55 protein-coding genes and 1 pseudogene (1 of these 56 only partly in view) are annotated in these 55,596 nt (G+C 70.8%); 27 read left to right on the forward strand and 29 right to left on the reverse strand.

The window, feature by feature from the left end:
- The 5 genes and pseudogenes from FLL47_RS35835 to FLL47_RS35855 form a co-directional block, all read right to left on the reverse strand.
- A pseudogene (locus FLL47_RS35835) lies at positions 1–209 on the reverse strand (carbohydrate ABC transporter permease); the annotation flags it as partial.
- Positions 209–1,105, reverse strand: a complete 897-nt coding sequence (locus tag FLL47_RS35840) for a carbohydrate ABC transporter permease (protein WP_144127108.1) — start codon at positions 1,103–1,105, stop codon at positions 209–211. The gene FLL47_RS35840 and the pseudogene FLL47_RS35835, both read right to left, overlap by 1 nt.
- 78 nt (positions 1,106–1,183) lie before the next feature.
- Complete coding sequence (locus FLL47_RS35845; protein WP_144127109.1) at positions 1,184–2,482, reverse strand: ABC transporter substrate-binding protein; 1,299 nt, start codon at positions 2,480–2,482, stop codon at positions 1,184–1,186.
- Positions 2,483–2,792: 310 nt separating this feature from the next.
- Positions 2,793–3,845 (reverse strand): LacI family DNA-binding transcriptional regulator, encoded by a 1,053-nt coding sequence (locus FLL47_RS35850; RefSeq protein WP_144127110.1) that lies wholly within the window; start codon positions 3,843–3,845, stop codon positions 2,793–2,795.
- Positions 3,846–4,091: 246 nt separating this feature from the next.
- Positions 4,092–7,583 (reverse strand): discoidin domain-containing protein, encoded by a 3,492-nt coding sequence (locus FLL47_RS35855; RefSeq protein WP_144127111.1) that lies wholly within the window; start codon positions 7,581–7,583, stop codon positions 4,092–4,094.
- 298 nt (positions 7,584–7,881) lie between these two features.
- Here FLL47_RS35855 and FLL47_RS35860 point away from each other — a divergent pair, with 298 nt between their 5' ends.
- Together FLL47_RS35860 and FLL47_RS35865 are read left to right on the forward strand one after the other, a co-directional pair.
- Positions 7,882–9,288, forward strand: a complete 1,407-nt coding sequence (locus FLL47_RS35860; RefSeq protein ID WP_144127112.1) for a GH1 family beta-glucosidase — start codon at positions 7,882–7,884, stop codon at positions 9,286–9,288.
- A 277-nt stretch (positions 9,289–9,565) separates the two neighbouring features.
- Positions 9,566–10,828: an FAD-binding protein gene (locus tag FLL47_RS35865; RefSeq protein WP_144127113.1), complete on the forward strand. Its 1,263-nt coding sequence runs from the start codon at positions 9,566–9,568 to the stop codon at positions 10,826–10,828.
- Positions 10,829–10,898: 70 nt separating this feature from the next.
- Here FLL47_RS35865 and FLL47_RS35870 read toward each other — a convergent pair whose 3' ends face one another.
- Positions 10,899–11,750: an NAD-dependent protein deacetylase gene (locus FLL47_RS35870; RefSeq protein ID WP_425457793.1), complete on the reverse strand. Its 852-nt coding sequence runs from the start codon at positions 11,748–11,750 to the stop codon at positions 10,899–10,901.
- Between the two features lie 172 nt (positions 11,751–11,922).
- Here FLL47_RS35870 and FLL47_RS35875 point away from each other — a divergent pair, with 172 nt between their 5' ends.
- The 3 genes from FLL47_RS35875 to FLL47_RS43320 all read left to right on the forward strand — a co-directional run bounded on the left by FLL47_RS35875 (position 11,923) and on the right by FLL47_RS43320 (position 15,511).
- Positions 11,923–13,662, forward strand: a complete 1,740-nt coding sequence (locus tag FLL47_RS35875) for a glycosyl hydrolase family 18 protein (RefSeq protein ID WP_246159104.1) — start codon at positions 11,923–11,925, stop codon at positions 13,660–13,662.
- Between the two features lie 150 nt (positions 13,663–13,812).
- Positions 13,813–14,241: a hypothetical protein gene (locus FLL47_RS35880; RefSeq protein ID WP_144127115.1), complete on the forward strand. Its 429-nt coding sequence runs from the start codon at positions 13,813–13,815 to the stop codon at positions 14,239–14,241.
- 394 nt (positions 14,242–14,635) lie between these two features.
- Positions 14,636–15,511: a flagellar basal body-associated FliL family protein gene (locus tag FLL47_RS43320; protein WP_186316114.1), complete on the forward strand. Its 876-nt coding sequence runs from the start codon at positions 14,636–14,638 to the stop codon at positions 15,509–15,511.
- A gap of 116 nt (positions 15,512–15,627) precedes the next feature.
- Here the strand turns inward: FLL47_RS43320 and FLL47_RS35890 are convergent, their stop codons facing one another.
- Complete coding sequence (locus tag FLL47_RS35890; protein WP_144127116.1) at positions 15,628–16,371, reverse strand: alpha/beta hydrolase; 744 nt, start codon at positions 16,369–16,371, stop codon at positions 15,628–15,630.
- A gap of 61 nt (positions 16,372–16,432) precedes the next feature.
- Positions 16,433–17,407, reverse strand: coding sequence for a GlxA family transcriptional regulator (locus FLL47_RS35895; RefSeq protein WP_144127117.1), 975 nt, complete (start codon positions 17,405–17,407; stop codon positions 16,433–16,435).
- A gap of 71 nt (positions 17,408–17,478) precedes the next feature.
- Between FLL47_RS35895 and FLL47_RS35900 the strand changes: the two genes are divergently transcribed.
- A complete protein-coding gene (locus FLL47_RS35900) occupies positions 17,479–18,783 on the forward strand; it encodes an APC family permease (protein WP_144127118.1) in 1,305 nt (434 codons plus the stop codon).
- A 184-nt stretch (positions 18,784–18,967) separates the two neighbouring features.
- On the opposite strand, the gene FLL47_RS35905 is transcribed toward FLL47_RS35900, so the two are convergent.
- The 4 genes from FLL47_RS35905 to FLL47_RS35920 all read right to left on the reverse strand — a co-directional run bounded on the left by FLL47_RS35905 (position 18,968) and on the right by FLL47_RS35920 (position 22,312).
- A complete protein-coding gene (locus tag FLL47_RS35905; RefSeq protein WP_222106362.1) occupies positions 18,968–19,810 on the reverse strand; it encodes a hypothetical protein in 843 nt (280 codons plus the stop codon).
- A 102-nt stretch (positions 19,811–19,912) separates the two neighbouring features.
- On the reverse strand, positions 19,913–20,404 hold the full coding sequence (locus FLL47_RS35910; protein WP_144127120.1) for a ribonuclease FAU-1 family protein: 492 nt from the start codon (positions 20,402–20,404) through the stop codon (positions 19,913–19,915).
- 101 nt (positions 20,405–20,505) lie between these two features.
- On the reverse strand, positions 20,506–21,465 hold the full coding sequence (locus FLL47_RS35915) for a hypothetical protein (protein ID WP_144127121.1): 960 nt from the start codon (positions 21,463–21,465) through the stop codon (positions 20,506–20,508).
- Positions 21,466–21,529: 64 nt separating this feature from the next.
- Positions 21,530–22,312: an SGNH/GDSL hydrolase family protein gene (locus FLL47_RS35920; RefSeq protein ID WP_144127122.1), complete on the reverse strand. Its 783-nt coding sequence runs from the start codon at positions 22,310–22,312 to the stop codon at positions 21,530–21,532.
- 159 nt (positions 22,313–22,471) lie between these two features.
- On the opposite strand from FLL47_RS35920, the gene FLL47_RS35925 reads away from it, so the two are divergent.
- Positions 22,472–23,071 (forward strand): putative glycolipid-binding domain-containing protein, encoded by a 600-nt coding sequence (locus FLL47_RS35925; protein ID WP_186316115.1) that lies wholly within the window; start codon positions 22,472–22,474, stop codon positions 23,069–23,071.
- 6 nt (positions 23,072–23,077) lie between these two features.
- Here the strand turns inward: FLL47_RS35925 and rnhA are convergent, their stop codons facing one another.
- Both rnhA and FLL47_RS35935 read right to left on the reverse strand, forming a co-directional pair.
- Positions 23,078–23,542 (reverse strand): ribonuclease HI, encoded by a 465-nt coding sequence (rnhA, locus tag FLL47_RS35930; protein WP_144127123.1) that lies wholly within the window; start codon positions 23,540–23,542, stop codon positions 23,078–23,080.
- Between the two features lie 128 nt (positions 23,543–23,670).
- Complete coding sequence (locus tag FLL47_RS35935) at positions 23,671–24,126, reverse strand: DoxX family protein (protein ID WP_144127124.1); 456 nt, start codon at positions 24,124–24,126, stop codon at positions 23,671–23,673.
- A gap of 287 nt (positions 24,127–24,413) precedes the next feature.
- Here FLL47_RS35935 and FLL47_RS35940 point away from each other — a divergent pair, with 287 nt between their 5' ends.
- Complete coding sequence (locus tag FLL47_RS35940) at positions 24,414–24,692, forward strand: hypothetical protein (RefSeq protein WP_144127125.1); 279 nt, start codon at positions 24,414–24,416, stop codon at positions 24,690–24,692.
- A 156-nt stretch (positions 24,693–24,848) separates the two neighbouring features.
- On the opposite strand, the gene FLL47_RS35945 is transcribed toward FLL47_RS35940, so the two are convergent.
- From FLL47_RS35945 to FLL47_RS35975, 7 genes are all read right to left on the reverse strand, one after another.
- A complete protein-coding gene (locus tag FLL47_RS35945; protein ID WP_144127244.1) occupies positions 24,849–26,174 on the reverse strand; it encodes a wax ester/triacylglycerol synthase family O-acyltransferase in 1,326 nt (441 codons plus the stop codon).
- Positions 26,175–26,362: 188 nt separating this feature from the next.
- On the reverse strand, positions 26,363–26,599 hold the full coding sequence (locus FLL47_RS43325) for a CsbD family protein (protein WP_186316116.1): 237 nt from the start codon (positions 26,597–26,599) through the stop codon (positions 26,363–26,365).
- Positions 26,600–26,669: 70 nt separating this feature from the next.
- On the reverse strand, positions 26,670–27,095 hold the full coding sequence (locus FLL47_RS35955; RefSeq protein ID WP_144127126.1) for a cytochrome c oxidase subunit 4: 426 nt from the start codon (positions 27,093–27,095) through the stop codon (positions 26,670–26,672).
- A gap of 105 nt (positions 27,096–27,200) precedes the next feature.
- Positions 27,201–27,566, reverse strand: a complete 366-nt coding sequence (locus FLL47_RS35960) for a hypothetical protein (protein WP_144127127.1) — start codon at positions 27,564–27,566, stop codon at positions 27,201–27,203.
- Positions 27,567–27,581: 15 nt separating this feature from the next.
- Entirely contained in the window at positions 27,582–28,364 is a 783-nt protein-coding gene (locus FLL47_RS35965) for a metallophosphoesterase family protein (protein ID WP_144127128.1), read from the reverse strand.
- A complete protein-coding gene (locus tag FLL47_RS35970; RefSeq protein ID WP_144127129.1) occupies positions 28,361–28,624 on the reverse strand; it encodes a BON domain-containing protein in 264 nt (87 codons plus the stop codon). Before FLL47_RS35970 ends, FLL47_RS35965 begins: the two co-directional genes overlap by 4 nt.
- The gene (locus FLL47_RS35975) at positions 28,618–29,268 is read right to left on the reverse strand and encodes a nucleotidyltransferase family protein (protein ID WP_246159105.1); all 651 of its coding nucleotides are present in this window, start codon (positions 29,266–29,268) and stop codon (positions 28,618–28,620) included. The genes FLL47_RS35970 and FLL47_RS35975 overlap by 7 nt, the downstream gene beginning before the upstream one ends.
- 62 nt (positions 29,269–29,330) lie before the next feature.
- Here FLL47_RS35975 and FLL47_RS35980 point away from each other — a divergent pair, with 62 nt between their 5' ends.
- The 5 genes from FLL47_RS35980 (at position 29,331) to FLL47_RS36000 (ending at position 32,037) form a co-directional block, all read left to right on the forward strand.
- Positions 29,331–30,011: an NAD(P)H-binding protein gene (locus tag FLL47_RS35980; protein WP_246159108.1), complete on the forward strand. Its 681-nt coding sequence runs from the start codon at positions 29,331–29,333 to the stop codon at positions 30,009–30,011.
- Between the two features lie 185 nt (positions 30,012–30,196).
- Positions 30,197–30,772 (forward strand): YdeI/OmpD-associated family protein, encoded by a 576-nt coding sequence (locus tag FLL47_RS35985; protein WP_144127130.1) that lies wholly within the window; start codon positions 30,197–30,199, stop codon positions 30,770–30,772.
- Between the two features lie 80 nt (positions 30,773–30,852).
- Positions 30,853–31,254, forward strand: a complete 402-nt coding sequence (locus FLL47_RS35990) for an OsmC family protein (RefSeq protein ID WP_144127131.1) — start codon at positions 30,853–30,855, stop codon at positions 31,252–31,254.
- 100 nt (positions 31,255–31,354) lie between these two features.
- On the forward strand, positions 31,355–31,762 hold the full coding sequence (locus FLL47_RS35995) for a DUF1622 domain-containing protein (protein WP_144127132.1): 408 nt from the start codon (positions 31,355–31,357) through the stop codon (positions 31,760–31,762).
- Positions 31,759–32,037 carry a DUF1622 domain-containing protein gene (locus FLL47_RS36000; RefSeq protein ID WP_144127133.1) on the forward strand — a complete coding sequence of 93 codons (279 nt, stop codon included), beginning with the start codon at positions 31,759–31,761 and terminating at the stop codon, positions 32,035–32,037. The genes FLL47_RS35995 and FLL47_RS36000 overlap by 4 nt, the downstream gene beginning before the upstream one ends.
- Positions 32,038–32,243: 206 nt before the next feature.
- Here the strand turns inward: FLL47_RS36000 and FLL47_RS36005 are convergent, their stop codons facing one another.
- Positions 32,244–34,982 (reverse strand): glycoside hydrolase family 3 N-terminal domain-containing protein, encoded by a 2,739-nt coding sequence (locus FLL47_RS36005; RefSeq protein ID WP_144127134.1) that lies wholly within the window; start codon positions 34,980–34,982, stop codon positions 32,244–32,246.
- A gap of 444 nt (positions 34,983–35,426) precedes the next feature.
- Here FLL47_RS36005 and FLL47_RS36010 point away from each other — a divergent pair, with 444 nt between their 5' ends.
- The 8 genes from FLL47_RS36010 (at position 35,427) to FLL47_RS36045 (ending at position 43,124) form a co-directional block, all read left to right on the forward strand.
- The gene (locus FLL47_RS36010) at positions 35,427–36,554 is read left to right on the forward strand and encodes a Dyp-type peroxidase (protein WP_144127135.1); all 1,128 of its coding nucleotides are present in this window, start codon (positions 35,427–35,429) and stop codon (positions 36,552–36,554) included.
- Complete coding sequence (locus FLL47_RS36015) at positions 36,551–37,357, forward strand: family 1 encapsulin nanocompartment shell protein (protein ID WP_144127136.1); 807 nt, start codon at positions 36,551–36,553, stop codon at positions 37,355–37,357. Before FLL47_RS36010 ends, FLL47_RS36015 begins: the two co-directional genes overlap by 4 nt.
- A gap of 109 nt (positions 37,358–37,466) precedes the next feature.
- Positions 37,467–38,249 carry an SDR family NAD(P)-dependent oxidoreductase gene (locus tag FLL47_RS36020; protein WP_186316117.1) on the forward strand — a complete coding sequence of 261 codons (783 nt, stop codon included), beginning with the start codon at positions 37,467–37,469 and terminating at the stop codon, positions 38,247–38,249.
- On the forward strand, positions 38,227–38,625 hold the full coding sequence (locus FLL47_RS36025; protein WP_144127138.1) for a hypothetical protein: 399 nt from the start codon (positions 38,227–38,229) through the stop codon (positions 38,623–38,625). Before FLL47_RS36020 ends, FLL47_RS36025 begins: the two co-directional genes overlap by 23 nt.
- 68 nt (positions 38,626–38,693) lie before the next feature.
- On the forward strand, positions 38,694–39,203 hold the full coding sequence (locus FLL47_RS36030) for a SigE family RNA polymerase sigma factor (RefSeq protein ID WP_246159110.1): 510 nt from the start codon (positions 38,694–38,696) through the stop codon (positions 39,201–39,203).
- On the forward strand, positions 39,190–40,386 hold the full coding sequence (locus FLL47_RS36035; RefSeq protein ID WP_144127140.1) for a sialidase family protein: 1,197 nt from the start codon (positions 39,190–39,192) through the stop codon (positions 40,384–40,386). Before FLL47_RS36030 ends, FLL47_RS36035 begins: the two co-directional genes overlap by 14 nt.
- Positions 40,387–40,600: 214 nt before the next feature.
- The gene (locus FLL47_RS36040) at positions 40,601–41,995 is read left to right on the forward strand and encodes a family 2B encapsulin nanocompartment shell protein (protein ID WP_425457795.1); all 1,395 of its coding nucleotides are present in this window, start codon (positions 40,601–40,603) and stop codon (positions 41,993–41,995) included.
- 91 nt (positions 41,996–42,086) lie between these two features.
- The gene (locus FLL47_RS36045; protein ID WP_144127142.1) at positions 42,087–43,124 is read left to right on the forward strand and encodes a family 2 encapsulin nanocompartment cargo protein polyprenyl transferase; all 1,038 of its coding nucleotides are present in this window, start codon (positions 42,087–42,089) and stop codon (positions 43,122–43,124) included.
- Positions 43,125–43,304: 180 nt separating this feature from the next.
- On the opposite strand, the gene FLL47_RS36050 is transcribed toward FLL47_RS36045, so the two are convergent.
- The 3 genes from FLL47_RS36050 to FLL47_RS36060 form a co-directional block, all read right to left on the reverse strand.
- Complete coding sequence (locus FLL47_RS36050; protein WP_186316118.1) at positions 43,305–43,844, reverse strand: DUF1697 domain-containing protein; 540 nt, start codon at positions 43,842–43,844, stop codon at positions 43,305–43,307.
- Positions 43,841–44,653 (reverse strand): Fpg/Nei family DNA glycosylase, encoded by an 813-nt coding sequence (locus FLL47_RS36055; protein WP_144127144.1) that lies wholly within the window; start codon positions 44,651–44,653, stop codon positions 43,841–43,843. The genes FLL47_RS36050 and FLL47_RS36055 overlap by 4 nt, the downstream gene beginning before the upstream one ends.
- A 64-nt stretch (positions 44,654–44,717) precedes the next feature.
- Positions 44,718–45,173, reverse strand: a complete 456-nt coding sequence (locus FLL47_RS36060) for a MarR family winged helix-turn-helix transcriptional regulator (protein WP_144127145.1) — start codon at positions 45,171–45,173, stop codon at positions 44,718–44,720.
- A 93-nt stretch (positions 45,174–45,266) separates the two neighbouring features.
- On the opposite strand from FLL47_RS36060, the gene FLL47_RS36065 reads away from it, so the two are divergent.
- The 4 genes from FLL47_RS36065 to FLL47_RS36080 all read left to right on the forward strand — a co-directional run bounded on the left by FLL47_RS36065 (position 45,267) and on the right by FLL47_RS36080 (position 48,111).
- Positions 45,267–46,043, forward strand: a complete 777-nt coding sequence (locus FLL47_RS36065) for a pirin family protein (protein WP_144127146.1) — start codon at positions 45,267–45,269, stop codon at positions 46,041–46,043.
- Positions 46,044–46,230: 187 nt separating this feature from the next.
- Positions 46,231–46,710, forward strand: coding sequence for a GNAT family N-acetyltransferase (locus tag FLL47_RS36070; RefSeq protein WP_246159112.1), 480 nt, complete (start codon positions 46,231–46,233; stop codon positions 46,708–46,710).
- 173 nt (positions 46,711–46,883) lie between these two features.
- Positions 46,884–47,633 (forward strand): DUF2071 domain-containing protein, encoded by a 750-nt coding sequence (locus FLL47_RS36075; protein ID WP_144127148.1) that lies wholly within the window; start codon positions 46,884–46,886, stop codon positions 47,631–47,633.
- 130 nt (positions 47,634–47,763) lie between these two features.
- On the forward strand, positions 47,764–48,111 hold the full coding sequence (locus FLL47_RS36080; protein ID WP_144127149.1) for a MazG nucleotide pyrophosphohydrolase domain-containing protein: 348 nt from the start codon (positions 47,764–47,766) through the stop codon (positions 48,109–48,111).
- 135 nt (positions 48,112–48,246) lie between these two features.
- Here FLL47_RS36080 and FLL47_RS36085 read toward each other — a convergent pair whose 3' ends face one another.
- From FLL47_RS36085 to FLL47_RS36100, 4 genes are all read right to left on the reverse strand, one after another.
- Positions 48,247–49,698, reverse strand: a complete 1,452-nt coding sequence (locus FLL47_RS36085) for an MGH1-like glycoside hydrolase domain-containing protein (RefSeq protein WP_144127150.1) — start codon at positions 49,696–49,698, stop codon at positions 48,247–48,249.
- Positions 49,695–50,606, reverse strand: a complete 912-nt coding sequence (locus tag FLL47_RS36090; protein WP_144127151.1) for a carbohydrate ABC transporter permease — start codon at positions 50,604–50,606, stop codon at positions 49,695–49,697. The genes FLL47_RS36085 and FLL47_RS36090 overlap by 4 nt, the downstream gene beginning before the upstream one ends.
- A gap of 27 nt (positions 50,607–50,633) precedes the next feature.
- Complete coding sequence (locus FLL47_RS36095; protein WP_144127152.1) at positions 50,634–51,602, reverse strand: carbohydrate ABC transporter permease; 969 nt, start codon at positions 51,600–51,602, stop codon at positions 50,634–50,636.
- A gap of 130 nt (positions 51,603–51,732) precedes the next feature.
- Positions 51,733–53,043: an ABC transporter substrate-binding protein gene (locus tag FLL47_RS36100; protein ID WP_186316119.1), complete on the reverse strand. Its 1,311-nt coding sequence runs from the start codon at positions 53,041–53,043 to the stop codon at positions 51,733–51,735.
- Between the two features lie 395 nt (positions 53,044–53,438).
- Between FLL47_RS36100 and FLL47_RS36105 the strand changes: the two genes are divergently transcribed.
- Together FLL47_RS36105 and FLL47_RS36110 are read left to right on the forward strand one after the other, a co-directional pair.
- Complete coding sequence (locus FLL47_RS36105) at positions 53,439–54,461, forward strand: LacI family DNA-binding transcriptional regulator (RefSeq protein ID WP_144127154.1); 1,023 nt, start codon at positions 53,439–53,441, stop codon at positions 54,459–54,461.
- Positions 54,462–54,500: 39 nt separating this feature from the next.
- A protein-coding gene (locus FLL47_RS36110; protein ID WP_144127155.1) for a GH1 family beta-glucosidase crosses the window boundary here: on the forward strand, positions 54,501–55,596 show its 5' portion. The gene runs 335 nt beyond the window's last position; the window shows 1,096 of its 1,431 coding nt (coding positions 1–1,096); it begins with the start codon at positions 54,501–54,503; its stop codon lies off the right edge, out of view.

Consider the following 55,596-nt stretch of genomic DNA (forward strand, 5'->3'; position numbering starts at 1 on the left):
GGCGGGACCTGCCCCAGGATGCCGTTGTCATGCGACGCGACGACCAGCGACCAGTACAGCGGGAACCCGGAGAACAGCGCCAGCGCGGCCAGCGCCAGGTAGGCCAGCTTGCCCGGCCGCCGGTCGGCCATGAACGACCGGCGACGCCGGACCGCCTTCTTCTCCTCCGTCGTCGCGACGGTCCTGGGGATGGTGGTGGTCGTGGTCATCAGGACCTCCGCAGGCGGCTGGTCAGGAAGTAGTTGATCGCCGCGACGATCACGATGATGCCGAACATCGCCCACGCCGCGGTCGAGGCGTAACCGAAGTCGAACCGCGAGAACGCCACCTCGTACAGATACAGCGACAACGTCTGGAACTGCCGGTCACTGCCACCCGTCACCGACGCACCGCCGAACAGCAGCGGCTCGGCCAGGACCTGCATACCACCGATCGTCGAGATGATCACCGTGAAGATGATCGTCGGACGGATCGCCGGAACCGTGATCCGCGTCAACTGCTGGAAACTGCTCGCCCCGTCCAGGGACGCGGCGTCGTAGAGGTCCTTGCTCACGGCCTGCATCGCGGCCAGGTAGATCAGCGCGTTGTAACCCGTCCACCGCCAAATGATCATCACGGAGATCGCGATCTGCGACGACGCCGTCCCGGCCTGCCAGTCGATCCGCCCCAGACCCAACGACTCCAGGATCCAGTTGACCAGGCCGTAGTCCTTGCCGAAGATCTGCCCGAAGATGATCGCCACCGCGGCCACCGACGTGATGTTGGGCAGCACCGCCGTCATCCGCCAGAACGTCGGCGCCCGCAACCGCTGATTCAACACATGCGCCAACACCAGAGCCATCAGCAACTGCGGAACCGTCGACAGCACCCAGATCTGGGCCGTGTTACGCAACGCGTTCCAGAAATACTCGTCAGCGAACAGATCCTTGTAGTTCTGCAGACCGATGAACGTATGCGTCTCGGCCAGCAGGCTCCACTCATGCATGGAGACCCACGCGGTGTACGCCAACGGGAAAATCCCGAACGCGGCGAAAAGGAAAAAGAACGGGACGATATAGAGATAGGGCGAGCCCTTGACGTCCAGGCGGTAGAGCAGGGATTTCATGTCCGGCCAACGGTCCCTTCGGGCAGGTGGGGCCGGGCCCGGCCGCGGCGGTCACGCGACGGCCGGACCCGGCACGGTTCACAGAAGCGCGTTGACGTCCTTGAGGGACTGCGTCCAGGCCTCGTCAGGCTTCTGCTTGCCCTGCTCCACACGGGTCAGACCATTCTGAATCGCCGTGTTGATGTCACCGGACTTCGGACCCATGTACTGCGGCACCATCGTCTTCACCGAGTTCGAGAAGATCTGACCGACGGGCGCGTTGTTGAAGAACGGGTTCTTGAAGTCCTTGATGACCGCCTCCTCGTACAGGGACACGGTCGACGGGAAGTTGCCCAGCGCACGGAACACCTTCGCCTGCTGCTCGGGGGCGACCAGCCACTTGGCCAGCTTCGCCGCCTCGGCCACGTTCTTGCCCTGCTTGGGCAGCGTCAGGAACGAACCACCCCAGTTACCGCCACCACCAGGAACCGCAGCGATGTCCCACTTACCCGAGGAGTCCTTGGCCTGGCTCTGGATGTAGGCCATCATCCACGACGGGCACGCCAGGGTCACGAAGCTGCCCTTGGCCATACCCGCGTTCCAGTCAGCCGACCACGGCGCGATCTTCGCCGACAGACCCTTGTTGATCGCATCGATCGTCAGATCCCACGCCTTCTTCACACCCGGGTTGCTCTCCACGACCACCTTGTCACCGTCGTAGATACCCACGGCCTGCTGGCCCAGGATCGACCGGTAGATGATCGTCGGACCATCCATCCACGACGAGCCCTTGATGTTCGCGTTCTTGAACTTCACGCCCGTGGCGATGTACTCCTCCCACGTCGGCCACAGCTTCGACACGGCCTCACGGTCGGTCGGCAGGCCCGCCTTCTCGAAGATGTCGCGGCGGTAGCACATCGCCATACCGCCCACGTCGGTACCGAGGCCGACGACCTCACCCTTGGCCGACGAGCCCTGCTGCCACTTCCACGCCGGCCACTGCGACTTGATCTCGCCCGCACCGTAGTCGTTCCAGTTGTAGAACTTGCCCGGGTTCGCCGTGAACTGCCCGGCCCAGCCCTCCTCGATCGCCTCGATGTCAGCGGCACCGGTGTTCGTGGCCAGGTGCGCGGCGAGGTTCTTGTGGTGATCCTCGGCCTTCGTGATCCGCTCCACGATCTCCACATTCGGGTTCGCGGCCATGTACTCCTTGTACAAGTCCTTGTACCCGAACTCGCCGAACGTCGCGATGGTCAGCTTGACCTTCTCACCCGGCTTCGCCGGGTCGTCACTGCCACCACAGGCAGCCGTGGTCATGACCAGCGCGGCAGCGAGCAGCGGAACCGCGACCGTGACGGCGCGGCGGCGCAGGCTTGCGCCGTTGAGGGCTGGACGCATGCTTTTCCTCCAAACACAGGAAGGGATGGTGCGTTCTTTTGGGGTAACGTGCTGAGGAGCTTCGTGAGAGCGCTCTATCGGAGAGCGCTCTCCCACGCCAGAGCATCGCGCCGCCGCCCAGTCCTGTCAAGAGTCAGTTGCCGTGCTGTTACAGGGACCGACATCCGCGCAGGTTACGGCAGACCGGTCGATGCGATCAACGAAATTTGATCATGAAGTTGAGGGCGCGACACACCGGCGAATCGCGCCATAAGTTCATGATCAACGGGAAACGATGATCCAACGCGGACCGGTGGGTCGGGACGGTGGGTCAGGCGGAGGCGCGCTGGACCAGGTCGGGATCGAAGATGACGCTGGTGGTGCGGTTGGCGCGCTGGTCGATGCGGGTGAGCAGGAGGCGGGCCATCTCGGCGGCCATGTCCTCGACCGGCTGGCGCACGGTGGTCAGCTGCGGACGGCTGGCCAGCGCCGCGCTGCTGTCGTCGAAGCCGATGACGGCCACGTCGTCCGGCACGGACTTGCCGGCCTCGCGCAGCACCATCATCGCGCCCTGGGCCATCACGTCGCTGGCCACGAAGACGCCGTCCACCTCGGGGTGCTCGGCGAGCAGCCGCTCCATGGCGCGCTCGGCGCCCTCCTGGGTGAAACCGCCGTCATAGGAGGGCACGTACGCCACGCCCTGCTTGGCCATGGCCTCGCGGAAGCCGTTGAGGCGGTCCACGCCGGCCGGCATGTCCACCGAGCCGGAGATGGTGGCCACGTGCTGGCAGCCACGCGTGACCAGATGGTCCGCGGCCAGCTTCGCGCCCTGGTAGGTGGCGACGTCGACGTAGCTGATCGGCATCGGCGCGGCAGGGCGGCCGTAGAGGACCGCGGGCACACCCGCGTCGGCCAGCAGACGCGGCAGCGGATCGTGCGGGTGCAGGGACAGCACCACGACGCCGTCGACCTGGCCCTGGCGCACATCCGAGACGACCTTGGCGCAGGCGTCCTCGTCACCGGCCAGCACCAGCGCCAGGTGCACCCCGGACGGCCGCAGCACGCTGAGCACGCCGCCGACCACCCGGCCGAAGAACGGGTCGGAGAAGAAGCGGCCGAGGAACGGGTCGTCCGCGGCGCGGTTCTCCGCCTCGGAGACGACCAGCGCGATCGCGCCCGTACGACCGGTGACCAGCGACCGAGCAGCCCGGTTGGGCACGTATCCGGTGGCGGTGACCGCGTCCCAGACCACCTTGTGCAACTGCGGGTCGACGTTGCGGATGTTGTTGATCACCCGCGAGACGGTGGCCCTGGACACGCCCGCCACCTGGGCGACGTCCTCGAGCGTCGGCAGCCGCTGTGCCGGCGTCTGGTCACTGGTCATGAACGTCTTTATAGCACAAAGGGAGAGCGCTCTCCGCTCCCCACCTGCACGGACTTGGGCGCTTTTCCCGGCCGAACAGGCCCGCGCGGGGACGGGATCGCCCGGCTTGCCAGGCAGGTGGGCGAGTGGCGCTTCAAGATACGCCCACGTGCCTGGCGAGTCGAACGATCATGCGACGGCGAGCAGGTGATGGTGCGGCGGGCGGGTCGATGCCTCCACCCGCCGCACCCGGTGAGCGGTCCGGCGTCAGCTCTGGTAGACGCCGAACTCCCACAGTGAGAAGCCGTACGTGGTGGCCCGTTCCGAGCCGTTCATACGGACATAGCGGCCGGTCGCGGTGACCGGGAGGATGTCGAACCCGCCATTGCCGGCGGTGGTCGAGTAGACCGTGTTCCAGTTGGTCCCGTCGTTGGAGACCTGGATCTGGTAGGACTTGGCGTACGCCGCCTCCCAGCCGAGCAGGACGTTGTTGAAGGTCCTCACCGAGCCGAGGTCGACCTGGAGCCACGCCGTGGTCAGCCACTCGCTGGCCCAGCGGGTCCCGTAGTTGTTGTCCACCGCGTACGACGGCAGCTGCGGCCCGTTGGTACCGGTCGGCTGGTACGACGACGCGGTTGCCGGACGGCCCTGGGCGATGTTGGTGCCCGGCACCGTCGGCGCGACGACCCGGATCGACTTCTGCTCGATGCCCACGTTGCCGTGGCCGTCGAACACGTACACGTAGATCTTCCAGACGCCCATCTGCTGCGGCGCGGTCACCGAGAACTCGTTGCTGCCGCCCAGTTGGGTGAAGCGCACGTTGTCGAAGCCGCGGTTGCCGTTGATGTGCTTGTTGCTGTACATGATGTTGTAGCGCAGCAGGTCGCCCTGCGGGTCGCTGGCGCCTACGTACAGCGTGAACTGGCTGCCCGCCGGGACTGACGTCTGGTTCGACAGGGTCAGGCTGGTGATCTCCGGCGGGGTGTTCGCCGACGGCGTGCCGCTGTAGGCCTGCTTCAGGGCGTGGTACCCGTGCCGGCGCCAGCCGCCGGTCAGCGTGTTGAGCCAGACGCCGCCGAAGTCGTTCTCCAGGCCGTAGTGGAACTCGGTGCCGCCGAGCGCGACGCCCGGGTGGTTGAGCAGCGCATTCCAGCTCGCCGTGTACTGCGCCCGCTTCTGCAGGTCGGTCGGCTCCAGGGGCACCCCGTTGACGTCGTTGGGCACCTCCCACTCGCCGTCCGGGCCGCCTTCGGTGAGCACGTACGGCTTGGTGTAACCGCCGTCGATCCAGGCCTGCTTGAGGCCGCCGACCGCGCCATAGGAGTTGATGCCGTAGACGTCCAGCGCGGGCGAGTGGTTCTTGTAGTACGGCCACGCGCCGACCCACGCGTCGGTCGAGGTGACCGGGTGGTTGGGGTCCGCGGCGTGGATCGCCACGGCGACCTCGTTGACGAACGCGGCGTACGCGTTGCGGCGCGCCTCGACCTCCGCGGCCGGCAGCCCGAAGTCCTGCATGGTGAGCAGCACCTCGTTGCCGACGTCCCACATCAGCACGCCCTGGTTGTTCTTGAGCGTGTTGACCCGGGCCACGATCTCGGCCTTGACCGCGTTCTTGTACGCGGTGTCGTTGACGTAGTCCGCGCCCTGGTTGAGCCAGTGCCCGACGATCACCTTGAGGCCCTGCCGGGCCGCGGTGTTCAGCAGCACCGGGGTCTGCGTGTCGTCCACGCCCCAGGTGCGGATCGTGTTGACGCCCATGTTCTTCAGGTCGCGCATGTAACCGTCGGCGGCGCCCTGCGGCGGGCCGTAGGTGAGGCCCTTGACCAGGAACGGCGCGCCGTTGACCTGGAGCTGCCAGTTGCCCTGCGTGCCGGTGATGCGCACGACGCTCGGGCCGCCCGGGATCGCCGGGTCGGTCATCGCCGGTGCGGTGCTGCCGGTCTGCCTCGACACGGTGACCTTGTCGACGGCGAGCACGCCGCCGGAGGTGGTCTCCGCGGTCGGCACGGTCTCGCCCGCGATGGCGTTCGGGTAGAGGCCGCCCATGGCCAGGTCGAGCCGCAGGTAGAAGCCGTGGTGCACGGCGGCCTGCCAGGCGGCGACGCCGACCTGGCTCTCCCGCACGACCCAGGTCTGCCGGCCGTCGAGGTAGAAGCGGATCTCCTCGTCGGTCTTGGTGCGGTCGATGACCTGCGCGTACTCGTGGAACGCGGTCTGGCAGCCGAGGCAGGTCGCCAGGCCCGAGGTGCGCCCGTTGTACTCCCCGCACGGACCGTCGGGGGCGGTGCCGCAGTGCAGGGTGTTCGACAGCTGGCTGCGGCCGTTGACCCCGCTCATGATGTCGGTTTCGCCGACGCCCGGCCAGTTGTTGTAGTTGCCGCGGTACGCCGCGCCGGTGGCCCGGAACGCCGGCCAGTAGCCCAGGCCGTTGGCCACGTTGGGCTGCTGGATGACGGCGGAGAAGCGCAGCAGCTCGCCCGGCTGCGGGGCGAAGTCGGTGCGCTGGGTCTCCAGCCGGCCCGAGGTCCACGCGCCCGCGCCGTCCCGGATCGCCTTGATGTTCAGCTTGCCGTCACCGGTGAGGTAGACGTTGGCGGTGGAGTTGCTGGCGGTCTCGACCTCGCCGGTCCCCCAGTTCGCCGCGCCGCCCGGGTACTGCGTGCCGGTGCGCATGAGCCAGTTCGCCGCGCTCGGCGAGGTGCCGGCCGCGCCGTCGAAGTTCTCCTCCCAGACCGTCGTCCAGTTGCCCGACGGGCTGGGGCTGGTCGACGGGCCGGTGCTCGGCGAGGTGGACGGGGAGGTCACCACACCGCCGGTGAACACCTTGAACTCCCACAGCGAGTAGCCGTAACCGTTGGCGCGGGTGGTGCCGTACATCCGGATGTAGCGCCCACTGCCGCCCACGTTCAGCGTCTGGGTGCCGCCGGGGCCGGTGGTGGTGCTGTAGATGTTCGTCCAGCCGCCGGTGCCGGTCGCCGAGGTCTGCAGCTGGAAGGCCGTCGCGTACGCGCCCTCCCACTGCAGCACCACCTGGCAGATGCTCTGCGTGCTGCCGAGGTCGACCTGCAGCCACTGCGGGTCGCTGTACAGGCTGGACCAGCGGGTGCCCGCGTTGCCGTCGACGGCCGCGGAGGCGGGGGTGCCCGCGTTCTCCACCGAGGAGGTGGTGGCCGTCTTGCCCTGGGCGACGTTCGTGGTGCCGCAGGCGCCGGGATTGGCGCTCGGGCTCGGAGCCGACCCGAATGAGCCGATCACCTTGAACTCGAACAGCGAGTAGCCGTAGCCGGCGTTGCGCACGGTGCCGTGCATGCGCACGTACCGGCCGGAGCCGGTGACGTTGAGGGTCTGCGTGCCGCCGGGGCCGGTGGTGGTCGTGTAGATCGGGGTCCAGTTGACGTCGTCGGCCGAGGTCTGGATCTGGAACGAGCGCGCGAACGCGCCCTCCCACTCCAGGATCACCTGGCTGATCGACGCGGTCTGGCCGAGATCGATCCGGATCCACTGCGGGTCGCTCCACTGGCTGCCCCAGCGGGTGCCGGAGTTGCCGTCCACGGCGTTGGCCGCGGCGAGGTCGGCGCCCTGGACCGAGGACGCGGTGACGGGCTTGCCCTGCGAGATCAGCGAGTCGGCGGCGCTGGCGCTGGTGAACGGGATCACGAGCGCGAGCGACGAGATCACCGTGGTGACCGCGATGGGTATGGCTATCCGCCAGCGGCGGGCGATGTGCCGCGCACCCGGGCGGTGACTGACGGGGGTCATGGGGCTCCTACCTGTTGCAACGGGGAGAGCTCCGGCCGGAGGGCCGTGAGGTGGAGAGCGCTCTCCGAGTGTTACGCCGATATTTCTCCGCTGTCAAGACAGCGACCCCCGACGATGCCGAACTGTCCGCATGAGACGTATTTGTTAGCCGCTTCATCGATTCCCTCATTGCCTCGCGGTCATTCGCCCTTGACATCGGCGGGCCGTTGCCGGGAGCCTGAGACTCATTCGGAGAGCGCTCTCCACCGCGTTTCCCGGCGCGCTCTCCGCACCGGCCCGTTTCCACGAAAGGGAACCCATGCCCACCCAGACCGAGGCACCAGCCGCAGCCACCGCCAAGGAGCTGCGGTTTCCCCCCGACTTCTGGTGGGGTGCGGCGACCGCCGCGTACCAGATCGAAGGCGCCGTGGCGGAGGACGGCCGCACCCCGTCGATCTGGGACACCTTCTGCGCCACCCCGGGCCTGGTGGCCGAGGGCCACACCGGCGACGTCGCCGCGGACCACTACCACCGCTACCGCGAGGACGTCTCGCTGATGCGCGAGATCGGGCTGTCCGCGTACCGGTTCTCGGTGTCCTGGCCACGCGTGCAGCCGGGCGGGCGCTCCGGGGAGAACCCGGCCGGCATCGCCTTCTACGACCGGCTCGTCGACGAGCTGCTGGCCGCCGGGATCAAACCCGCGGCCACCCTCTACCACTGGGACCTGCCGCAGCACCTGGAGGACCGCGGCGGCTGGACCGCCCGCGACACCGCGCTGCGCTTCGCCGACTACGCCGCCGTCGTCGCCGCGCGCCTCGGCGACCGGGTGCAGCTGTGGTGCACCCTCAACGAGCCGTGGTGCTCGGCGTTCCTGGGCTACGGCGCCGGCTTCCACGCTCCCGGCCGCCGCAACCCCGCCGACGCCCTGGTGGCCACACACCACCTGCTGCTCGGCCATGGCCTGGCGGTGCAGGCGCTGCGCGCCGCGGTGCCGTCGGCGCAGGTGTCGATCGCCCTCAACCAGGGCGCAGTGCGCTCGCTCACCGAATCGGCCGCCGACCGCGACGCCGCCCGGCGCATCGACGGCCTGCTCAACCGCATCTACCTCGACCCGATCATGACGGGGACGTACCCGGCCGACGTCATCGCCGACACCGCCGAGGTCAGCGACTGGTCCTTCCTGCGCGACGGCGACCTGGCCGTGATCTCCGCGCCGATCGACGCGCTGGGCGTGAACTACTACGCCCCCGACCTGGTCAGCGCCGCGACGACACCGAACGAGGAGCCCTCGGTGTATCCGGCCAGCCAGGACATCACGTTCCACCAGACCCCCGGCCCGCGCACCGAGATGGGCTGGACCGTCGACCCGACCGGCCTGCGCGACGTGCTGACCACCCTGCACCGCCGGCACCCGGACCTGCCGCTCTACGTCACGGAGAACGGTGCCGCGTACGACGACAAGGTCGACGCCGACGGCCGGGTCCGCGACGGCGAGCGCATCGCCTACCTGCGCGCACACCTCGCCGCGGCGCACGAGGCCATGACCGCCGGGGCCGACCTGCGCGGGTATTTCGTGTGGTCGCTGCTGGACAACTTCGAATGGGCGTTCGGCTACGGCAAACGCTTCGGCATCGTCCGCGTCGACTACGACACCCAGCAGCGCCTGCTGAAGGACAGTGCGCTCTGGTACCGCGATGTGATCAGCGCCGGCGGCATCGCGGCCTGACACCGTCCCGGGGCTGGGACGGTGTCAGCACCGGGCGGCGTCGTCGACCTCTCCGACGACGCCGCCCACAGACCCCCTTGCCGCAACTCGTGAAGACTCGCGCCTTCCGAAGCGTCCCCGTGCGCGAGTCTTCACGAGTTGCCGCAGGGGCGGGAGGATGGCCCGCGCGGACGGCACCCGCCTGCCGGTGTGGGCGTCGGGCGGGCGGCCCTCCGGCGCCGCCTCAATCCGGGCGACCGTTCCCGGCGGGGACGGATGTGATCTAGGCTCACGTGTCATGGCCACCGACGGGACCAACTGGGCCGGCAACGTCACCTTCAGCGCGGCCCGGCTGCACCGCCCGTCCACGGTGGACGAGCTGCGGGCCGCCGTCGCAGGCGCGCGCCACGTGCGGGCGCTGGGCACCGCGCACTCGTTCAACCGCATCGCCGACACGGCCGACGACCTGGTCACTGTCGCCCGGCTGCCACGGGTCGCCGAGCTGGACCGCGAGCGCTCGACGGTCCGGGTCTCGGCCGGCACCCGCTACGGCGAGCTCGCGCCGTACCTGCACCGCCACGGGTACGCGCTGCACAACCTGGGCTCGCTGCCGCACATCTCGATCGCGGGTGCGGTCGCCACGGGGACCCACGGTTCCGGCGACCGCAACGGCAATCTGGCCACCGCGGTCCGTGGCATCGAGCTGGTCACCGCCGACGGTGACCTGATCACGGTCGACGCGGCCGACCTGCCGGGCAGCGTGGTGTCACTGGGCGCGCTGGGGGTGGTGACCGCGCTGATCCTCGACGTGGTGCCGACCTTCGAGGTGCGCCAGCACGTCTACGAGGACCTGCCGCGCGCCGCGCTGGAGGAGCACTTCGACGAGGTGTTCGGGGCGGCGTACAGCGTCAGCCTGTTCACCCGCTGGCGCGGGCCCGACGTCGAACAGGTGTGGCTCAAGCAGCGCGCCGACGCCTCACCCGTCAGCGGGGACCTGTTCGGGGCGCGGCCCGCCGACGGCCCCCGTCACCCCATCGTCACCATGTCGCCGGTGCACTGCACGGCGCAGCAGGGGGTGCCGGGCCCGTGGCACGAGCGGCTGCCGCACTTCCGGCTCGACTTCACCCCGAGCGCCGGCGACGAACTGCAGTCGGAGTACTTCGTGCCGCGCTCCCGGGCGCTGGAGGCGTTCGCCGCGCTGGATGGGATCGCCGACCGGATCGCGCTGGTGGTACAGGTGTCCGAGGTCCGCAGCATCGCCGCGGACGAGCTGTGGCTCAGCCCGGCGCACGGCCGGGACAGCATCGCGTTCCACTTCACCTGGATCGCCGACGAGGCCGCGGTCGCTCCGGTGGTCGGCGCCGTCGAGGACCGCCTGGTCCCGCTGGGCGCACGGCCGCACTGGGGCAAGGTCTTCGGCGTCGCACCCGGCCTGGTACGCGCCCAGTACCCGCGCCTGGCCGACTTCACCGCCCTGGCCGCCCGGCTGGATCCCGCCGGCAAGTTCCGCAACCGCTTCCTCGACCGCTACCTGCCGCCCGCCGCTCCACCCACCCGTTGATCATGAATTTGTGGCGGCGACCCGCCGTCGAGCCTGCCCATAAGTTCATGATCGACGCAGGCGGGCGGGCTCAGGCGAGGGTTTCGGTGAGGCGGCGGCCGGCGAGGCGGTGGACGAGGGTGGGGAGGGCCTGGCCGAGCGGCGCGTCGACGGTGAGGGTGGCCTGGGCGTCGGAGCGGGTGGTGCCGCGGTTGACGATGGCAACGGGGATGCCGAGTTTGACCGCCCGGATGACGAAGCGGCGGCCGGACATCACCGTCAGGGAAGAGCCCAGCACGAGCAGCAGACGGGAACGTTCGACGAGGTCGAAGCACTCCTGGACGCGTACGGGCGGCACGGTCTCGCCGAAGAAGACCACGTCGGGTTTGAGCAGGCCGCCGTCGCAGCCGGCACAGTCGACGGTGCCGAAGCCGGCCAGCTCGTCGTCGCCGAACTCGACGTCGCCGTCGGGGTGCACGGCGGTGATACGGGCCGAGAAGCCGGGGTTGGCGCGGTGCAGCCGCCGATCCAGCTCGGCGCGCGGCGTGACCTCCCCGCAGCCCAGGCAGATCACCCGGTCCAGGCTGCCGTGCAGCTCGATCACGCCCTCGGCGCCCGCGGCCTGGTGCAGTCCGTCGACGTTCTGGGTGACGATGCCGGAGAGCAGGCCGTGCCGCTGCAGTGCGGCCACGGCCTGGTGGCCGGCGTTGGGCGAGGCGCGGGCGATGGTCCGCCAGCCGAGGTGGCTGCGCGCCCAGTAGCGCACGCGGGATTGCGGCTCGCGGGTGAAGGCCTGGTAGGTCATGGGCGCATGGCGCCGCTGCACCCCGTCCGGCCCGCGGTAGTCGGGGATGCCGGACTCGGTGGACAGCCCGGCGCCGCTGAGCACCGCCACGCCGCCTTCGGCCATCATCGCGGCGAGCTCCGCGACGCTCTCGTTCATCGCTTGCACCCTGTCATGCTGCCTTGTCCGGGCAGCCGGTGACCACTGTCGATCACCATTACGCGAACGCAGCGTAATGAATCATTGAAACCTGTCTTTACTATTAGGTTTCTTTAATTTATGTTGGCGATTACATGAAGTCAGCCTGCACCCCCAAGGTAGGTGGTAGCTCATGAAACGCCCAGTTCAGAGCCTTCGCACCCGGATACTCGCGGCCACAGCCGCCACCGTCGTCGCGATGGGCGCATCACTGGCCATCTCATCCGCCGCCTCGGCGGCCAACCTGATCGCCAACCCCGGCCTGGAGACCGGCAGCCTGTCCCCGTGGAGCTGCAGCGCCGGGCTCGGCAGCGTCGTCACCACCCCCGTGCACGCCGGCACCCGCGCGCTGCAGGGTTCGCCGAACGCCGGCAACCACGCCCAGTGCAGCCAGACCGTCACCGTGCTGCCCAACACCGCGTACGTACTCAGTGCCTGGGTGCGCGGCGGCGGCGGATACGTGTACCTCGGCTACACCGGCGGGACCGAGACCTGGAACCCGGCCTCGGCCAACGCCTGGACCAAGCTCAGCCTGAACCTGACCACGGCCGCGGGGCAGACCTCGCTGACCGTCAACGTGCACGGCTGGTACGGCCAGGCCGCTTACCAGGCCGACGACTTCTCCCTGGACGGCCCCGGCACCCCGCCGAGCAACCCGCCGACCCCGACCGTGGCGCCCAGCTCGCCGCGGCCCAGCGCCTCCCCCTCGTCGTCGCCGCCGCAGCCGTCGCCGTCCGGCCCGACCGCGCCGCCCGGCAGCAAGAAGCTGCTCGGCTACTTCGTGAACTGGGGCGTGTACCAGCGCAACTACCACGTCAAGAACATCGCCACCAGCGCGTCGGCGGGCAAGCTCACCCACATCAACTACGCGTTCGGCAACGTCACCAACGGCCAGTGCGTGATCGGCGACGCCTACGCCGACTACGACCGGGCCTACACCGCGGCCGAGAGCGTCGACGGCGTCGCCGACACCTGGGACGCGGGCGCGCTGCGCGGCAGCTTCAACCAGCTGCGCAAGCTCAAGCGCCTGTATCCGAACATCAAGATCCTGTGGTCGTTCGGCGGCTGGACCTGGTCCGGCGGCTTCACCCAGGCCGCGCAGAACCCGACCGCCTTCGCGAACAGCTGCTACAACCTGGTCGAGGACCCGCGCTGGGCGGACGTGTTCGACGGCATCGACATCGACTGGGAGTACCCGAACGCCTGCGGCCTGTCCTGTGACAGCAGCGGCCCGCTGGCCTTCCGCAACGTGTCGCAGGCCCTGCGCAACAGGTTCGGCAGCAACTACCTGGTCACCGCCGCGATCACCGCGGACGGCACCAACGGCGGCAAGATCGACGCGACCGACTACAACGCCGCCGCGCAGTACCTGAACTGGTACAACGTCATGACGTACGACTACTTCGGCGCGTTCGCCGCGCAGGGCCCCACCGCCCCGCACTCGCCGCTGACCTCGTACACCGGTATCCCCACGCCCGGGTTCTACTCGGACGCGGCCATCCAGAAACTCAAGAGCAAGGGGGTGCCGTCGGCGAAACTGCTGCTCGGCATCGGCTTCTACGGCCGCGGCTGGACGGGCGTCAGCCAGGCCGCACCCGGCGGCTCGGCGACCGGCGCGGCGCCGGGCACCTACGAGGCGGGCATCGAGGACTACAAGGTCCTCAAGAACACCTGCCCGACCACGGGCACCGTCGCGGGCACCGCATACGCCAAGTGCGGCAGCAACTGGTGGAGCTACGACACCCCGTCCACCATCGGCGGCAAGATGTCGTACGCCAACAACCAGGGTCTCGGCGGCGGCTTCTTCTGGGAGCTGTCCGGCGACACCACCAACGGTGAGCTGATCACCGCCATGCGCAACGGCCTCGGCTGACGCGTACCGTCCCACCACATCGGAGCGGCAGGCGCCTTCCCACGGGGCGCCTGCCGCTCTCCCGTCCCCGGTGGACGGACCACCTGGCCGAACGGCTGGCAGCAGCGGTTGCGTACCATCTGCGCAGCCCTTCGTCACCAGGAGTAGCCGATGTCCAGCGCGGAATCCCCCACCCCGCTGAAGCGGACCAGCGCGATCGTCACCATCGTGGCCGCCGTCGTCGGCACGGTCCTGGCCTACCTGTCGCTGGCCGCCGCGGTGAAGTGGCCGCCGTTCCAGGAGGGGGCGCAGCCCAAGGTCACCGTCTTCCGCGGCGACAACCCCCGCGCGGACAACTGCTCCGGGTCCGCGTGCGCCTACATCGGCGTGCAGCTGGACGGGTTCGCGCCCGGCAGCACGGTGCACTGCACCTTCGACAGCGCCGACGGCCGCGGCGTCTTCGGCCTGTACGTCACGAACGTCGACGAGGACGGCAGCCGCCGGGCCACCACCACCAACTACTACGGCAGGCCCGAGGGCTGGGTCAGCGCCACCTGTGGCGACGCCACGGGCGCCCTGAACCCGTGGGGCGGCTCCTGACCGACCCCGGCGGGCACCTGGCATCCGCAGCCTGCGGAGCGCCGAGCCGTCTCAACTCTCGTAGCCGGCGTCCCACGGGTTGGAAGAAACCTCTCCGACCGGCGTGATCTCTGTCACCTGTGGCCGATCCGGTGGAGCACGGTCACGAAAGCGCCGAGCGGCGGTGAGGGTATGTCCGATCCCCACCGGGCGGCACGTCCGCAAAGGCGGCGAACTGCGCTTACGTTCCCGCGGAGCAACGCGGTCCGACGCCATGCCGGATCGGTCGCCGTTACACCCCATGGGTGACTGCCGGCCACCTCGACGTCGGCGTGAAGTCGCGACCGGTGGCGCGAGGACTCTACGGTCCTCAGACGTTGGTTTGAATTCTGCACATCAGGTGAATGGATCACACGTGAGCGACCCCTACGCCCAGCCCCCCGGCCAGCCCGACCCGTACCGCTCGCCGAGCGACCCGTACGCCCAGCCGGTCTCGTCCCAGCCCGCCGGCCCGCAGTCCTACGGCGCGCCGGGCCAGCAGCCGTACAGCGGCCAGCCGGCTTACGGTCAGCAGCCCTACGGCCAGCCCGGCTACGCGCCGCAGCCGCCGGCCAAGTCCAAGAAGGGCCTCATCATCGGCATCGTCGCCGGCGTTCTGGTGCTGCTGCTGATCCTGTGCGGGGTCGGCGTGGCGCTGATCGCCAACGCCGCCGACGACGACGACCCGATCAGCCCGACCACGCCGACGCGCAGCTCGGCGCCCGGGACGTCCGCGACGGCCGCGCCGCCGGGCAACAACAACGCGATCACCGCGGACTCTTCCAGCGATTTCGAAGACGTGTGCCAGGGCGGCTCGATCCTCAATGCGGCCGAGTACGCTGCCCCGGCCTCGGCCAAGGCGTACGTCTTCGGCAACAGCCCGGCCCGGCCGACCAGCTGGAGCTCCAAGTCCCTCGACTCGCGGGCGTCGTACTACGCGAAGTCCTCGGAGTACGCGCAGGTGAGTGTCGTCGGCTGCCTGGCCTACGTCGAGGGCAGCGAGGCTTCCGGTAAGAAGTGCGACATCAAGGCCAGCGACGGGACGAAGCTGACCGTGGACTACATGTCCTCGCGCTACACGCTGACCTTCCACAACGCCAGGACCGGCGAGAAGATCGGCGACGGCGGCACCGTCAACGCGCCCGCCAACCGCTGCCCGTCCTTCCTGACCTACAGCAAGGAGACGCTGAAGTCGTACGCGTCGCCGGACACCGCCTCGATCAACGCCGCGGTCAAGAAGCTGCTCTCCTGAGCCGTCTCCACACCGCCTGGACGGCCGCCTCCCACCCCGGGACGCGGCCGTCCACCGTTCCCGCGCCATGTCGCGCGCGTGAGGATGCGCCGGTGGTGGGCCAACGGGAGACGGCGCTATCCGGTGGCGGCGGGCGGGTCGGCCAGGAACGCCAGCAGCAGCGTGTTCATGGCGCCGTCGAGCAGGGCGACGCCGTGCTGGTAGGAGTCCGGCAGCACCAGCTTCTTGTGCGGTGAGACCGACAGCCGGTGCAGTTCGCGGGCGGCGTCGGCGAACCGGGCCTCACCGGCGCCGGCCGCGATGATGACCGGTGCGGACAGCTTCGCCACCGCGGCGCGGGCGTCGGCGTCGTACACGGTCGGCGCGGACAGGCTGGCCACACCGTCCACCGGCGGGGTCACGCCCGCCGCCGCGGCCAGGGCGATGGTGCCGCCGCGGGAGGCGCCGACGACGAAGACCCGCTTGGCCCCGGTCGCGCGCAGGTGTGCCACCGCCGCCTGCGCGAACTCCACCGCGTCGCGGGAGCTCACGTCCACCGACAGGGCCCGGTGCCCCTGCTCGACCAGCAGCCCGGCGAAGCCCGACCACTGGCACAGCCCGGCGTCCAACTGGTGCAGCAGCACGACGCCGGTGTCGCCCTGCCCGGTCTGCCACGCGACGGTCAGGTCATGCTTGACGTTCTCGATCACGACGAGTTGAGCGCGGTCGGTGACACACGGCGCGTCGGCGTCGTCGAGCACACGCTGGCGTGCCGCCGCGGCCGGATCGGGTGGCGTCTGCGGCTCCCCGCCGCACGCGCCTGTGCCGATCACCATCGCCGCCAGCGCCACCAGCGCGGCCGTCCTCCACGTTGTTCTCATACCGGCCTCGACCCGGTGGCCGTACGATCTCGTGGGGTCCTTTCTTAAAGTTTGCTAACTGTTATTTGCCCGGCGCAGACGTCCGGCGGCGGAACGTCTGGCGGTAGGTCTGCGGCGAGATCGAGGTGAAGCGGCGGAAGTGCTGGCGCATGTTGACCGCCGAGCCGAAACCGGTGCGCAGCGCGATCCGCTCCACCGGCTCGTCGGTGGTCTCGAGCAGCTCCTGCGCCCGGCGGATGCGCTGCTCGAGAACCCACTGCAGCGGGCTTACCCCGAGGTTGTCGCGGAACCGGCGGGCGAACGTGCGCGGACCCAGGTGCGCCTGCCGGGCCAGGTCCGCCACGGTCAGCGGCTGGTCGAGCCGGTCGCGGGCCCAGTCCAGCACCAGCGCGATCTCCGAGCGGGCCTCGCCACGCGCCAGCGGGTGGGCGAACTGCACCTGCCCGCCCTCGCGATGAGGAGGCACCACCATGCGCCGGGCCACCTCGTTGGCCACCGCCGCGCCGAAGTCGTTGCGTACCAGGTGCAGGCACAGGTCGATGCCGGCACCGGTGCCGGCCGAGGTGAGCACGTCACCCTCGTCGACGTAGAGCACCTCCTGGTCGACCTTCACGTCGGGGAAGCGGTTGGCGAAGTCGACCATGTTCATCCAGTGCGTCGTGGCCCGTCGACCGTCGAGCAGGCCGGCCGCGGCGAGCACGTACGCGCCGCTGCAGATGGAGGCGATGCGCGCGCCCCGGGCGTGCGCCTGGCGCACCGCGTCGACGACGGCCGAGGGAGGACCGCACTGCACCATCCGGTTGCAGGCAGGAATGATCACCGTGTCGGCGTCGGCGAGCCCCTCCAGGCCGTGCCGCGGCTGCACGGTCAGACCGCCGCGCACCGACAGCGGGCCGGGCTCGGCGGCGCACAGGCGCAGCTCGTACCAGGGATCCACCAGATCGGAGCGGTCGATGCCGAACACTTCGCACGGCACTGCCAGCTCGAACACGGGAATGTCGTCGGTCAGCGCCAGCGCGACCACGTGCCGCTTCATGGCAGAATCCTATCGCACGGAGGCATTCCTGCCACTGTTGTGACCACCCCGCACAGGACAGGCTGTAAGGCATGACCGAGACCATCGCCAGGCCGCAGGCCCCTACCGCAGCCGGCCCTCCGCACGCCGGACGCCTCACCACGGCCCAGGGCGCGGCGCTCTACGTCGGCGCGGTGCTCGGCACCGGCGTCATCGCACTGCCCGCGCTGGCCGCCCAGGCCGCCGGACCCGCCTCACTGATCGCCTGGCTGGGACTGGTACTGCTGTCCATCCCGCTGGCCATGACCTTCGCCGCGCTCGGCGCCCGGCACCCCGACGCGGGCGGCGTCTCCACCTACGTCCGGCTCGCCTTCGGCCCCCGGGCCGCCGGGGCGATCGGCTGGTGCTTCTACTTCGCGGTGCCCGCCGGGGCCCCCGCCGCCGCCATGTTCGCCGGGGCGTACGTCGAGGCCGCGCTCGGCGGCGGGCAGCGCACCGTGCTGCTCACCGCGGCCGTGCTGATGATCGCCGTCACCGTCACCAACATCTTCGGCGTCACCGTCTCCGGCCGGGTCCAGCTGGTGCTCGCGGTGCTGCTGGTCGCGCTGCTGCTGACCGCCGTGATCAGCGCCGCTCCGCACGGCGACACCGCGAATCTGCGCCCGTTCGCGCCGCACGGCTGGCTCGCCATCGCGCCCGCGGCCGCACTGCTGGTGTGGAGCTTCGCCGGCTGGGAGGCGATCACGCACCTGGCTGCGGACTTCCGGCGGCCCGAGCGGGACCTGCCCCGGGCCGCCGCCATCGCGGTCGCGGTGGTGGGCGTGCTGTACCTGGCCGTGGCCGGTGCGGGCATCCTGGTGCTCGGTCCGGACGCCACCGCGGACGCGCCGCTGGCCCGGCTGCTCGCGATCGGGCTCGGCGGCCCGGCGAGCGCGCTGGCCGCGGCGGCGGCGCTGCTGCTGACCTTCGGCACCATGAACGCCTACTACGGCAGTGCCGCCAAGCTCGGCGCGGCACTGGGCCGCGACGGCGCGCTGCCGGCCTGGCTGGCCCGCGGCGCGAGCGCCGGTGACGTGCCTCGGCGCAGCCTCGCCGTCACCTCCGGCCTGTCGGCGGTGGCCATGGCCGCGGTCGCGCTCACCGGCACCGGGGCGGAGCCGCTGGTGCTGCTGGCCACGGGTGCGTTCGTCGCGGTGTACGCCCTGGGCGCGGCGTCCGCGCTGCGGCTGCTGCCGCGCGGCTCGGCCGCCCGCAAGCACGCGATGATCGCGCTGATCGCGGTCGTCGGCCTGCTGGCAGCCACCGGCTGGTACCTGCTCTGGCCCCTGCTCCTGACCGCCGGCGCCCTCCTCTACCACCGCAACCGCCAGCGCCCGGTCCGCGACCGCCACGCGTAGACGATGGCCTATCTCATCGAGAATGATGCACATTTTCTCGATGAAATAGGCCATCGTCTATTTAAAATGGGGTGCGGTGCGTGTGGACGCTGCGGACGGGCGACGGGTCGGATGGGCGAAGCTCCGTCCTGGCCGGGGAGGCAGCCTGGACGGAGCTTCGACTACGGGGCCGCGGGCGGCTCGGTCACTTGCCGAGGGACTCGCAGCCGGTCTCGTCGGGCAGCAGCGGACGCAGGGTGACGGTCCAGTTCTTGCCGCCCGAGGTCCACTGCGTGATGGCGGTGGCCTTGGCGGCCGCCGCGAGCACCGCGGGCGCCTCCTTGTCGGCCACCACGCAGCCCAGGTTCAGGCCCTCGCCCAGCGATGCGCCCGGCAGGGCCGGACCCGGCCAGGCCACGGCGGGGCCGGCGTCGACCCCGGCGCCCGAGTCCTGCCACTCGGTGGCGACGGCCGCGACCTTGGTCGGGGTGTACAGCTCGACCGGGCCGACCTTGCCGGCCCCGAGCGAGGTGTCCAGGTCGGTCAGCGACTTGATCAGATCCAGCAGCTTGCGCCGCGCCTGCTCCTGGGCGGGGGTCAGCCCGGCGTTGGTCATGTCGTCGAGCAGCGCGTACGCCTCGGTCTTCTTTACGCCGTCGGCGGTGGTGACGACGATCCGGGTGTTCGGCAGATCGGTGACGCCGGGGGTGCCGAGGTCGGTCGGCTGGCCGACGCCCGCCTCGACCGCCTTGGCGACCAGTGCCTGCACGTCGCCGGTGGAGACGCGGCGCACCTGGATGTTGGGCAGCGCCCGGCCGGGGTACTCCAGGGTGGTGGGCCCCTGGGTGATGACACGGCCGTCCGCGTACACGCTGACCGCCGGCAACCGGGTCAGGTTGACCGTCGCGGGCACGAAGCCGCCGACGTGGTCCACGCGCAGCGCGACCGTGTCGCCACCGGGGAACGAGTAGCCGCCGCCCTCGCCGTCGGCGGCGTCGGTCGGACGCCCACACCCGGCAGCAAGCAGCACGAGCGACGCGAACGCCACCCGAAGTCCAAGAGTCGTAGCCTTCATGCCCCTGTGACCGCGCCGGTCGCGGTTCGGTTCCCAGCCCTCGGGCAACTTTTCCGCAAAGCCGCCCGCGCCGCGTCAGCCCAGGCCGGCGAAGCCGTCGGCGGCCAGTTCCTCCAGTTCGGCCAGCGCCTGCCAGGCCCGTGCCGCGGTGCCGGGTTCGCGTTCGGGCAGCCCGCTGGCGAGGAACTCGTCCTCGTCCAGGCGCAGCGGCGCGCCGCCGTCGGCGGGCACCCACAGGTCGAGGTCCAGGTCCACGACCTCGATCACGCCCCCGCGTTGCACGGCCGGCCGGGTCACGTCGCAGTACCAGCCCTTGCGGCTGCCGGACGCGTCACGCACCTCCTTGACCGCGTACCAGCGGTCGCGCCAGAAGTGCTCGGTGAAGACGTCGCCCTGCTCGAAGCGTACGAAGCCGAAGTCGCGGGCCTGCGTGCCCGCCCACGGGGCCCGGACCACGAGGTGCGCGCCGTCGTCGGCGAGCACGTCCGCGGTGTAGCGGATCTTCTCCCGGTCCTCCTTGAGCAGGAGCACCTCGATCCGGTCGCCCACGACCAGTGCCTGCCCCATCGCCTTACTCCCTGCCTGAGGCGGGCCGTTCCACGAGCCCGCCAGAAATGATCTCCAGCTGACGCAGCGTACCGGCCGCCCGGCGGCGCACACCGGGGTTTTCAGCGCCCCATGACGGCGTCGACGGTCCTGGCCAGCTCGTCGGCGGTCAGCCCGACGTCCAGCATCGCCCGCATGCCGCCGACATCGCGGACGTACAGCTGATCCACGTCGAGGCCGGCCTCGGCCAGCGCCGACCGCACCGGCCACAGGTCGACCAGCCGCCGCGCCAGCTCACGCAGGCCGGGCTCGACCAGCACCGGCGGCACCTCGTCGAGCACGTCGGGGCACAGCGCCACCTGCCGGATGTGCGCGTCGCCCCAGAAGTCGAGCGTCCACCCCGGCCACAGCGCCGGCCAAGCCTCCCGCAGCCCGCGCAACGGCCGGATGCTCCACAGCCCGGCGGTGCGGGTCGCCGGGTCCAGGTGCAGCCCGGTGCCGGGGATCTCGTCGCACCATTCCAGCGGTTCCCCTGCGGCGAGCCAGTCGACCAGCGCGGGGCCTGCCCGGAACGGCTGCGCGTCGGCCAGGTCGGGGCTGAGCCCGTAGGCCCGGCAGCCCTGCTCGCCTGCGACGGTGACCAGGGCCGTCAGGGGCAGCTCGGGGTCGTGGCCGTCGTAGCGCGGCAGCCGCGGCGCGTCCAGCGGGACCCGGGCCGCGGCGGGGTCGCCCCCGACGTACGTGATCAGGTCTGCGACGCCGTCGTAGGCCCAGCGGATCTCCCACCCGGGCCAGGTGCGGCGGAAGGCGTCGAGCACGGCGGCGCGGTAGGCGTAGTCGCCAAGCAGGTTGGCGAACAGCAGCAGCACACGCCGGTCGGTGTCGATCAGCACGCCGCCCGTGCAGAGCGGGTCGGTCAGCCACTCGCCGGTCACCTGCTCGCCCAGCTGCGCGATCCACCGCAGCACCACGTCCGGGCCCGGCGCGAACAGATAGTCGAGGCTGTCCCCGGCGCCGCCGCCGTGGAAGTACAGCGTGTGCGAGCCGTCGCGGATCACGGCGTAGTTCACCCTACTGCCCACCCGCGCAGGTTAGTGCGGCGTCGTCGGCCGCACCAGCCTGCGCGAGGACACACTTCGATGAACGTCAGGCGCGCAGCGCGGCCTCCACCACGCCCGCGTACCCGACGTGCCCGGCCTTGTTCGGGTGGTAGGACTCTCCCGTCGGCCAGGACGTGCCGTTGAGCCATTCCACGTCATCGCAGACCGCGTGACCGGTGAACGGCCCGCGCGCGTCGACGAAGCCGAAACCGCGGGCCGCGGCGCGCGCCTTGATGGTGGTGGCCAGCAGGTCGGCGGCGGCGTTCAGTTCGGCCTGCTCGCCGGGCGAGATGCGGGCGATGGCGTTGCACTCCTCCCCGTTGAACAGCCGCGGATAGCCGACCACGACCACGGTCGCGTTCGGGGCCAGCGTGCGGATGCGGGTGTACAGCTGGTCGAGCTGGCCGGGCAGGGTGTTGCGGATGTAGGTCTCGGCCTTGTCGATGTCGCCCCAGCAGGTGTACGGCCAGGGCTTGGCGCACTGCACGATCACCGCGGACCAGCCGATGTCGTTGCCGCCCGCGCTCACCGTGACGTAGCGGGTGTCGGCGTTGAGACTGCCCAGCTGTCCGTTGAGGATGGCGGGGATCTTCGCCCCGGCACAGGCGGCGAAGGTGAGGGTGGCGCCGAGCCGGGCGGCGTCGAGCACCGGGTAGGCGCTGTTCGAGCGCTGGCAGGTCGTGTCGAAGTACTCGCGGGTGCCGGTGCCGGAGGCGTAGGAGTCGCCGAGGGCGGTGTACGCCGGGGCGGCGGCGTGCGCGGGCGTGCCGAGCAGGACGAACGAGAGCGCCGCCAGCAGGGGGATGGCGGCGCGGAGCGGGAACACCATGTGGGCTCCATCACGGGGGTGTGGGGTGGGTGCGCACATGCTGTCAGAAACATTCAGGACCGTGAAGATTACCTGGCGGAATTCTTCGCGGGCCGAGCACTGTGGACGCGAACGAGGGATTCCGCCCCACGAGCGCCGCGGCGTCACTAACCTCAGGGCATGAGCCCGTTGCCGCGCGCCCTGCTGTGGGACCGGATGGTCGAGGTCGGCACCGACATCGCCCTCGTCGATCTGCGCCCCGAGAAACTGCTAGCCCACGGCCAGGTGGTCGCCGCCGAACCGGTGCCGCACGCCTGCCGCTACCAGCTGACCACGGTGGACGGTTTCGCCACCGACACCGTGACCGTCGAGTCCGAGGGCGCCGGCTGGCAGCGCGAGGTGCGGCTGGAACGCTCGGGCAACTCGTGGCGCGTCACCACCAGCGAGCAGGGCAAGTTCGGGTCCGTACAGCTGCCCGGCATCGTCGACCCGGGCCGGCTGGCCGGGGTGCTCGACGTGGACCTGGAGGCCACCGCGCTGACCAACACGCTGCCGATCCGGCGGCTGGGGCTGCTCGGAGCGGAGCCGGGCACCACGCACACCGTGCCGATGGCCTGGATCCGGGTGCCGTCGTTGCAGGTCATCCCGGTGGAGCAGACGTACACGGTGATCGGCGCGGACACCATCCGCTACTCCTCGGGCAGCTTCACCGCCGACCTGACCGTCGACAAGGACGGCTTCGTGGTCAACTACCCGGGATACGCCAGCCTGGTGGTCTGAGGCCGGTCAGCGGGCCGCCGCGCGCGCCTCGGACATGCCCTTGTTGGCAAGCGCGTCGGCGCGCTCGTTGCCGGGGTCGCCGGCGTGCCCCCGCACCCAGCGCCACTCGACGGTGTGCCGCGCCACCGCCTCGGCCAGCCGCTGCCACAGGTCGGCGTTCTTGACCGGCTTGCGATCCGAGGTCAGCCAGCCGTTGCGCCGCCACCCGTGCATCCACTTGGTGATGCCGTCGCGCACGTACGTGCTGTCGGTGTGCAGCTGCACGCTGACCGGCCGCGTCAGCGCCTCCAGCGCCGAGATCGCCGCGGTCAGCTCCATCCGGTTGTTCGTCGTCGGCCCAGGGTCACCCCCGCACATCTCCCGCTCGTGCCCCCCGTACCGCAGGATCGCCCCCCACCCGCCGGGCCCCGGATTCCCCGAACACGCCCCGTCGGTATAAACCACCACAACCTGCCCGTCACCCTCACCCACCCCGGCACCGTACCAGCCCCCACCCCCGACGATCTTGCGTGAACGGTGGGGACGACACGCGCGAACCGGTCATATACGCAACAGTTCGCGCAAGATCGTCTCGATCTTGCGCGAACCGGGCAGCGGGGTCAGGGAAGGTTTGTTGGGCCGTGGGGGGTGGTGGTGGGGGCGCGGTTGGCGGCGATGGCGTGGTCGACGCTGTAGAGGCCGGCACCCACGGCGGCGAGCAGGAGGCTGCCTACGCCGAGGGCGATGACGAGTTCGGCGCCGCCGGAGCTGACGAACAGGCCGTGGCCGACGTGCACGGTGAAGAACGCGCCGAGCATGTCGAGGAAGAGCAGCACGCCCGCGATCGGCACGGCCAGGCCGACGATCAGCATCGCCCCGCCGATGAACTCGACGAGCCCGGCGAACCAGGCGGACAGGGTAGGCAGCGGCACACCTATCGCCTTGAAACCGGCCGCGGTGGGGCCGATGCCGATGGTGAACAGCTTCTGCCAGCCGTGGGCGAAGAAGACGATGCCGATGCCGAGCCGGGCGATCAGGATCGCCAGGTCGCGGATCTGCGCAGGAAAGACGAACATCACGCCACCTCCGGTCGGACACGTGCAATGAATGGCATGAACATCACTTTTTCATACCTATGACAGGGTTGACGGTGATATCGGGGATCACCGAAGGTGAACGACACGCGTGTCGACCACGGATGAGTCCCCTGGGTACCCACCGCGTCCGCGGACATGGTGAGATGCGGTGGTGCGTACGGGTCGTGAGGATCGCGCCCGGTTCGCGGAGCCTGTTGGCATCGCTGCCGTTTCGGCTTACCCTGACGTGGCCGTATGAACATCAACTGGGGAGAACGGAGGACCCGATGTCGTCCGATCGTCTGATCAACCGGCGCTTCGAGTACAACGGTCACCACTGCACGGTGGCCGACTACGACGGCGGCAAGCGCCTTGCGATCGTCATGGACGACCAGCCGCACGTGGTCTACTCCGTCAACGTCGACCTCAGCGACCGCAACATCGGGCGCCAGCTCGACCTCTACCTCGCCGACGGGCAGTACTACGCCTGGCCGGCCCGCGGCCGCGGTAAGCCGCCCGTGCTGCTCACCCCCGACGCGATGGTGGAGCGCACCAAGGATCTGTGACGGACGGACATCGTCCGGCTCCGCCGCCCGGGCCTACGGTCGCGACCCGGTGCACGGGTCGGACAAGACCCTCGCCATCCCGCGCTTCCGACACAGTGATGGCAGGAAGGGCACCTGCTACCACGCGGAGCGTTGAGAAGGCGCCCGTCCTTGCCTTCAGGCGTCGAGTTCGGCCAGGGCGATCGGGAGGGCTTCGGTGAGCTTCTCCATGTCGGGCAGGGCGGCGCCGTCGGCGTACAGGCCGATGTGGACGCCGTCGCGGTAGCGGGACAGGCCGATCGCCAGGGCGTGGCCGCTGGCCAGCGGGGCGATCGGGTACAGCTCTTCCAGCTGTGCGCCGCCCAGGTGCAGTGGCAGCGGCGGCAACGGCACGCTGGTCACCACGATGTCGAACAGCAGCGGCGCGGCGTGCGCGGCGAACGGGGCGGCGAGGCGGTTGAGGGCCGACGGGAGCATGCCCGCGAGCACCGGGATCGCGCCCGCGCCCCGGCGCGGACCGGCCGCCTTGTTGCGGTCCATGGCCTCGCGGACCAGGGCGAGCCGGCGGGCCGCGGCGGGCTCGCCGACCGGGAGATCCAACAGGTACGCCGAGAGCTGGTTGGCGTCGTCGCTGCCGCCCGAGCGCACCCGCTGGCTCGCCGGGATCAGCGCGCGCAGCACGTCGACCGGCCGGTCGTGTCCGATCAGCCAGTGCCGCAGCGCCCCGGCGACCACCGCGAGCAGCAGGTCGTTGAACGTGCCGCCGTGCTTGCGGCGGATGCGCTGCAGCTCGCGGGTCTCCAGGCTGACGAACGCGGCCCGCCGGGTGCCCGACGGGGCCGCCAGCAGCGGCGTCGGCGCGGGGGCGCGCATCCGGCCCACGATCGCCGAGGCGATGTCGAACATCGTGCCGGCCCGGCCGATGACGTCGCCGACGACGTGCTCGGGCCGGCTGATCAGATCGGCGCCCTGGCGGGCCAGCGCCGACAGCGGCGACGGCGCGCTCGGGCGGGCCGCCGGCCGCTCGGCGAGGAGCAGGTCCCCGCCGTCGAGCAGGCCGAGTCCGATCCCGACCGCGCCCTGCCCGTCGCACAGCGCGTGGTGCATCTTGGCCAGCAGCGCGAATCGGCCACCCGCCAGCCCGCTGACCAGGTGCAGCTGCCACAGCGGGCGGTTGCGGTCCAGGGGGGCGGTCATCAGGTCGGAGACCAGTGCGGCCAGGTCGTCCCGGCCGCCGTCCTCCAGCCTGTGGTGGAAGACGTGGTTGCGCGCGTTGAAGACCGGATCCTCGCTCCACGCCGCGCCGCCGAGCACGGTGGGGCCGACCTTGCGGCGCATCCGGGGCACCCGGCCCGCCCGCTCGACCAGCAGGGCGACGAGCTCGTCGGGGCGTACGGGGTCGGCCGGGTGGAACACCGCGACCGCGCCCAGATGCATGGGCGAGGCGGTGTTCTCCAGGCACAGAAACGACATGTCCAGAGCGCTGAGCCGCCCGTCCTCCATGGTCACCCTCGCGTCGTGTCGTCGTGGGACGTGGTCGGTACGCCGAGCGGCTGCTCTGCCGCGTCTAGGCGACCTGACCTTGATACAACGTCTGAGACCACGTTAAGGCTGCGGTTTGTCGGCGCTGTTACAGGCCTGTATTAAGGTGTCGCCGGACACCCCCGCTGCGCATCACCGCTGGTGGATTGCTAGGCCCCGTCGCGGCGCTCCAGACGCAGCCGCTCGTCGTGGCTGATGTGCCCCGTGGCCTCCTGCGCCTTGGCGACATCCTTGGCCCGCTGCCGGGCCTCGTCCTCGTCGACCGCGGCGACCCGGGCTCGGCCCTCCTGCTCCCAGCGCTGGTTGTGGGTGACCTTGCCGGCCACCTCCTCGGCCTTGCCGACCACCCGCTGCGACATGTTGTGGATCTTCTCGTCGAATCCCATGGCCCCCGCCTCCGCTCCGCGCTCCACCGGCGCGACTGCGTCACACCTCGATTGTCGCGCGTCCGGGACGTCAGTGCTCGGCTGTGCGCCGAGTGCCCGTGTAGTACTCGAACAGCAGCGCCGACGCCGCCACGATCGTCGCGATGATCCCGACAGCGATCAGCCACCACATCCAGAACACCAGCCCCAGCGAGACGACCAGGGCCGCGAGCGCGATGCCGAACGGCCAGTAGCTGCCGGGGCTGAAGAAGCCGACCTCGCCCGCCCCTTCGGCGATCTCGGCGTCGCCGCGGTCCTCCGGGCGCAGGTCGATGCGGCGCGAGACGAACCAGAAGTAGCCCCCGCACATCAGGCACAGCAGGCCGCTGAGCGTCAGCGCGGTGGTGCCGATCCAGTCGTACTGCGGCAGCGCCGCCCCGCTCCAGAACCAGTACACGACGGCGGTCACGAACAGGAACGCGGCCACCCCGAGGAACAATCGATACTCGGTCTTCATCGCGATCCCCCGAAAGGCGTCGGAAACGGTGCGGCAGGCACGGGGGGCGTCAGCAAAATAGCATCGGCGCCACCGCACCCGCCCCGGTTCCGGCGGTTCGGCGTGTCAGCCGACGTGCTCCTCCACCTGCTCCTTGTGGTGGCTGAGCTGGCGGCGCAGCGAGGCGACCGCCTCGTCCACCGGGTGTCCGCGCATCAGCTCCGCCACGGCGAAGCCGGCCAGCGCGCCAAGCCCGGCGGCGGCCACCACCCAGCCCCAGCGCACCGGGGCCGGCCGGCCCGCGAGCGCGTCGAGGGCCAGCGAGGCACGGTGCCGTGCCTCGGAGCCGGTGTCGGACAGCGCCTCGCGCACGCTCCCCGCCTTCTCCTTCGCCCGCTCGGCTGCCACGTCTCGAGTGCTGCCCAGCCCGTGCAGGAACTCGTTCCACGTGGCCGTGGCGACATTGTCGTTGTTCCGGGTACGGAGGAACATCATGATCTCCTGACGTCAGACGTCGTGCGACAGCGAGTCGATACCCCGCCCGGCACCCTGCGAAACGGGTGTTCTCGCCGGTGAGGCCGCATCCAGCTGGTAGACGCTGTACGCCTGGCGGATCACCGGGTGCGCCACGTTGCGCACGCGCACCCCGCCCGGGGTGACGCCGCGCTCCACGCCCGCGTGCGCGTGCCCGTGCACGGCCAGCGCCGTGGGCGCGGAGTCGATCGCCTGGCCCAGCAGGTACGAACCCAGGAACGGGTAGATCTCCAGCGGCTCGCCCAGCAGCGTGTCCGGCACCGGCGCGTAATGCGTCAGCGCCACCAGTACGTCCGCGTCCAGCGACAGCAGGGCGGCCTGCAGGCGGGTCGCGGCGCGTTCGGTCGTCCGCACGAAGTCCTTGATCTCCTGCTCGCCGAACATGCTGGCGCAGCGCCCTGCGAAGCCGCCGCCGAAGCCCTTGATCCCGGCCACGCCGAACTTCACGTCGCGGCAGCTGATGGTGATGCCCTCGCCCTCCAGCACGGTGATGCCGCCCGCGGCCAGCACCTTGGTGACCTCGTGCTGCTGGTCGCTGTGGTAGTCGTGGTTGCCCAGCACGGCCACCACCGGCACCGGCAGGTCGCCGAACTCGCGGGACACGCACTCGGCCTCGTTGACGGTGCCGTGCCGGGTCAGGTCACCGGCCAGCAGCAGCACGTCGGCGCGCTCGCCCAGCTGCTCCAGGGATGGGCGGTACCGGCCGAGCACGTCGACGTCCATGTGCACGTCACCGACCGCCGCCACGCGTATCACGTGATCACCTCTGGTTCGGACGGATCCGCGACCGCGGTCACCACGATGTCGTTGTGCACGTGCTTGTCCGGGAACATCGCCGCCACCCGATCGCCGATCGCGTCCCGGCGGTGCACGGTCTCGACCTGGCCGCGCAGCAGCACCGCCCCGTCCCGGCGGATCACCTCGATGCCCTGCTCGCAGATCGTGCCGTCCTCGGTCAGGATGCGATGCACCTCGGCGTCGGAGTACTCGTCAACGACCTTCGGCTCGCTCACCATGCCCCCGTCCTGTCCGCTCCGGCAGGCACCGAGGCCTGCCCGTTCTGGGCTTGCTCCTGCGGCGGTCTCTCGTGCGCCCCGCCCTCGCTGGCCGGCGGGATGATCTCCAGCAGGCTGAGCAGGTAGAGGCAGGCCTCGGCGTACACCGAGTGGGCCGTGTCGCGCCGGACCTGGTCCCAGTCGATCTGCTCGCGCAGCGACCGGGCCAGCGGCAGCGCACGGGAGTAGTCGCAGTGGTGCTGGGAGAAGGTCAGCAGCTTGTGCTCCATCAGCATGGTCGCCGACAGCACGGGGATGTGCAGCGCGCCGACCGGCACGATCGAGCTCTCCGCCAGGACCTCCTCGGTCACCTGACGCTGCACCGGCCGGAAGATCAGATCCACCAGCCGGTCCTCGTCGTACACCTTCACCAGCCAGTCCTCAGGGGGGCGCTCGGTGCGGAAGCCCTCCTCCGCATACGCCTCCAGCGTTCGCTCGACGTCCTCCTCACGGATGACGAAGTCCACGTCATGCTCGCTGGAGGTGCCGCCGCGGGCGTAGACCGCGAACCCGCCCGCCAGTGCGAAGGGCACCTCGGCGCGGCGCAGCACGCTGGCCGCACGCTTCATCGTCTCCAGGAGCTCTGCACTGATCTCGCTGAGCATGGGGTCGCTATACCCGACGCGTGTTCGTCTCACACATCACCGGGCGCGCTAACCTCGCGGACGTGACCGAAGAGGCCGGGACCGGCATGAAGGTGATCGTTTTCGGGGCGACCGGCATGGTCGGCCAGGGCGTCCTGCGTGAGTGCCTGCTCGACGACCGGGTGGCGCGGGTACTGGTGGTGGGCCGCACCGCCACCGGCCGCAGCCACCCCAAGCTGACCGAGATCGTCCGCGACGACCTCCACGACCTGTCCCCCGTCGCCGCCGACCTGGCCGGCTACGACGCCTGCTTCTTCTGCCTGGGCGTGTCCGCCGCGGGCATGACCGAGGCCGCCTACACCCGGATCACCTACGACCTCACCATGGCCGCCGCGGGGGTCCTGGCCGAGGTCTCCCCCGGCACACGCTTCGCCTACATCTCCGGCAGCGGCACCGACTCCACCGGGCACGGCCGCATGATGTGGGCCCGGGTCAAGGGCCGTACCGAGAACGCCCTGCTCGCGATGCCGCTGGACGCGTACATGTTCCGCCCCGGCTTCATCCAGCCCCGCCACGGCATCACCTCCAAGACCGGCTGGTACCGCACCCTCTACAAAATCACCGGTCCCCTCCATCCCCTCCTCGCACGGATCCCCGGCCTGGCCACCACCACCGACCAGCTCGGCCGCGCCATGATCCACGTCGGCCTCTCCGGCGCCCCGAAACGCATCCTCACCAACCGCGACATCAACACCCTGTCCTGACTCCAGGTCCCGACCGGCCAGGACGCCGCCATCGCCCTCTACGAACGCACCGGCTGGCGGCGCACCGGCGCCGTCTTCGGCTGGACCACCCCGACCGGCGACATCCACGTGCACCGGTACACCGCCTAACCCGTCACGCCCCGAGGCCCGGCAGCGGCACCCGACCGTTGTGCTTGACTGGGCCGATGGCCGCCGACGCCCCGACGCTGACCTTCACCGACGCCGACGCCTTCGACCAGTGGCTCGCCGCCCAGCCCGCCGGCAGCGCCGGCGTGTGGCTCAAGCTGGCGAAGAAGGCCTCCGGCGTGCCGTCGGTCGACTACTCCCAGGCACTCGACGTGGCCCTGTGCCACGGCTGGATCGACGGCCCGAAGGCCGGCGTCGACGAGGTGTACTGGCTGCAGAAGTTCACCCCGCGCCGGGCCCGCAGCCGCTGGTCGAAGATCAATCGCAACCGGGTGGCGTCGCTGATCGAGCAGGGCCGGATGCGGCCCGCGGGCCTCGCCGAGATCGAGCGTGCGCAGGCCGACGGGCGCTGGGAGGCGGCCTACGACAGCATGACGACGGCCGAGGTGCCCGACGACCTCGCCCAGGCGCTCGCCGCGAACCCGGACGCGGCACGGTTCTTCGAGACCGTCGACCGGCAGAACCGGTACGCCGTCCTGTACCGGATCCAGGAGGCCAAGCGGCCGGAGACCCGTGCCAGGCGGGTCGCGCAGTACGTCGCCATGCTCGCCGAGGGCAGGAAGATCTATCCCTGACGGGGCCTGCTCGGGTCGGTGTCGCAGCGCACCGCGGCCAACCACGCCCAGGCCGCGGACACGCCGGTAGCATGGCGATCATGGCAACGGTAAGGGTCGAACGCACTGACGACGGTTTCATCGCCACCAACGAGCGCGGGGCCTCCGTCGCCGTCGGCAGCTCCGATCAGGACGGCGTCTTCTCTCCGGTCGAGCTGCTGCTGGTGGCCCTGGGCGGGTGCGAGATCGTCACTATCGAGCCGCTGACCGCCAAGCGCGGCCACCGCCTGGTCAAGCTGGCGGTACGCGTCGACGCGGAGAAGGTCGCGCCGACGAAGCTCGGGCCGATCACGACGACGTACGAGATCGAGCTGCCGCCCGGCGACGACAAGGCCGCCGAGGTCTTCGAGTCGGTCGCGCACCGGGTGCACGAGAACCACTGCACCGTCGGCCGCGCGCTGCGGGAGGGCACCGAGACGATCCAGGTCCTGCCGCCCCGCTGACCGACTGCGGCGGATGTCCCGTTCCGGCGTTCCCGTCCCGCGATGCGGCGTACCGTGAGGGCACAAGGGACCGGCGACGCCGGTGGGGGCGGTCACCGACATGGAGCACCCGTGGGGCCAGGCCTCGCTGGCCAATCTGGTCGACCTGCTCGTCATGCTGGTCGAGGCGGCCGGTGCCGTGGTCATCTTCGTCGGGGCGGCGATCGCGTTCACGCAGTTCGTGGGTGCGGCGATCCGCGGGCGACATACCGCCGGCTTCGTGCCGATCCGGCTGGGCCTCGGCCGCTTCCTCACGCTCGGTCTGGAGTTCCAGCTGGCGGGTGACATCCTGCGCACCGCCGTCGCGCCGACCCTGCGGGAGATCGCCGAACTCGCGGCCATCGCCACCATCCGTACCGCACTGAACTACTTCCTCAACAAGGAGATCCAGGAGGCGCGTACCGAACTGCGCGGCCTCAGCGAGATGACCGCGCCCGGCCCCGGCGGCACGGCGCGGGGCACGCCGTGACCCTGCTGCCCGACGATTTGGTACGCGGAGCGGCGCAGCTCTGCGTGGCGGCGGGTTTCGTCGCCGGGGCGCTGGTGTTCGGGCGGTGCCGCTCCGGTCGCGTGGCCCTGTCGGTGGCGCTGGACTTCTGGCTCGCGGCGGGACTGCTCACGCTGTCGCTGGCCACCACATGGACGGCGATCCTGGCCGCGGCGGCGATCGTCGGACTGCGCCGGATGCTGGCCCTCGCCCTGGCCCAGCGGCCACACCAGGCGGCCGGCGAGCGGCCGGGGTGACTGCTGGCCGGACTGCACGCGGCGGCGGGCGACGAGCGTCACCCGCCCGGTCAGCGATCTCGGCGACGTTGACGAGCCGATGATCGCCTAGGACGGCGCATGCCGGGCACGAGCCCGAACCCGCCTCCCGCCTGGCCACGGGCAACAAGCCGTTGGGAAGGGCACCTTCTACATCGCGGAGCGATAAGAAGGTGCCCTTCCTTCGCTCAGGTGCAGGGGGTGGCGTTGAGGGCGAAGTTGGTCGGGTTGGGGTTCGAGCCCGAGTAGGTGCCCTGGAGGCCGAACTGGGCGTTGGCGGTCGGGGCGATGGTGGCGTTCCAGCCGCCGTCGCGGGCCGTGACAGTGGAGCCGGACTGGGTGACGGTGGCGTTCCAGGCGCTGGTGACCTGCTGGTTGCCGGTGAAGGTCCAGGTCAGGGTCCAGCCGTTGACGGTGGTCGAGCCGGTGTTGACGATGGTGACGTTGGCGGTGAAGCCGTTGCCCCAGCTGTTCGGGGTCCAGGTGACCCGGCAGCTCGCGCCGGTGCCGCCGCCGGTCGTGGTGACGGTGACGGTGTTGGAGTTGCCGGAGACGTTGCCCGCCGCGTCACGGGCCCGGACGTAGAACCGGTACGTGCTCGACGGGGACAGGCCGGTGGGCGAGAAGGTGGTGCCGGTGGCCGTGCCGACCTGCGTGAACGAACCGCCGCTGCTGCCGGGGGCCTGGAAGACCTCGTACCCGGTGACGGCGACGTTGTCGGTGGACCCGGTCCAGGCGAGGGCGGCCCCGGAGCTGGTCACGGTGGTGGCGGCCAGGTTCGACGGGGTGGTCGGGGCCTGGGTGTCGCCGCCCGCGGCGGTGGTCACCGCGACCGTGCCCGAACGTGCCGAGCGGTTGCCTGCGGCGTCCTTGGCGTAGACCGCGAAGGTGTACGCCGTCGAGGAGGTCAGCCCCGTCAGCGACGCGGTGCTGCCGACCGGCGACGACACGACGGTCTCCGTCGAGCCCTGCACCCGCACCACGTCGTACCCGGTCACGGCGACGTTGTCGGTGGACGCCGCCCAGGAGAGCGAGGCGCCGGAGGCGGTCACGTTGGACGCGGTCGGGGTGCCGGGTGTGGACGGCGGGGTCGTGTCGACCGGGGTGCCGCCGTAGGTCAGGCCGAAGCCGTACGCGAACAGCGGGGTCTTGCCGTCGCCGTCGTTGATCGGCTGCTGGCTCGCGCTGCTCATCCAGGTCACCGGCAGCTTGCCGGTCGGCTGGACGGCGCCGAACAGCACGTCGGCGACGCCCTGCCCTTCGGTGCCGGGCAGCCAGGCGGCGACCAGCGCGTTCCAGTTCGGCAGCTGCGCCGCGATGTCCAGCGGGCGGCCGGAGACGAGCACGACCACCACCGGCACGCCGGAGTTGCGCAGCGTGGTGAGGGTGTTGAGGTCGGTGCTGTCCAGGCCCATGCTGTTGGGGCGGTCGCCCTGGCCTTCGGCGTACGGCTGCTCGCCGACGACCGCGATCGCCACCCGGTAGGAGCCGTCGATGCCGCTGCCGTTGCTGTTGTAGGTGACGGTCGTGCCGGAGCCGACGGTGTTGCGGATGCCCTGCAGGATCGTGGTGCCGGGGGTGGTGTTGCCGGACGCGCCCTGCCAGGAGACGGTCCAGCCGCCGCTCTGCAGGCCGATGTTGTCGGCGTGCCGGCCCGCGACGAAGATCTTGCCGCCGGCGGCCGGGATCGGCAGCACGTTGCCGCTGTTCTTCAGCACGACCTGCGACTTGGCGACGGCCTGGCGGGCCAGGGCGCGGTGCGCGGTGCCGCCGACCGACGACAGGTAGGAGCGGTCGGCCAGCGGCCGCTCGAACAGGCCCAGTTCGAACTTCTTGGTCAGGATGCGGCGCACCGCGTCGTCGACGCGCGCGTTGCTGACCCGGCCCGCGTTGACCTCGGTACGGAGCAGGTCGATGAAGCTCTTCCAGGCGGTGGGCACCATCACCATGTCGATGCCCGCGTTGACCGCGCTGCGCACGTCGGTGGCGCTCATGCCGGTGGCGCCGTCGATCTGGTCGATGCCGTTCCAGTCGGACACGACGATGCCGGAGAAGCCCAGCTCGCCCTTGAGCACGGTGGTGATGAGGAACTGGTTGCCGTGCAGCTTGGCGCCATTCCAGCTGCTGTAGGAGATCATGACCGAGCCGACGCCGCGCTGGATCGCGGCCTGGAACGGCGGCAGGTGGATCGCGCGCAGCTCCGCTTCGGACAGCTGGGTGTTGCCCTGGTCGGTACCGTTGGCGGTGCCGCCGTCGCCGAGGTAGTGCTTGGCGGTCGCGAGCACGGAGGCCGGGCCGCCCAGGGCGGTGCCCTGCAGCCCGGTGACGATGGTCGCCATCGAGCCGACCAGGTCCGGCTTCTCACCGAAGGACTCGTAGGTGCGGCCCCAGCGGTCGTTGCGGGCCACGCACAGGCAGGGCGCGAAGTTCCAGTCGACGCCGGTGGCGGTGACCTCCTCGGCGACCGCCCGGCCGATGTTCTGGGCCAGCGCCGGATCGCGGGTCGCGCCGAGGCCGATGTTGTGCGGGAAGATCGTCGCGCCGACCACGTTGTTGTGGCCGTGCACGGCGTCGGCGCCGTACAGCAGCGGGATCTTCAGGGGTGTGGCCAGCGCGGCGTTCTGGAAGCCGTCGGTCATGTCCGCCCACGAGGCGGCGTTGTTGGACGCGGGCGCGGAGCCGCCGCCGGACAGCAGCGAGCCGAGCCGGTACTGGGTGATCTCGCTGCTGGTGACCGAGGCCCGCTCGGCCTGGGTCATCTGGCCCAGCTTCTCGTCCAGCGTCAGCCGCGACAGCAGGTCGGCGACGCGGGTGGCCACGGGCAGGGCCGGGTCCTGGTAGGGGAAGTCGGCGGCGATCGCGGGCGGGGCCACCGCGAGGGTGGCGGCCACCAGGACCGCGGGCACGGCCAGGCGTAGGAGCTTCATGATCCTTTTCCCGTCTGGAGGGGTGGAGACGGGGCGGGACAGGGTGGGGACCGGTCCCGCCGTCACGGTCCGCCCGCGCCCGCGGCCCTGATCGGCGGCCGCGGCGTGGGGGCGGTGAGGCAGGGGGCGCAGGCGCTCGCGGCAGCGGCACTGCGGCCGCGGCCGGAAACGCCCGGCGGTGCCCGGTCTCGCCGTTGGGAGCGCTCCCGCGCCCGAGCCTACGGGACATTCACCGACTTGAAAAGAAGCCGCAATGCCGTGCCGGGTGACCGGCGCCCAGGCCAGGGCCTGCATTCCGGGGGTACGACAGCAGGCGACATGGCACGATTCCGGTGAGAAGGCATCCGGCCGCCGCGCGACGGTGCGGGCGACGCGCACGAGAACGACGCCCGGCCGGTGATCGGACGAGGCAACCTCGCCTGACTGTCCTGATCGGGAGGTCGTGTGCGCAGCGTCGAGTCGCAGCCGGTGCTGACAGGAATCACCGAGGCCGCCGTCTTCCTGATCGTGACCGTGCGCGACGGGGCCGAGGACGATGTCCGGGACGTGCTCGGCGACGTGTCGAGCCTGGCGCGGGCCGTCGGGTTCCGGGTGCCGGACGGCCAACTCCAGTGCGTGGTCGGCATCGGCTCGCTGCTGTGGGACCGGCTGTTCGGCGACCCGCGCCCGGCCGGCCTGCACCCGTTCCGCGAGATCGCCGGCCCGCGGCACGTCGCCGTCGCCACTCCCGGCGACCTCCTGTTCCACCTGCGGGCCCGCCGGATGGACCTGTGTTTCGAGCTGGCCAAGCAGTTCATGGCCCGGCTGGCCGGCCGGGTCGACGTGGTCGACGAAACGCACGGCTTCAAGTACTTCGACGAGCGCGACCTGCTCGGGTTCGTCGACGGCACGGAGAACCCGACCGGCAACGCGGCCGCCGCGGCGGCCTTGATCGGCGACGAGGATCCCGATTTCCTCGGCGGCAGCTACGTGATCGTGCAGAAGTACCTGCACGACATGGCCGCCTGGAACGCGATCTCGGTGGCCGAGCAGGAGCGGGTGATCGGCCGGACCAAGCTGGACGACATCGAGTTCCCCGACGAGGCCAAGCCCGCCGACTCGCACCTGACCCTGAACACGATCACCGACGCCGACGGCACCGAGCATAAGATCGTGCGCGACAACATGCCGTTCGGCTCGGCCGGCGAGGGCGAGTTCGGCACCTACTTCATCGGGTACGCGGGCCGGCCCGAGATCACCGAACTGATGCTGGAGAACATGTTCGTCGGCAAGCCGCCCGGCACCACCGACCGCATCCTCGACTTCTCCACCGCGGTGTCGGGCAGCCTGTTCTTCGTGCCGTCGGCGGACCTGCTCGACGACCTGCCGCCGCCGGCCGGGTCCGGCGCCGTACCGACGGCCGAACCGGCGCAGGCAGAGCCGGTGGCGGCCGCGCCGGTGGAACTCGGGCCGGTGGGTGCGCCGGGCGCCCTGGCCGTCACGACGGGCGCGACGGCGACGCCGGTATCGGCGGAGATCGGGCCCGGCGACTCTTCGCTGGGTATCGGCAGCTTGAAGGAGAGCCGGGCATGAACAACCTGCATCGCGAACTCGCCCCCATCTCGGACGAGGCGTGGGAGAACCTGGAGGCCGAAGCACGCCGCACCTTCACCCGGCACGTGGCGGCCCGCCGGGTCGTCGACGTGATCGGCCCGGCGGGCCTGGACCAGGCCGCCGTCGGCACCGGTCACCTGCACTCGGCCGCCGACTCCGGCGGGGCGGTCCAGGCGAGGGTGCGGGAGGCCCGCCCGCTGGTCGAGTTCCGGGCGCCGTTCACGGTGAGCCGGCAGGCGGTCGACGACGTCGCCCGCGGGGCCAAGGACCCGGACTGGCAGCCGGTCAAGGACGCCGCCAAGCAGATCGCCTTCGCCGAGGACGGCATGGTCTTCGACGGCTTCGCCGAGGCGGGCGTGGTCGGCATCCGGCTGGCGGCGTCCAACCCGCCGATAGCCCTGCCCGGCGACGCCGCCGCCTACCCCGATGCGGTCGCGCAGGCCATGACCGAGCTGCGCCTGGCCGGGGTCGCGGGGCCGTACACGCTGCTGCTCAGCGCCGATGCGTACACCGCGGTGGCGGAGACGACCGACCACGGCTACCCGATCCGCGAGCACCTGTCCCGGGTGCTGGGCAAGGAGAGCCACATCATCTGGGCGCCAGCCCTGACCGGCGGGCTGCTGCTGTCGACCCGCGGCGGCGACTACGAGTTGCACCTGGGCCAGGACCTGTCGATCGGCTACCTGTCCCACGACGCGTCGGAGGTGCAGCTGTACTTCCAGGAGTCGCTGACCTTCTTCGTGCAGACCACCGAGGCCGGGGTCGAGCTCACCGCCGGATGACCGCCGGACTGCCCGCATTCGGGCGTGCCGAGGGCACCTGACGTGGCACGATTCCGGTGAGGAGGCGTGCGGTGACGCTCCTTCCCGACCCGCCCGTGAGGGGATGAGGATGATGCTCTCCGGCAAACGCGCCCTGGTGTTCGCCGCCGACGAGCGGCTCGCCGAAACGGTGGCCCGCCACCTGGGCAAGCAGGGCGCACAGGTGTGGGTCAGCGGCCTGGACACCGAGGCCGTCGAGGCACTCGCGGAGAAGATCCACGCCGATGGCGGCGAGGCGCATCCGGCCACCGTCGACCCCAGCGACCCGCACCATGTACGCGAATACGTCACCGCCGTCGCCGCGAAGGGCCCGCTCGACGTGTGCTTCAACGGCTTCGAGCTGCCCGCGCACGCCGCCGGAGTCGGCGTGCCCTACCGCGACCTGGATCCCACCGTGCTCGCCGAGGCCCTCGGCGAGGTGATCGGCGCGCAGTTCCTGACCGCGCGGGAGGCCGCCCGGGTGATGGTCCCGGCCGGGCGCGGCTCGATCATCACGGTCGCGTCGACCAACGGCAGCAGCGGCCGCCCGCACACCGGCGCGCTCGGCGCGGTGGCCGGCGCGCTGGAAGCCCTGGCCCGCAGCATGGCCACCGAGTACGGCCCGTCCGGCGTACGGGTCAACCACGTGCGGGCCACCCGGCTGTCGAGCGGCCCGATGTACTACGAGAACGCCCTGGGCCGGCCGGTGACCGTGGACGAGGTCGCTGCGGCCGTGGCCTGGCTGTCGTCCGACGCGTCCGGCGGCGTCACCGGACAGGTGATCGAGGTCAGCGGTGGGGAGCACGGGCTCAGCGAGGCCGTGGCCGCCCGCGGGCCGAGGAGGGAGCGCCATGTCGAACTCGATCTACCATGACGAATACGGCACCATCAGCCGCGACGACGGCCGCGGCCTGCTGGAGCTGACCTGGTCCCCGGCGACCGACCACATCAGTGACGCCGAGTTCAAGGCGCTGATGGCCCGCTTCGCGCAGACCGCCGAGCAGCTGCCCACCCGCTACGTCGTGGTCGACGCCCGCCACCTGCACCACCGGCCGGACGCCGACTTCGACAGCTGGTGCGACCAGAACGTCATCCCCTGCTACAACCGCGCCGGGGTGGCCAAACTCGCGTACCTGATGCGGCCCGCCGAGGCCGCGGAGGCCGAGCCGGCGCCCGAGGGCCCGGCGACGTTCCCGACCGCGTACTTCGATTCGATGGAGTCGGTGCAGGATTGGCTCAAGACCGGCTGAGAACGATGGCGTGACAGTGCAACAGAGCGCCTCCGCCCGGCGTAGATACCGGGTGGAGGTGGCGACTGGTGCCGGATCATTCGTTCGACGACTTCGTCCATGCCGCCCTGCCCGCGCTCGGCCGGTACGCGTACGCCCTGACCGGCGAGCGCGCGGCCGGTGAGGACCTGATCCAGGACACCCTGGTCAAGGTCGCCGGAGCGTGGCGGCGGGTGCACCGCGACGGCAGTCCGCTGGCGTATGCGCGCACGACGATGCTCAACACGTACCTGAGCGCGTGGCGGATCCGCCGCAGGCGGCCGGCCAGCGTGCCGCTGGAGGACGACTGGCCCGGCCCTGACGCGTACGGCCCGGTCGATGTGCGTGATCAGCTGCGCCGCGCGCTGGACGCGCTGCCGCGGGCCCAGCGGGCGGTGCTGGTGCTCGGTTTTCTCGACGATCTGTCCGATGAGGAGATCGCCCTGATGCTGGACCGCCGCCCGGCCACGGTGCGCTCGCTGCGCCACCGCGGCCTGGCGGCGCTGCGCCGGCAGCTCGACGGCGACCAGGTGGAGGGCGGTCCGTATGCACGACGTTGAGCGACTCCTGCGCGAGGAACTGAACCGGCGGTCGGAGCTGCCCGCTCCTTCGGCAGCCGCGGTCGTCACCGCGGTGCACGGCCTGCGCCACCGCCGCCGGGTCACCGCGGTCGCGGCGTTGTGCGCGGTCACGGTGCTGGCCACGCTGGCCGGAACGATCTCCGCGTTGCGGCCCTCGGCTTCCGCACCACCGGCGGTTCCGTCCCCGCCGCCCGTCGGCGAGGTGTGGCTGACCCTGCCGCCGGACGTCCGCTTCGCCGACGCCGACCATGGATTCGCCCTGGCCCGGTCGTGCTCGGCGAACCTGTGCCAGCTCTACCTCGCGGCGAGCGCGGACGGCGGCGCGACCTGGCAGCGGCACCCCGTGCCGGGCGAGACGTTTCCCGAGGAGCAGCGCGCAGGGCAGGTCCACCTGCGCGTGCTCGGCGCCACCAAGGTCGCGCTGGACGCGTTCGACGGCACCCGGCGCAGGTTCACCGCCGACGGCGGCCGGACCTGGACCAGTCCGCGCGTGGAGCCGCAGGGCACGGTGGCGGAGATCCCCGACGGCGGGCTCGCCGAGGTCCGGTCGAACACCGGGCGGCCCATCGACATCGTGGTGCTCCGCCCGGACGGCACCTCGGCGCTGCTCGCCACCCCGCCTCTGACCAAGCCGCTGACCTCGATGTGGACGAACGTGCTGCGCGGCGACGACGGCAGCGCCTGGGTGTACGGCGGCGACGACACCAGGACCTGGTTGTGGGTCAGCCGGGACCGGGGCCGCACCTGGCGGGACGTGCCGCTGCCCGGCGACGCCGCGGGGCCGGGCGCGGGCCAGGGTCCGCACCTGGAGTACGGCCGGATCGTGTATGTCGTGGAGACGTTCCCGAAGCGCCGGGTGTGGCGCAGCACCGACGACGGCGCGCACTGGGCGGACATCAGCCGGGACCTGCCACCGGACCCGGGCGGAGACGCCGGGCTGGGTGCGGTGGTCTGCTTCGACGGCACCCTGCTGGTGTACGAGCCGATGACGGGCGCCGTCTACCGGGCCATGCCGTCCGAGGCCAGGTTGGGCCGGGTGGGCGACGCGCCGCTCTGGCAGCGGGCCGGCGGCCGCTACCTGCGGGGCGCCGGGCCGAAGGGGTCCGACGGGCCCTACGAGCATTCCCCCGACGGGCTGACCTGGACCCCGCTGACGCTGTAGCCGGGCACCGATCAAGGCTCCGTTCACGCCGCTCACCCGGCGAGGACGGAGCCTTGGTCTTGTCCGGGGGCGGCCGCACCCTAACAGAGGACGATCACCACTTCCAGACCTTTCGTTCATACCACTTGAACACTAAGAATTAGTGCGAACCGGACACACCGGCGGGAAGACTCCCGCCGGTTCGTACTACCAGAGGTGGGTGATGGTGGTGTCTGTGGATTCCTCCGCGGAAGTCGAGAGTGGACAGGCACGGTCGAGTCTGGCCACGGCGGCGGCCCGCAATCTGGCGACGACGACGAAGTCGGCGCCGCAGATGCAGGAGATCTCGTCCCGGTGGCTGCTGCGCATGCTGCCGTGGGTGCAGGTCAAGGGCGGCACGTACCGGGTCAACCGGCGGCTGAGCTACGCGGTCGGCGACGGACGGGTCAGCTTCACCACGATCGGCGCGCAGGTCAAGGTGGTGCCACCGGAGCTGTGCGAGCTGCCGCTGCTGCGCGACTTCGAGGACCTCGGCGTGCTCGGCGCGCTGGCCGACCGCTTCACGCAGGCCGAGTACGCGCCCGGCGACGTGATCGTGGAGGCCGGCCAGCCAGCCGACAAGGTGCACCTGATCGCCCACGGCAAGGTCAACAAGCTGGGCACCGGCAAGTACGGCGACCGGATCGTGCTCGGCGTACTGGCCGACGGGGAGTACTTCGGCGACCAGTCGCTGGTCAAGCTCGGCAGCACCTGGGACGTCACCGTCAAGGCGGTGACCAGCTGCATCGTGATGTCGCTGAGCCGTGGCGCGTTCGACGAGGTCGTCGGGCAGTCCGAGCAGCTGCGCGACCACGTCCGGCGCCACCAGGCCAACCCGGTACCGCCGCAGAACAAACACGGCGAGGCCGCGATCGAGATCTCGGCGGGCCACATCGGCGAGGCGCAGCTGCCCGGCACGTTCGTCGACTACGAGCTGACCCCCCGGGAGTACGAGCTCAGCGTCGCGCAGACCGTGCTCCAGGTGCACACCCGGGTCGCCGACCTCTACAACGAGCCGATGAACCAGATCGAGCAGCAGTTGCGGCTCACCATCGAGGCGCTCAAGGAACGCCAGGAGCACGAGCTGATCAACCACCGGGAGTTCGGGCTGCTCCACAACGCCGACCTCAAACAGCGGATACACACCCGCACCGGGCCGCCGACCCCCGACGACCTGGACGAGCTGCTCAGCCGGCGGCGCAGCTCGCACCTGTTCCTCGCCCACCCGCAGGCCATCGCCGCCTTCGGCCGCGAGTGCACCCGCCGGGGCATCTACCCGCAGGGCGTGGAGATCAACGGGAGCACGGTGCCCGCCTGGCGCGGCGTGCCGCTGCTGCCCTGCAACAAGATCCCGGTGAGCCCGACCCGGACCACCTCGATCCTCGTGATGCGTCTCGGCGAGCAGGAGCAGGGCGTCATCGGCCTGCACCAGACCGGCCTGCCCGACGAGTACCAGCCGAGCCTGTCGGTGCGCTTCATGGGCATCAACGACAAGGCGATCCTGTCGTACCTGGTCAGCGCCTACTACTCCGCCGCGGTGCTGGTCCCCGACGCGCTCGGGGTGCTGGAGAACGTGGAACTCGGCCACTGATTCCGCCGCCGGGCACCTTGCCGGCGTGTGCGCACGTTGGACAGGGTGCCCGGCGTCTTGTCGTTAGCCCTTCGGGAGAGGTGGTACCACCATGAGCACTGTGGAGATGGCACGCGGTCAGTCCGCACGGGACGTGCTGGCGTGGAGCCGCACCCTCGTCGACCCCGCGTTAAGAACCGCGGTCGGCACGCTGCGGCCCTCGATGCGCCGCATTTCGGGGTATCACTTCGGCTGGTGGGACGCCGACGGCACGCCCGCCACCGGGGACGCCGGCAAGGCGATCCGCCCGGCGCTGGCACTCGTGGCGGCCGAGTCGGTGGGCGGCGACGCCGCCCACGCGGTGCCCGCGGCGGTCGCGGTGGAGTTGATCCACAACTTCTCGCTGCTGCACGACGACATCATGGACGGCGACGTCACCCGGCGGCACCGGCCCACCGCGTGGACGGTGTTCGGGCAGGCCCCCGCCATCCTGGCCGGTGACGCGCTGCTCGCCCTGGGCTTCGACGTGCTCGCCGGATGCGGGCACCCGGCCGTGCCCGAGGCGGGCCGCCTGCTCAACACCGCGGTCCAGGAGCTGCTCGACGGGCAGAGCGCGGACCTGGAGTTCGAGGAGCGCGACGACGTACGCCTCGCCGAGTGCCTGTCCATGGCCGAGTCGAAGACGGCCGCGCTGCTGGGCGGGGCGTGCGCCCTCGGCGCCCTGCTCGGCGGCGGAACGTCCGAGCAGGTCGCGGCGCTGACCGAGTTCGGCCGCCGGATGGGGCTGGCCTTCCAGTTCGTCGACGACCTGCTCGGCATCTGGGGCGACCCGGCGGTCACCGGCAAGCCGGTGCACTCCGACCTGGCCAGCCGCAAGAAGTCGCTGCCGGTCGTCGCCGCGCTCACCTCCGGCACCCCCGCCGGGCACGAGCTGGGCCTGCTCTACCAGCGCCAAGGCCCACTCGACGGACCGGAGCTGACCCACGCCGCCGAGCTGGTCGACGCGGCAGGTGCCCGCGCCTGGGCCCGCGCCCGAGCGGACGCCCTGCTGGCCCAGGCGCTACGCCGGCTGCACAGCGCCGACCTGGCCCTGGCCCCCGCCTCCCAGCTACACGCCCTGGCCCGCCTCGCCACCCACCGCCAACGCTGACCCGCCCCACCCCCGCCTTGCGTAGACGCTGGCCCTTGCGTAGACGCTGGCCCTTGCGTAGACGCTGGCCTATGTCATCGAATTCGATCTACTTATTGTCGATGACATAGGCCAGCGTCGATGACAGCGGCGGGCGTGGACGCGAATCGGACCGCCCGGCCGCGGCTCGGTTCGGCCGGGTCAGGAGAGCAGGGTGGAGAGTTTGGTGACCGTGTTCCAGTTGCGGGCGGTGGCGACGGTTACGCCTAGGCGCTTCTGGAAGAGCAGGTGGGTCAGTTTGGTCTCGGCGGAGCCGGCGGGCAGCCACATGTGCACCTCGCGCTCCCCCGCAGCGACCTGCTCGCCGGGCTTGGCCAGCGCCTCGACCTCGGCCAGTTTGGCGGGGTCGACCGGGCCGGACAGGAACACCACGAAGTGGCGGGACGGGTTGTCGGCCACCTTGCCGAGCGGGTCGTGCGCGATGATCCGGGCCAGGTCGGCCCCGTCACGGACCAGGCAGCCGACGGACATACCCAGCTCGGCCTCGATGGCCCGCTCCAACTGCTTGGCAAGCGCCTGCTGGTCCGACGACGCGCTGCCGAAGACCACGTTGCCGCTCTGCAGCAGCGTCTTCACGTCCTCGTGGCCCAGGCCCTCGACCAGTTTGCGCAGGTCGGCCATGGCGATCTTCTTGTTGCCGCCGACGTTGATCCCGCGCAGCAGTCCCGCGTATCGCTTCACGACGCGCCCTTCTGACAGGTGGCACACCAGTACGAGTTGCGCCCGGCCAGCGCGCCGCGGCTGACCACGGTGCCGCAGACCAGGCAGGGCTGGTCCGGGCGGCGGTACACGTAGACCTCGCCGCCGTGCCGGTCCACCCGCGGCGGCCGGCCCATCGCCTCGGGTTCGTGCTCGGGGCGTACGGTGTCGATCCGGCCGCTGAGCACGGCCTTGCCCATCAGGTCGACCAGGTCGGCCCACAGCTCCCGCCAGCCGTCGGGAGTGAGCGTGCGACCGGGCGCGGTCGGCGCGAGTCCGGCCCGGAAAAGCGCCTCCAGCACGAAGATGAGGCCGGTGCCGGCCACGATCGACTGATCGAGCAGCAGCGCGGCCAGCGCGTTGTTGCTGCGCCGGATGCGTTCGTACGCCTGCTCCGGCTTGGCGTCGGCACGCAGCGGGTCGGCGCCCAGGCGGGCGCGCAGCGCGTCGACCTCCGGCGGGTCGAGCAGTTCGCAGGCGGTCGGGCCGCGCAGGTCGAGCCAGTGCCGGGTGTTGGCCATCCGCAGCCGGATCTGCCCGACCGGCAGCGGGACGGGCAGGTCGCCGTCGGCGAACTTGCCGTAGAGCCCCAGGTGCACGTGCAGGGTGACGTCGCCGTAGTGGTGCAGCAGGTGCTTGCCGTACGCCTCGGTGTCGAGCAGCACCGCGCCGCTGATCCGGGCCGCGCCTTCCGCGAACCTGCCCTGCGGGCTGGTGACGGCGACCGGCTCCCCCGCGAACAGTTCACGGTGCCGGTCGGCGAGCCGGCGTACGGTGTGTCCCTCGGGCATCGGTACACGATAGTCGGCGGGCCGCGCCCGCCGCGACAGCGCGCGGCGCGGTGTCGGCCTGGGGTCAGCCGAGCAGGTGCGCCCGCATGCGCGTGTACGCGTCGCGGATGTGCGCACGGTCGGCCTCACTCAGGTGGTCGAACATGTGCGCGCGCACCGCGCTGACGTGGCCGGGAGCGGCCTCGGCGAGCTTGGCCGCGCCCGCCTCGGTGAGCTCGGCGTGCATGCCGCGCCGGTCGTCGTCGCACTCGACCCGGCGCACCCAGCCCGCGTCCTCGAGCCGGGTCACCGCGCGGGTCACCCCGCTGCGGGAGGTGAAGCTGGCGTCGGCGAGGTCACGCATGCGCAGGCGGTGCCCCGGTGCCTCGGACAGGAGGACGAGCAGCTCATAATCGGCGAAAGAGACCCCGGAGTCCGTTTCGAGCTGCCGGTCGAGCGCGTGGATCAGCAGCCGGGTGCCCTCCAGGTATGCCCGCCACGTCGCCTGCTCGTCATCGTCCAGCCACCGCGTCTCTGCCATGCCTGCAGTCTACCGGGAATAGTTGACCACGCAACAATGTCGTGTATGCTGTAGTCGTTGACAAAGCAACGACCCGATCGAAAGGCAACGGCCGTGAAGACCTCCACCGCCAAGCCCCGCCGCGAGCTCATCGACGTCCGGTACGCCGACGAGCGGGCCAAGACCCGCATCGGCTGGCTGGACTCCAAGCACTCGTTCTCGTTCGGTCGCCACTACGACCCGCGCAACACCCACCACGGGCTGCTGCTGGTCAACAACGACGACATCGTCACGCCCGGCTTCGGCTTCGAGACGCACCCGCACCGCGACATGGAGATCGTGACCTGGGTGCTGCGCGGCTCGCTGGTGCACCAGGACTCCACCGGCCACTCCGGCGTCATCTACCCGGGCCTGGCCCAGCGGATGAGCGCGGGCACCGGCATCATGCACTCGGAGAAGAACGACTCCTGGCGGCTGCAGGGCGACAAGCACGCCGACCCGGTGCACTTCATCCAGATGTGGGTGGTGCCGGACACCGACAGCATCACGCCCGGCTACGAACAGCTCGAGATCGACGACGAGCTGCTGCGCGGCGGCCTGGTGACGGTGGCCTCCGGCATGAAGCAGCACGCCGGTGCCTCCGCGATCCGGATCAAGAACCGGCACGCGGCGCTGCACGTCGCACGCCTGGAGGCGGGCGACAGCGTCGAGCTGCCGAACGCGCCGTACCTGCACCTGTTCGTGGCGCGCGGCGCCGTGACCATGGAGCAGGCGAGCACCCTGGCCCAGGGCGACGCGGTGCGGCTGACCGGCAGCGGCGGCCAGCGCATCACCGCGAGCGCGCCGGCCGAAGTGATGGTCTGGGAGATGCACGCCACCATCGCCGGCTGACGGCCCCACAGCCCCGGACCCCCGACCTGCGCCCTAACGCGGCCGGGGGTCCGGCCCCACGCCGGGCCCGCCGTGATCGGCGACCGCCGGGCCGCCGTGGCAGCGGCGGCCGACGGAGTCCGGCCGAGACCGAGGGCGATGGGAAATGCGCTGGCCGCGGGCGTCGCGGCCGGGGCACGATGGCCGGGTGCCGCCGACCGTCACCATCGCCCTCACCTCCCCGCACACCACCGCGGCCCGCGGCGCGCTGCGCGCCTACTTCACCGACATCGTCGGCCGCTACCACGGCCGTGCGGCCTGTTCGACCGAGATCGACCAGGTGCTCGCCGACACCGACGCCCTCGAACCACCGCACGGCCTGCTCTGGCTCGCCGGCCAGGAGACGGCGGTGCTCGGCTGCGCCGGGCTGCGATTCGTGCCCGGTGGCATCGGCGAGGTGACCCGGGTGTGGGTCAGTCCTGCGGCGCGCCGCCGCGGCGTGGCGTCGGCGCTGCTGGCGACTGTGGAGGCGGCCGCCCGCGAGCACGGGCTGTCGCTGCTGCGCCTGGACACCCGCGACGATCTGGTCGAGGCCCGCGCCCTGTACGCCCGCTGCGGCTTCACCGAGGTGCCCGCGTTCAACGACGACGTCTACGCCCGGCACTGGTTCGCAAAAACGCTCGGATGACCGACGTATCAACCCACGCGCGCTGACTGGACCTGGACGACCTCCTGCCCGGGCATCGCGCGGCGAGGCACGTCGCCCGTCCGGCCAACTCGCCGCACATGACACTTGAGCATTTGCTCAAATAATCCTACAGTTTCCTTGAGCAGATGCTCAAAATCGAAGGAGCTGTCGAGATGCTGCCGCGCTTACAGAGCGAGATCCAACGTCGCCTGCTGGTGAACTACCGCGCCGACCCCGACCTGGTCGCCCGGCTGCTGCCCGAGCCGTTCCGGCCGCAGCTGGTGCGTGGCGCGGCCGTGGCCGGCATCTGCCTGATCCGGCTGGGCGACACCCGACTGCCCGGCCTGCCTCGCGCCGCCGGCCTGCGCGCCACCGAGAACGGCGCGCACCGTCTCGCCGTCGAGTGGAACAGCCCCGACGGGGTCCGCACCGGTGTCTTCATCCCCCGCCGCGACAGCCACTCCCGCGCCACCGTGGCACTCGGCGGACGGCTCTACCCCGGTCGGCACCACCGCTCGGTCTTCACCGCCACCGAGACCGACATCGACCTGCGGGTGTCGTTCCGCTCCACCGACGACGAGGCGTACGTCGACGTCCACGCCCGCATCACCGACCACCTCAGCGGCAGCACCCTGTTCACCGACCTCGACGAGGCCTCGCGGTTCTTCCGCACCGGAGCCGACGGCTACTCCCCGTCCCGCCGCCCCGGCGTCCACGAGGGCCTGCGCCTGGTCTCCTCGCGATGGGACGTCGAGCCTGCTCAAGTGCTGCACGCCCGCTCATCGTTCTACGACGACCGCAGCCTGTTCCCGGCCGGCTCCGTCGAGCTGGACGGGGCGCTGGTCATGCGCCGCATTCCGGTCACCTGGCAGGCCCTGCCCCCACTCACCGCGCCCGTCCGCGAACCCGCCGCGGCACGCTGAAGATCTGTTTTCGTGGGCGCTGGATGCTGCCATGGCGACGTCCAGCGTCCACAAGAACGGATCTTGCCGCCCTTGGCGAACGATAGGGTTCCGGGCGTCCGGACACGGGACGACGGAGGAGACGGGAACCATGACCGACCTGGGCGAGCTGCAGCAACGGGCCCTGCGGGTGAGCGACCTCTACGACGAGCTGAACCAGCGCGGACGCGGTCGCACGTGGACCCGCGAAGAGCTGATGCTCGGCTTCGTCGGCGACGTCGGCGACCTGGCGAAGCTGGTGATGGCCGCCGAGGGCGCCCGGCATATGCCCGGCGGCCGCGACGCGCTCGCCCACGAGCTGGCCGACTGCCTGTGGTCGGTGCTGGTGCTGGCCCGCAAGTACGACTTCGATCTCGCCGCGGAGTTCGGCCGAACAATGGACCAGCTCGAACAGCACGTCACCGCCATGATCGCCGAGCTGCCCGCCACCGAAGCCTGACCGGCGCCGAGGGCTTTGTCCGGGCTGACACGCCCACCGCGCCCCGCCGCGCGTGCCGCCGCAGCCCAGAGGCCACCCCCCGTTAAGCAGGTGCCCTTCCTCTACCTATAGCGATGTGAAGGTGCCCTTCCTTCGTCAGAGGGTGTGGTGGCCGGGGGTGAGGGGGATTTCGCGGTCGGGGAGGGAGAGGGTGATCGGGCCGTCGGTTTCGACGGTGAGGGTGGTGTCGTCGGCGATGACGGTGACGCGGGTGTCGCCGACGCGGAGGTTGCGGATGCCGGTGCGGCCGGGCAGGTGGCGGCGGTAGCGGACGGTGCGGGTGAGGGCGTCCACGCGGAAGCCGAGGACGTGCTCGATGAGCATGGAGATCGGGGCGAGGGCGGACCAGCCGCAGAAGTCGGGGCGTACGGGAGTGCGGTCGTCCTTGGCCGTCGACGGGGCCGGGCGGGTGGGTGAGTAGGCCTCCCAGATGGTCGCGGGCGAGTACTCGGACCAGGTGCGGGCCATGTGGCGGATCAGGTCGCGGGACGCGCGGTGGGCCAGGTCCTCGTGGCCGGAGTCGGCCAGCGCGCGGGCGCTCGCGTAGGCGACCGGGACCCACACGCCGCCGCGCCAGTACATGCCGTCGGGGCGGAACTCGGGGTCGTCGCGGGCCACCGACGGCCAGGGCACCGGTCCCCCGAAGCACTTCGGGTCGGCCAGCGCCGCCGCCAGCGCGTCGGCCTGGGTCGCGTCGCAGGCGCCGGCCAGCAGCGGCCAGTACACCGCGGGCGTGCGGACCCGGTGGAAGTTGTACGGCTCCTCGGCGAACCGGTCGAAGTAGCAGCCGTGCTCAGCCGACCAGAAGTCGTTCACCAGCGCGACGAGCCGCGCGTGGTGCGCGTCGTACTCGTCGGCCAGCACCGTCTCGCCGATGAGCCGGGCCAGCGTGGCGATGGACCGGGCGGACAGGGCCTGCTGGGCCGCGACGTCGAACCACAGGATGTCACCGGACGTGCCGTGCTCGCCCTGGATCGGCGCGCGCGGCGTGTTGTCCATGCCGCTGGTCACGCCCTCCCAGAGGTAGCCGCGCGGCACGCGCTCCACGGTGGTCGCGATGTTGCTGTGCGGGAAGCGGCTGCCCGCCGGGGTGCCCTCCATGAACGCGAAGTGCTGCTGCAGGTAGGCCTTGTCGCGCAGCAGCCACCGGACCCGGTCGAGGTCGCCGGTGTGGCGGACGTACTCCTCCTCGGACCAGGCGAACAGCGGCGGGTTGTCCGGGTGGTGGATCTTCAGGGAGGTGGGTTCGGCGTCGTACATCGGGCGGTAGAAGTTGTCGAAGCTCTCCACCCCCGGGAACAGGTCGGGGGCGTACTTGCAGAAGTGCGCCATGAAGCAGGTGTCCCAGATCCAGATCGTGTCCGGATCGAAGCCCTCGTCCATGTACGGCGAGCGCGGCGCGCCCTCGCGCGTGACCACGTGGTCGTAGGCCAGCTCCCAGGCGGCCCAGTACAGGTCGACGAGTTCGGGTTCGGCGTCGAGGACCGGCTCGGGCAGCGCGGCCCGGTCCAGCGGGCGGCCGACGGCGACTGGCTGGGGCAGGTTCATTTGATCTCCGCGATGGCGACGCCCTTGTCGATGTACTTCTGCCCGAGGGCGTACAGGACGACGGGTGGGATGAGCGAGATGACGATGGCCGCCATGAGCATGGGCAGCGACGAGCCGAACGGCGAGGTGAAGTAGAGCAGGCCCAGCGGCAGGGTGCGGTTCTCCTCGCCGGTGAGGTAGATCAGCGGGCCGAACAGCTCGCGCCAGCTGCCCAGGAACGTGAACACCGCGACCACGATGATGACCGGTTTGGACTGCGGCAGGATGATGTGCCACCAGGTGCGCAGGGTGCCGCAGCCGTCGATGCGGGCGGCCTCGTCGACCTCGCGCGGCAGGCTCAGGAAGAACTGCCGGAACAGGAAGATCTCGAACGCGGCGCCGAACAGCTTCGGGATCAGCAGCGGGTAGAAGGTGTCGATCCAGCCGATCTCGCGGTAGAAGCGGTACAGCGAGATGGTCATGACCTGGCCGGGCAGCATCATGGTCGCGAGCACGACCATGAACAGCGCGTTGCGGCCGGGGAAGCGGAAGCGGGAGAAGCCGTACGCCACGAACGACGACGACAGGATGTTGACCACCACGGCGTACACGGCGAGCCACAGGCTGTTGCCGATGTAGTGCAGGAACTCGTACTTGAAGATGACGTCGGTGAAGTTCTCCCAGCGGAACGGGCTCGGGATCCACTCGAACGGCACCGCGAAGTACTGGTTGGTGTCCTTGAGCGACTGCGACACCAGCCATACGAACGGGAACAGCAGCAGCAGGCAGAACAGGCTCAGCGCGGTGATCCGCGCGGTCAGCTCCCAGCGTGCCCGGCTGTTGCGGCGGCGGCGCACGGTGGCGGTGCGCGCGGCCGGGGCGGCGGGCGGCACGTCGCCGCTGCGCGGCTTGTCCAACACGTCTTGCATGGCAATCCTCCGGTGGGTGGGCCGCGGTCAGTTCTGGTCGGCGTCGCCGTACGCGGTGAAGCGCCGGGCCAGCCAGAGCACCAGGCCGGTCAGCACCAGGGTCGCGGCGAACATGATGAACGCCAGCGCCGACGCGTAGCCCATGTCCTGGTAGACGAAGCCCTTGACGTACAGGTAGGTCACGAACGTGCCGAGGCTGTTCTCGTAGCCCAGCGGGTTGCCGGTGGCGACGCCGCCGCTGTTGGCGAAGGCGAGCGGGGTCTCGAAGACCTGGATGTGCCCGATCAGCGCCATGACGGTGTTGAACACGATGACCGGCGACAGCAGCGGCAGGGTGACCTTGCGAAACATCTGCCACGGCCCGGCCCCGTCGACCCGGGCGGCCTCGAAGTAGCTGGCCGGAATGCCCTTGAGCCCGGCCAGGAAGATCAGCATGGTGCCGCCGGCGAACCACACGTTGACCAGGATCAGCGCGACCAGCGCCAGCCAGGGCTTCTCCGAGTCGCCGAGCCAGTTCACCGGCTCGGTGCCGAACAGGCTCAGGAACATGTTCGCCAGGCCCACCTCACCGCCCCGGAACACCTGCTTGAACAGGTATGCGGTGGCGATGCCGACGAGCAGGCTGGGCACGTAGATCAGGGTGCGGAAGACGTGGTTGCCGCGGAAGTCCTTGAACAGCAGCAGGGCCAGCACCAGGCCGAGGCAGATCGAGATGACCGTCGAGCCGATCACGTAGATCAGCATGTTGCCGGCGATGGTGGCGAACACCGGGTCGTCGGTGAGGATCTTCTCGTAGTTGTCGGTGCCCACGAACCGGATCGTGCGGAACACGTTGGCCTTGGACAGGCTGGTCATGAACGCGGCGATGAGCGGCGCGACGCCGAACATCAGGAAGCCCAGCAGCCACGGGCTGATGTAGAGGTAGCCCTGCACGCCCTCGCGCCGCCACCAGCGCCGCTTCAAGCGCGGCCGCTGCTCGGCCGAAACCATGCTCATGATGTACGCCTCCGGTCGGAACCTGTGGAACGGCAGTGAACGGGCGAAACGCCGTCCGGCAGCCCCCGTGGCGGCCGGTCGGGCCGGTGCGGCCCCGCGTGAACCTGCGGGGCCGCACCGGCGGGTCACGCTACTGCGACAGCAGCGCGTTGCCCTTCTTCTCGATCTCGCCGGCGGCCTGCTCGGGGGTGAGCTTGCCGCGGCCGAGGTCGTCGATGATCAGGCCGACGTCCTTGCCCAGCTCCTCCTTGACGGTCAGCAGACCGGGGCGGAAGGCCGGCACGGAGGCCAGCAGGGTCGGGCCGAACTCCTTGGGGGTGATGAAGTCCGGCAGCTTCTTGAGCGCCTCGACGTCGACCGGCACGTCGCTGAACTTCGCGAACTCGACCTGGTTCTCGGTCTTGAGCATCCACTTGAGGAACTGCCAGGCCTCCTTCGGGTGCTCGCTCTCCGCGGAGATCGCGTACCCGTTGGCGCCGGAGTAGAGGACCAGGCTGTCGCCGACCTTCGGCAGCGGGAAGACGCCGATGTTCGGGGACTTGGCGGCGATGTCGGCGAAGTTCCAGGGACCGACCCGGGCCATGGCGACCTTGCCGGTACGCAGGCTGTCCAGGTCACCGTTGAGCCACTGGTTCTCGCGCTGCTCGTCGATCGGCGGCACGATCTTGTCGGTGAACAGGCTGGCGTAGTCGGCCAGGCCCGCGATGCCCTGCGGGCTGTTCACGGTGACCTTCGTCGGGCTGACGAAGTTGTCGTACATAGAGCCGCCGCGCATCGCGATCAGCGACTCCCAGAAGTTGATGCTGCCCGGGTGCAGGGCGTACTGGGTGACCTTGCCGGCACCGTTGACCTTGGTGAGCTTCTTCGCCATCTCCTTGAAGGCGTCGAAGGTCATCGGTACGGACGGGTCGGGCGTGGCCACGCCGGCGGCCTTGAAAAGGTCCTTGTTGTAGCCGACCAGCGGCACGGAGATGCCGACGGGCATCGCGTACTGCTTGTCCTTCCAGCCGAACACGCCGACCGGGCCGGGCTGGGCACCGGCGATGGCGCCGGAGTAGTCGTCCATCTTCTTGAGGTCGGCGAAGACCTCGTTGTCGAAGTACGACGCCGCGAAGCAGGAGCACAGGCCGACCACGTCGTAGGCGTTGCCGCCGGCGGTGGTGGTCTTCACCTTGTCCCAGTAGGCGTCCCAGGGCAGGAACTCAGACTTGATCTTGATGTTGGGGTTGGCCGCCTCGAAGCCGTCGAGCCACTTGCGGTAGAGCGCGTCCTTCTCGGGGGTGTTGCTCCACCAGCCCCAGCTGATGGTGACCGGGCCGCTTTCGGCCTCGGGTTCGTCGGCACTGCCGCAGGCCGCCGTGACGAGCGACGCGGCCAGCAGCAGCGCGCTCAGGACGACGCCGGGCCTCCGGCGGGACTTCCTGGATCGAGCATGCTCCATAGTGAACTCCTGTGAGGTGCGATGCGCGTGGAGAGGTGCGGAAGCGTTGCGTCCGGCCGGCTCGTGCGGGCCCCCGGAGTGCGAACCCCCGGCGGTCCTGTCGCGACCCATCAAGACGCGATGGCGAACTAAATCGAAACAGTGACCGGGACCATAGCCCGCCCTCGCAAGTACGTCAACACCGTGTTACGCCGGAAACTTTTGCGCCATGTCCTCAGAGGAGCATTACCGCAGATGAGCCTGTATCCCATCCTGTGTCAGCGATCAGCCCCAGCCCGCCTCGGATCGACCGGGGTCTTCCGCACGACGGAGCGCGCTGCTACTGTCCCGGTCCGTAACAAAATCGGTTTAGTAGCAACGACCAGGGAGCTGCCCATGCGGAACGGAGGACGGCCGTGAAGCGCCCGACCATCGCCGACATCGCCGGCCGCGCGGGTGTATCCCGGTCTGCGGTCTCGTTCGCACTCAACGACCAGCCCGGCGTCTCCGAGGAGACCCGCCAGCGGGTCCTGGCGGTGGCGTCCGAACTGGGCTGGCGACCGCACAGCGCGGCCCGCGCCCTGCGCGGCGGCCGGGCCGGCGCGATCGGCCTGGCCCTGCAACGGCCCGCGCGGCTGCTCGGGGCCGAGCCGTTCACCATGGAGCTGATCAGCGGCCTGGAGTCCGAACTGTCGGCCCGCTCCTGCGGGCTCAACCTGCAGGTCGTCGAGGACACCGAGGCCGAGATCGCCACCTACCGCCGGTGGTGGGCCGAGCACCGGGTCGACGGCGTCATCGTGCTCAACCTGCGCGACGACGACCCCCGTGTCGGTGTGCTGGAAGACCTGCACCTGCCCGCGGTCGTCATCGGCGGGCCCGCCGGCACCGGAACGCTGCCGAGCATCTGGTCGCAGGACGCGTCCGGCATGACCGACGTCATCGAATACCTGGCCGCACTCGGCCACCGGCGGCTGGCCCACGTGTCCGGCGATCCGAACATGCGCCACATCGTCGACCGCGCCGACGCGCTGCGGGAGGTGTGCCGCCTGCGCGGCCTGCCCGAGCCGCTGACGGTGCGCGCCGACTACTCCGACGAGGACAGCGCGCAGGCCACCCGGCGGTTGCTGGCCGCACCGGACCGGCCGACCGCGATCATCTACCACACCGACCTGACCGCGGTGACCGGACTCGAAGTGGCGCTGGAGATGGGCCTGTCCGTGCCGGACGAGCTGTCCCTGGTCGCGTTCAACGACTCCCGGCTGTGCCGCCTGGTCAACCCGAAGCTCACCGCACTGGCCCACGACATCCCGGGCCGGGGCGCGCAGGCGGCGCGCATGCTCTTCGCCGCCATCGAGGGCGGGCCGGGAGCCGACTCCCAGCCCGCCGAGCCCTACCGGTTGCTGCCCCGCGGCAGCACCGGCGTGTACCGCACGCGCTGAACCGCCCGACAGGGCCCTCACCCGCAAGGAGAGCCGCCGATGACCGCCCCCACGGAGACCGCGCCCGACCGCCGTTTCGCACCGCCGGAGTTCCCCGCGGGATTCCGCTGGGGCGCGGCCACCGCGGCGTTCCAGGTCGAGGGCGCCCTGGACGTCGACGGGCGTACGCCGTCGGTCTGGGACACCTTCACCGCCGTCCCCGGGCGGGTGGACAACGGCGACCGGGCCGACCTGGCCGTCGACCACTACCGCCGCTACCGCGACGACGTGGCGCTGATGGCGCAGCTCGGCCTGAACACCTACCGCTTCTCGGTGTCGTGGCCCCGGGTGCAGCCCGACGGGCGCGGCGCGGCCAACGGCAAGGGGCTGGACTTCTACTCCCGGCTGGTGGACGAACTGCTGGCCAAAGGGATCGAGCCGATGCTGACCCTCTACCACTGGGACCACCCGCAGGTGCTGCAGGACGCGGGCGGCTGGGCGAACCGGGACATGACCGAACGCTTCGCCGACTACACCGCGCTGGTCGCGGCACGGCTCGGCGACCGGGTGCCGCTGTGGGTCACCCTGAACGAGCCGTGGTGCACCGCGTTCCTGGGGCACGCCTCCGGCATCCACGCCCCCGGCATCGCCGACGACGCCACCACCCTGACCGTGGCCCACCACCTCAACCTGGCCCACGGCCTGGGCGTGCAGGCACTGCGGGCGGCCCTGCCACGCACCGCGCAGGTATCCGTCGCGCTCAACCCGGCCCCGGTGCGCACACCCGTGGACACCCCGGAGAACCGGGACGCGGTGCGCCGTGCCGACGCGCTGCGCAACCGCATCTTCCTCGACCCGCTGCTGCGCGGGGAGTATCCCGCCGACCTGATCGCCGACACCGCGCACGTCACCGACTGGGGCTTCGTGCACGACGGGGACCTGGCCACCGTCACCGCGCCGATCGACCTGCTGGGCGTGAACTACTACACGCCGCTGTACGTCGCCGCGGGTCCCGGCCCCGCCGACCCGTACAACCGCTGGGTCGGCAGCGACGGCCTCGTCCACATCGCACCCGCCGACGGCCCGTCCACCATCCACGGCGTCGTCGACGCGGGCGCCCTGCGCGAGCTGCTCAACCGCATCCGCCACGATTACG

Origin of the sequence: Catellatospora sichuanensis (assembly GCF_007483665.1) — a bacterium.
GTDB lineage: Bacteria > Actinomycetota > Actinomycetes > Mycobacteriales > Micromonosporaceae > Catellatospora > Catellatospora sichuanensis.

What these genes read in the sequence shown, in the direction of transcription:
- FLL47_RS35840 (WP_144127108.1), bottom strand. Translation starts at nt 1,105, where the DNA reads ATGAAATCCCTGCTCTACCGCCTGGACGTCAAGGGCTCGCCCTATCTC.
- FLL47_RS35845 (WP_144127109.1), bottom strand. Translation starts at nt 2,482, where the DNA reads ATGCGTCCAGCCCTCAACGGCGCAAGCCTGCGCCGCCGCGCCGTCACG.
- FLL47_RS35850 (WP_144127110.1), bottom strand. Translation starts at nt 3,845, where the DNA reads ATGACCAGTGACCAGACGCCGGCACAGCGGCTGCCGACGCTCGAGGAC.
- FLL47_RS35855 (WP_144127111.1), bottom strand. Translation starts at nt 7,583, where the DNA reads ATGACCCCCGTCAGTCACCGCCCGGGTGCGCGGCACATCGCCCGCCGC.
- FLL47_RS35860 (WP_144127112.1), top strand. Translation starts at nt 7,882, where the DNA reads ATGCCCACCCAGACCGAGGCACCAGCCGCAGCCACCGCCAAGGAGCTG.
- FLL47_RS35865 (WP_144127113.1), top strand. Translation starts at nt 9,566, where the DNA reads ATGGCCACCGACGGGACCAACTGGGCCGGCAACGTCACCTTCAGCGCG.
- FLL47_RS35870 (WP_425457793.1), bottom strand. Translation starts at nt 11,750, where the DNA reads ATGAACGAGAGCGTCGCGGAGCTCGCCGCGATGATGGCCGAAGGCGGC.
- FLL47_RS35875 (WP_246159104.1), top strand. Translation starts at nt 11,923, where the DNA reads ATGAAACGCCCAGTTCAGAGCCTTCGCACCCGGATACTCGCGGCCACA.
- FLL47_RS35880 (WP_144127115.1), top strand. Translation starts at nt 13,813, where the DNA reads ATGTCCAGCGCGGAATCCCCCACCCCGCTGAAGCGGACCAGCGCGATC.
- FLL47_RS35890 (WP_144127116.1), bottom strand. Translation starts at nt 16,371, where the DNA reads ATGAGAACAACGTGGAGGACGGCCGCGCTGGTGGCGCTGGCGGCGATG.
- FLL47_RS35895 (WP_144127117.1), bottom strand. Translation starts at nt 17,407, where the DNA reads ATGAAGCGGCACGTGGTCGCGCTGGCGCTGACCGACGACATTCCCGTG.
- FLL47_RS35900 (WP_144127118.1), top strand. Translation starts at nt 17,479, where the DNA reads ATGACCGAGACCATCGCCAGGCCGCAGGCCCCTACCGCAGCCGGCCCT.
- FLL47_RS35910 (WP_144127120.1), bottom strand. Translation starts at nt 20,404, where the DNA reads ATGGGGCAGGCACTGGTCGTGGGCGACCGGATCGAGGTGCTCCTGCTC.
- FLL47_RS35920 (WP_144127122.1), bottom strand. Translation starts at nt 22,312, where the DNA reads ATGGTGTTCCCGCTCCGCGCCGCCATCCCCCTGCTGGCGGCGCTCTCG.
- FLL47_RS35925 (WP_186316115.1), top strand. Translation starts at nt 22,472, where the DNA reads ATGAGCCCGTTGCCGCGCGCCCTGCTGTGGGACCGGATGGTCGAGGTC.
- FLL47_RS35935 (WP_144127124.1), bottom strand. Translation starts at nt 24,126, where the DNA reads ATGTTCGTCTTTCCTGCGCAGATCCGCGACCTGGCGATCCTGATCGCC.
- FLL47_RS35940 (WP_144127125.1), top strand. Translation starts at nt 24,414, where the DNA reads ATGTCGTCCGATCGTCTGATCAACCGGCGCTTCGAGTACAACGGTCAC.
- FLL47_RS35945 (WP_144127244.1), bottom strand. Translation starts at nt 26,174, where the DNA reads ATGGAGGACGGGCGGCTCAGCGCTCTGGACATGTCGTTTCTGTGCCTG.
- FLL47_RS43325 (WP_186316116.1), bottom strand. Translation starts at nt 26,599, where the DNA reads ATGGGATTCGACGAGAAGATCCACAACATGTCGCAGCGGGTGGTCGGC.
- FLL47_RS35955 (WP_144127126.1), bottom strand. Translation starts at nt 27,095, where the DNA reads ATGAAGACCGAGTATCGATTGTTCCTCGGGGTGGCCGCGTTCCTGTTC.
- FLL47_RS35960 (WP_144127127.1), bottom strand. Translation starts at nt 27,566, where the DNA reads ATGTTCCTCCGTACCCGGAACAACGACAATGTCGCCACGGCCACGTGG.
- FLL47_RS35970 (WP_144127129.1), bottom strand. Translation starts at nt 28,624, where the DNA reads ATGGTGAGCGAGCCGAAGGTCGTTGACGAGTACTCCGACGCCGAGGTG.
- FLL47_RS35975 (WP_246159105.1), bottom strand. Translation starts at nt 29,268, where the DNA reads ATGCTCAGCGAGATCAGTGCAGAGCTCCTGGAGACGATGAAGCGTGCG.
- FLL47_RS35985 (WP_144127130.1), top strand. Translation starts at nt 30,197, where the DNA reads ATGGCCGCCGACGCCCCGACGCTGACCTTCACCGACGCCGACGCCTTC.
- FLL47_RS35990 (WP_144127131.1), top strand. Translation starts at nt 30,853, where the DNA reads ATGGCAACGGTAAGGGTCGAACGCACTGACGACGGTTTCATCGCCACC.
- FLL47_RS35995 (WP_144127132.1), top strand. Translation starts at nt 31,355, where the DNA reads ATGGAGCACCCGTGGGGCCAGGCCTCGCTGGCCAATCTGGTCGACCTG.
- FLL47_RS36005 (WP_144127134.1), bottom strand. Translation starts at nt 34,982, where the DNA reads ATGAAGCTCCTACGCCTGGCCGTGCCCGCGGTCCTGGTGGCCGCCACC.
- FLL47_RS36015 (WP_144127136.1), top strand. Translation starts at nt 36,551, where the DNA reads ATGAACAACCTGCATCGCGAACTCGCCCCCATCTCGGACGAGGCGTGG.
- FLL47_RS36020 (WP_186316117.1), top strand. Translation starts at nt 37,467, where the DNA reads ATGATGCTCTCCGGCAAACGCGCCCTGGTGTTCGCCGCCGACGAGCGG.
- FLL47_RS36025 (WP_144127138.1), top strand. Translation starts at nt 38,227, where the DNA reads ATGTCGAACTCGATCTACCATGACGAATACGGCACCATCAGCCGCGAC.
- FLL47_RS36035 (WP_144127140.1), top strand. Translation starts at nt 39,190, where the DNA reads ATGCACGACGTTGAGCGACTCCTGCGCGAGGAACTGAACCGGCGGTCG.
- FLL47_RS36045 (WP_144127142.1), top strand. Translation starts at nt 42,087, where the DNA reads ATGAGCACTGTGGAGATGGCACGCGGTCAGTCCGCACGGGACGTGCTG.
- FLL47_RS36055 (WP_144127144.1), bottom strand. Translation starts at nt 44,653, where the DNA reads ATGCCCGAGGGACACACCGTACGCCGGCTCGCCGACCGGCACCGTGAA.
- FLL47_RS36060 (WP_144127145.1), bottom strand. Translation starts at nt 45,173, where the DNA reads ATGGCAGAGACGCGGTGGCTGGACGATGACGAGCAGGCGACGTGGCGG.
- FLL47_RS36075 (WP_144127148.1), top strand. Translation starts at nt 46,884, where the DNA reads ATGCTGCCGCGCTTACAGAGCGAGATCCAACGTCGCCTGCTGGTGAAC.
- FLL47_RS36080 (WP_144127149.1), top strand. Translation starts at nt 47,764, where the DNA reads ATGACCGACCTGGGCGAGCTGCAGCAACGGGCCCTGCGGGTGAGCGAC.
- FLL47_RS36085 (WP_144127150.1), bottom strand. Translation starts at nt 49,698, where the DNA reads ATGAACCTGCCCCAGCCAGTCGCCGTCGGCCGCCCGCTGGACCGGGCC.
- FLL47_RS36090 (WP_144127151.1), bottom strand. Translation starts at nt 50,606, where the DNA reads ATGCAAGACGTGTTGGACAAGCCGCGCAGCGGCGACGTGCCGCCCGCC.
- FLL47_RS36095 (WP_144127152.1), bottom strand. Translation starts at nt 51,602, where the DNA reads ATGAGCATGGTTTCGGCCGAGCAGCGGCCGCGCTTGAAGCGGCGCTGG.
- FLL47_RS36100 (WP_186316119.1), bottom strand. Translation starts at nt 53,043, where the DNA reads ATGGAGCATGCTCGATCCAGGAAGTCCCGCCGGAGGCCCGGCGTCGTC.